The following is a 56449-nucleotide window of genomic DNA, read 5'->3' as shown; positions in this document are numbered from 1 at the left end:
GTTCCATATCAAACGCTGACTTGGCCAGCCGACCAATCAGAGCATTCCCGTTAGTGAGCGTCATCCCACGGCCATATTTAATGGTCTGCCAAATGTGCTTGGAGAGTCGCTTCGTAGCGTAAATCGCTGACTCCAGCGACCTGGTTGCACGCATGAAGTGCTTAATGTCCGGGCCTGAGCCGATCATCATCCCTAGAACCGTCTGTTCAGGAAGCGGTGGCTCAAGTTGCTCCATGCGCTTACCAAGCTCCCGAGCATCGAACGGTCTTGCAACCATCGAACGGCCGCCCTGCATGGCGCCAGGCGCTTCAGCATGGTAGTCCGGGAACACCAGTGGCATATCGAATCTGACGGCAGTGTGTTTGAGGAAGAAATCTACTGCCGGGCTTCCATGCCGCAGGAAAGCGTCCACGCGTTCTTCGTTGTAGGAATTCCCTCCTTCATGCTTCAGGTACGTCTTCACCGCATCGTGAGAGTCGCTATGCCCCCATGCTTGAGCAAGCGAGGTGCACGGAATCCATAACCATCCACCAGATCGAGCAGAAGTACCGCCAAAGGTCGAACCCTTCTCGACCATCACTACGTTCAAACCATGATGCTTAGCCGTAATGGCGGCAGACATGCCCGAAGCTCCTGATCCAACCACCAGGACATCGCATTCATAAATTTCTTGTTTTTTCATGCTGGTTCTCCAAACCGTGGACTACCGGTAACGACGCCCGACAGGGGCGCCACCTAGCAGGTGAGCAAAAATTAGCATCCGGTTATCCTATGTGTAAACGGTTTGTCATATGGTAATTTTGCTTGCCGCTTGCCCTACGGGCAGATCAGCCAGGTGAGGAACAGCTCTAGAACGGTTGTTTCGGGCAAGTAAGCTACCCGCCGACGAGACCCATCGTGGGTTCTTAACTCACAAAAATTGGGACGTGACGCATCGTCTTCCAATGCTGAAAGGAGGCTTCGCCAGCTGCACGGAGGACATCCTGGTACTGCGAGAGGGCAAATTGAGTTATCAAAATCCTGCCGCGGTTAGATTCGCTTCAGTTGTTCTGGAAGACGGGCGATCCGAGACAAGCGTGTGCGGAATTTCTGTATTGGCGGCAGGGTGCCAGCAGGCAATTGAGCAATCCTGGCGTGACTTTCCTTTCTGATCTATGAGTAGGAGCTGCGCCGGCAAACCGAAGGAGGAAAGGTATGGAGCTTGTTACTGTTGCATGCATTGCGTTGAACCGGATTGGCTCTGCAAATGCCGCAGGATTTGGCTACGCAAGGCACCGCAGGCAGCAGTTTTTCACCGAAGTGGCTGACGGCGATGTGGACACGCTCCGCCAGAAGGTCATTGAAGTCGCTGAGGCTAACGGGGAACAGGAGGGGGCACTTCACAACCTTGAACACGCTCAAAACCTGGGGTTCCCGCCAGGCCAAATAGTGTTCGACGTTCAAGGATTAACGACTCAATACAGTGAGCCCTACGCTGCATGTGTGGTCTTCCCCGCACTGAAAGCGGCTGGGAGGTTTTTCAAGCTCGAGGAGGTAGCGGAACGCGGGATGGCACTGTACGTTTCACCCAGCTAGGCGCTTTGAGCTCAACTGCGCCTGGCATACCAGTGCCAGGCGCAAAAGCAACTTAAGACGAAAGCTTACGCTTGAACTTGAACATCACGTCATCTAGCCATCGTCCATAAGCCGCAGAGGTCGCCGGGATGAGTAGCCGGCGCTCCTGCAGCTCTTGCTCTGAGCGGTGCGACATAGTGAAACTCCCTGTCGCAACGGCAGGCGGTTCTGCAAAAACCTTGTATGACACGCCGTGGAGAGACAACTGAAACCACCCTCCTCGGCCTTGGCAAAGGATGTCATATGCAGCTTCCGCCAAGCGCCTCACTTGGGTCGGCGATACGTAATACCCGTCGAAGTGGTTGGACGGACGCGTTGGGTTTGCGAGAGTCATCGACAACCAAGACAGACCACTGTCGTGATGCCGCCAGACCAGGCCGGGAGCATCAATTCCTGTGAGTTCGTCCCTGTCGAAATCCTCATAGCCTGCTTTGACGGTGCCTAGTCCAGCATGGCAAAACTTCAAGAAATAGGATTCGTGTTCAGAGTGGATGGAGCGCAAGCTACCCGGGTTAGCCGGCTGAGGCAGGAAAGCCAGCTCGAGTCGGGTTTCGTGATCTCTGCCGCCCCAACGGCTATTAGAGTTTCGAATCTCCAGCCGCTGCGCGAATTCTGCCTCACCAACGGCACTACGGCTCATATTTAGCTGACTCAGAGCCCGGACGACACCATCAGACAGCTCGTGCTCATTGGCAAATGTGGCACGGAAGAGCCCGTCGACGTAATCCGATACTTCCCATCGAAATTCTTGCTGCGGCCCTTCCACCGCGACGTCATGTAGGAATGCCAGGATAGGTTTGCCAGTGGCTCGAGCGCGTCGGAACTCCTGCTGCGTCACCGACTCGCCAGATTCAGTTTTGAACCCGAAGTCAGCACCCAGGACAAGCACCACCACATCCGCCTGCTCTACTTCAGTCATGCAGGCTTCCTGAGAGGAATACGGCCGAGCACCAAAGTCCTCACACATCACTGGCACATGCCCGAGCAGTAAGACAGCCTTCTTGGCTGCCGCACGATAGCTCTCAAAATTACGCACGACAGAGCTGATGAACACGTTCATAAAACCCCCAATCACCCCAAGATTCGGCAAGCCCACAGCGCTTGAGCAGACGTTGCGCGCCCCAATTGGGCACGACAATTGAACACACTGACACGTAACGTCAGAGGTTGACATTCTCAGAATTATGCACAAAAATCTCGGTTGACACTATAGATTATTTGCACGCTTTTCGGAGAAATGCATGCCTGAACATCACCATCCAAGTGAGCTTGAGCCGAAGCTCAGCCGCGCCCATCTTGATGTCGTCTGCAACAACCTTTTGGATGCTGCTTACAAAGCGCTTGAGGCCACATCCACTGAAGATGACACCAACTGGACGAAAGGGATTTTTCCTTACGGTCGCATCCATGGTCGGTTTAGGCGCCTACATCGCCAGGGTGACCTCCCTTGGTTCAAGCTCGTCAACAACACGTTGGATTACACGATCAGCATTGATGGGGTTTTGATGCAGGTGGTGACGGATGACCCGGACACACGCAAGAAGGGTTATCGCGTGGAGAAAAACGTCGTTGAGCTTTACCACGACAGTTTGCTGGGGCCGGCCACTGACGGGAACGTTACCTGGCGGTTGTATGTCGACAGCGATAGAAATCCTGATGGCCCAACGCTGACCGTCTCTGTCTTGGGCTTCGACACCAACCGCAATGTCATCAGCAAGTGGACGCATAATTACGAACCTCTGCTTTCTGTCCGCACCACAGAGCTCTCCCCTGTTGTTGAAATTGATGATTCTCTGCCAGTTCGTCGCGACAAGGACGCTGGGCAGAAAGAAACGAAAGACGCTGACTTGAAAGATGAATGACACAACAGGCCTCCTGCCTCTGGGTGACGAGTTTTCACCCGACAAGCTACGCCTCGCGAGGTGCGCCTCGGGGCGCTCCCTTGCCGAAATCGGCGAGCTCCTTGGCGTGACTAGGCAATACGCGCATAAGCTTGAGATCAACTCAATTCCCAACCCGGGTCAGTTGAAGCAGCTCTGCGAAATTCTGAACGTCAAAGAAAGCTTCTTTTTTACTCCCCGCAAGAGTGGTGTTGAGCTTGAGCAATGTCACTTCCGCAGTGTGCGCACCTCAACCCAGACGTTGAAGAAAACGATTGCCGCCCAGGTTGAGATGTTTGAGCTGCTCGTTGATGAACTGGACAAAGAGGTAGCGTTTCCCGCCGTCGATTTTCACGTGATCGAGGAGCCGGTTACCGGTGCTGGGAAAATTGAACAGGTGGCCGAGCGTTTTAGAAGAGAGCAAGGCATAGGTTTGGGCCCTCTCTCAAGCGTTACCAAGCTGGCGGAAAAAATAGGTGTGCTCGTCGTTAACTTGGCTGACGCAGATGATCGCATTGACGCATTCTCTCTATTCAACAAACGCCCCTTGATCGTCCGCAACACCTCAAAAGTGAACCCAGGACGGCAGCGGTTCGATCTGGCACACGAGCTCGGTCATCTGGTTATGCATCAAGGTATAGAAACTGGTTGCCGTGAAACAGAAGAGCAAGCCAACCAGTTTGCCAGTGCCCTCCTTATGCCGAGGGCGAGCTTCGCCGCGGAGTTTCCGGCAATGCGGGGCAAGTATCTGAACTGGCCAGCATTGAAAGAGCTGAAGCTCCGCTGGAAGGTCAGCTTCAAGGCGCTAATTTATCGCGCCCGGGCTTTGGATCTCCTTACCGCCGATCAAGCCAAGAGCGGATTTACCTACCTCGCGCGGAAAGGCTTTACCAAACATGAAGAGTTCGATGAGCTTATTCCGATGGAATCTCCCCTGCTTGTTCAACGAGCGATTGATCTACTGGACTTCTCGACATGGAGTCGGGTTCTCGCAGGGGCTGGGATGACCAGCCAGATGGTCGAAACCCAGTTCATGCTTAAGGTACCTACGTCACCTTTAAGGCTGATAAAGGCTGGCGAATCTCAGGGATAGATCGGAGTCATCTCCACCTAAGCGCAAATCTCCTTGGTCATCTGGCACAGCGCCTAAAATTGACCTCCTACCGGCAGAGTCACATGAACGACCAGCAATCTACACCTCATAATGCATACTTTAACGACTCTGACGCATCAGTCGCCTATCAGAACGATCTGCACCAGCTATTGGAAAAACTGACGCCGTTCCTTTCTACTAAAGAGCTCAGGAACCTTCGCGATTCCAAGTTGAGACCAAACCCACAGTCATTCTCAGAGAAGCATTACCTGCAGACGGCGTGTGAGCTTACAATTTGTGGGCACTTTGCTGCTGCATACCCCGACACCTTCAAATACGAGCCAAAACTTAATCCCCCAAAGGATGTGGACTGCTCCTTCTCAGTAGATGGCGTGAATTATAATATCGAGGTCAAATGCGCGGACTACACCAAGACTGAGGAAATTGATAGCCAGGATGCGTTCCATCTAAATTTCTTGGGGCGCCATCCAGATTTTCTTAAGCTCCCAGAGGAGCTCACACAGTTTTTCAATCCTGAATCGTCAAAACCACTCGTGGTTCAGCCGAACCTGGACAACAAACTCAAGGATTTCCTGGAAAGCGCCCACCAGAAATTCAGCCCGACCCCAAGCGAAACTGAGCTCAATATCCTAGCTGTTTGCTGTGACACGCCCCAGGACATGCAAAAGTGGTTGCACTACCTCGTCGGGCATAACGGACTGTTTAGCGACGCACCTTTTGCAAATCCAGAAACTTATTCGCGCGTTGACGCCGTCTATTTCACAAACCTCTACCACCGCCACAAACACTACTTCAGCAAGGGCGAGCTTACGCGCCACTGGAGTTTACAAGATAGCTTCGGATTTATTATCAGCAATCGATATAGGTTGCTCGCTAAAAAGGATCTCATCGAAAGCAGTCTCTCTCTAATCCCAAATTACTCAAAAGAGCTTTTGGCATATGAGATGGATGATGATTTTTGTGCTAAAGGTGCTCTGCCGCCCATTGTAAAACAGGGGCTTTTCATTCAAAGCTTTGTGGCGGAGCACCTCGTCCCTCACGGTATTAAAACATTCGATTTGTTGTCGTCAAAATTGAAATAAAACTCAGGGACACGCCCTAACCCATAGGTATTGGAAATATCCCTGCAGCACTTTAGCGAGAGTCAAAATCCATGAGCACTTTGTCACCTTGGAATCCGTATGCATCGGAGTGCCCAACACGCTTTATACTCCAGCGTGTTGCGGATAAGTGGGCCATGTTGATTCTAGGTCTTTTGCACGACAGAACTTGGAGGTTCAACGAACTACTTCGGCAAATTGAAGGAATTTCTCAAAAAGTTTTGTCACAAACGCTTAAGCGACTTGAGCGAGACGGGTTGATTCTTAGAACACCTATCGATACCGTTCCTACTTCTGTGGAGTACTCTCTCACAAACCTGGGTGCGACACTGGCGGATGCAGTTGCGGTGACGATTGCGTGGGCGGAGAAAAATGCAGCAGCAGTGCTTCAGGCTCAGAGCAATTATGATCTCAACCTTGGTGGAATTGTAGAGCCACTACATCGGTAGATAATTTTCAACCAAATTCGACCTTTATGAAGATGTGTTCATAATGAGTAGGTTTCCCTGAGGTAACTATCTTCACGCCTACGCGCTCAGGCTCTATAGTCATACGCGAATCCTAATGAGCTGGTTACCAATCCCGCTCAAAAATCCTCAACTCGTTAAGGAAATCGCTATGACTACAGTTGCAGTTGTCTACTTCAGCGGATATGGCCACACGGCCAAGCAAGCAGAAGCCGTTCATGCAGGGGCCGCTTCCCTTGCGAGTGCTAAGCTCTTCGCAATCGATCCCGAGGGTAACCTGCCTGAGGCAGCTTGGGAGGAAATCAGCCAAGCGAACGCGATTATCTATGGCAGCCCGACCTACATGGGCGGGCCAGCATGGCAGTTTAAGAAGTTCGCCGATGCTTCCTCCAAGCCTTGGTTCGGCCAAGCATGGAAGAATAAGGTTGCAGCTGGCTTCACGAACTCCGCGTCTGTGAATGGCGATAAATTCTCGACTATCGAGTACTTCTGGACGCTTTCCCAGCAGCATGGACAAATCTGGGTAGGTACTGGGCTAATGCCTGCGAACACCAAGGCTCATGGCCCTTCAGACATCAACTGGACTGCTGGTTTTGCGGGCGCCTTGGCGGTCTCCCCATCTGATGCCTCTCCTGATGAAGCTCCACGTTCCGGCGATTTGGAGACAGCGAAGCTGCTAGGTAAGCGCGTAGCTGAGATCGCTGCGAAGCTGTCCTGATCATCATCGGCTTGGTTTGTGCTTTATGGCGGGCCAAGCCGGCTTATTTCGGCTAGCGTTGACGAGTGCCCGCATCTCAGCGGAAAAGTTGACGAAAAAGCATGGGGTCTCATGATGCGTAAGACAATTTTTGCGTTAATCCCACTCACCCTCGGTTACTATTTTCTGGCTGGTGCAGCTGCTCAGGCCTCCCCCTCAGACGATGCAGAGCATAACCGTAGGCTTGTTGTAGATTTCTACAACGCCTTCTTTAACAAGCACCAGGTAGCAGAAGCTTCCAAAGTTGTAGATTCGTCATACAAGCAGCACAACCCTCAGGTGCCTGACGGCAAGGCCCCCTTCGTGAGCTTCTTTACGGACTATTTCAAGAAAAATCCAGATGCGACTTCGCAGATCCTGCGGTCAGCAGTCGATGGTGACCTAGTCTGGTTACACAATCATTCAAAAAGCGGGCCTGATGACAGAGGTCGTGCGATCGTAAATATTTTCCGCGTCAAAGATGGGAAAATTGTCGAGCACTGGGACGTCATCCAGGCAGTACCAGAGCAGGCAGCAAACGGAAATTCCATGTTCTGAGATGCGTAACCGAGATTAGGTTGGGCTAGAGATCGCAATTCCGCGCACCCTCAGCATTCATAAATAGCCTCAGTCGCAAGGCTAAAAAGATGGCGATTTGATGCTAAAATCGGCGCTAGTGAATATTCCGCAACCATCCTGACGGGCCCCTCGCGGCGCCTGCTCCCTCTTTTTCAATGGATCAGACATGCTTAGAGTGGTAGGTGAAGAGACAGACATCTGTTCGGCGATCAACCGGTTCAATGCCTCCTACCATGATGACTTCTACACAGTAAGGCAGATCTCTAAAGCCTACCTGAGCGCTCTGACGCCGCATAACGCCGCAAATTTAGCTGACGCGCTACGACATGCTTTGATGAGTTGGGGTGCTGGAGCGCGTAAAGCCCCACTGCTGCACCTGCCCGCTCAAGCCGCATCTGCTCTGTGCAGCCCGAGCCTTCACGCCACGCTTGTCCGTTTTGACATTCACCAACTTGGTGCCTTCGCGCTGTGTTCCGATGGTCACCGGATTTTCGCTAGTGAAAAACTGTATCCGTCAACGGCTCATTTTGATGCAGAGCTGCTCGGTGTCCTAAAGATGCTTGCCGACGCATTGTTCATCGATAACACCAACGTCACCTACCCCATGAAAGCCTTACTACTCATAACGGGATTCATGCCAGCGCTTGATAGCCAGGTTAGAAAGGGGTTACAGAACGCCGGCGTTCGAGGGTTCGGTAGCCCTCGGTACCTGCTCCCCAGCGACACCCTCAAAGCCGCCGGCCAAAAACTCTGCAGTCTGCCCTTCGCGCTAGGCCAATGTTGGGAGCAAAACAAGGATCACTTGACCGACGCCGTTCAAAAAAGCGACCACCCTGGCCTTCAAACCGAGCCAGGTCGAATTTTCGATATCCTGCTCTTCATGCAGCAAGATCCGAGTAGGAAGCTCATCTCACTCTGAAGCGGGTGTTCCTTCACGCCGGATGGCGCAGGATTTGCGAGGAAGGCAAATCTAGCCGCATACCTCCCCCACCTTGTAGCGAAGACATGGACTTTGACTGTCAGGTTTCATGATCTAGCAGTAGGTAGCGTCCGTGGGATGGACACCTCAACTCACGCTCCGAAAAAGCCTCCCGAAGGAGGCTCTTGGTATCAGGCTTCTTACTGAAGCCAGCTCTCCACAGTGTCCGAGCCGTACTGGCTTTTCCAAGCTTTCAACACCGAGTGGTTCCCGCCCTTGGTTTGAACAAGCTCGCCATTATGCGGGTTTTTGTAGGTTTTCGTCTCCCGCGGTTTGCGAGTACCGGTGGTGCTTGCAGCAGCGTTCACCTGACGCGCGCCAGCCTGAGGATCCAAGATGTTGATGACCTCTCTCAAACTGTAGCCATACTCTCCGAGAAGGCTGCGCAGTTTGGTTTCAAACTCCATTTCTTGCTTAAGCCCATTGTCATCTTTCATGGCTTCCAGTTCAGCAAGCTGAGCTGCGAGCTGCTGTTCAAGACGACGGTATTCGGCGAGGCGAGACATGTGTGAATCCTTTGATGTACAGGTACGACAAGACTACATGTGGGACGAGAAAAATGCGAATTTCGACAGCGCGCCGAGGTTGCGTAGCGGTATCTGCAACCTAATCCCGAACCCAGGCTTGACCGATAGAGAAATAGACAAGTGAATGTCACCCAATGGTCGTGGACAGAGCCAGCTGAGGAGATCGTGATCTCACGTTACAGTTGTGTGTAGGCAGTGAGTAGCACTGTGCAGAGAGCTCCTGTGGCTCTAAGGTGCATTAGAATCCACAGGAGCAGTTACAAGCAGACTTATTTTTTGCCACGGTACCATGCTGCGGTTTGATCCAACGCACGAGCGAAACGACTGATCAGCTGATCGATCTCGGTTTCTGAAATGATCAGCGGCGGACAAAATGCGATGGAATCGCCGATAGCTCTCAACACGAGGCCATTTTCCTGCGCTCGAGCCACAAGATAACGACCAAGGGTTCCAGGCTCACCGAAAGGAGCCTTTGTGCCTTTGTCAGCAACCAGTTCGACCGCCCCGATGAGTCCTACACCACGCACGTTCCCTACGAGTTCATGACTCTCAAAACCACGCAAGGCTTTTTGTAGCAGTTGACCCATCTTATCAGCACGCTCAACCAGTCCCTCCTCCTCTATGATGGCGATATTCTCCAGCGCAACGGCCGCAGCAACGGGGTGACCGCCACCGGTAAATCCATGCGCGAACGTGCCGATGACACTACTTTGATCAGCAATGCCTTCGTACACACGTTGGTTAATTAAAACGGCGGAAAGAGGTTGATAAGAGGATGTGATCTGCTTAGAGAGAACCAGGATATCTGGTTTGATGCCATAAGTCTCGCAACCGAACATAGAACCCGTACGACCGAACCCGGTGATCACCTCATCTGCGACGATAAGAATGTCATACTTGCGGCATATGTCCTGGATCTTTTGCCAATAGGTTGCAGGTGGAATATGCACACCACCTGCTGCCATCACAGGCTCACCAAAAAATGCTGCAATCGTTTCAGGCCCCTCTCTCAGGATTACTTGCTCAAGCTCATCCGCTAGCCGATCAGCATAGGACTCATCTGATTCACCGACTCTCATATCCCGATATACAAGAGGGCCATTGACATGAAGAAAGCCTGGTAGCGGTAAGTCAAATGCCTTGTGAGTCGTAGGCAGTCCAGTGAGGCTCGCGGCAGCAACCGTAATTCCGTGGTACCCGTTTTTCCGTGAAATAATCTTCTTTTTTTGCGCTTGGCCCTTTGAGTTATTGAAATACCAAACGAGCTTTACCGCAGTGTCATTGGCTTCGGAGCCAGAATTGGCAAGAAAAACCTTGCTCATTGGTATTGGAGCAATCTGCAGCAATTTCTCAGAAAGCTGAATACAAGGAGAGAGCGTTTTGTTGATGAACTGATGGTAGTACGGAAGTTTATCTAGCTGTTTCGTTGCAGCCTCAACCAGTCGCTTATTGTTAAATCCAACAGCGACACTCCACAGACCTGACATTCCTTCTATGTAACGTTTGCCATCAGAATCGATCACGTAAATTCCATCTCCGCGCTCAATGATCAGAGCACCTTGTTCGGCATGAACTCGAGCGTCCGTGAATGGATGAAGCTGAGTCTGCATGTCTATCAAGTGCAGATCTGACATCTGATCCAAAGACGAGTTAACCCCTACTTTACTCGCAAGCATATTAGTCACCTGACTGATGGGAAATTATGGCTGAGTGATACTGCCGACACCAACCATGCCACTCATGCAGCATGTCAGTGATGCCGTGCTAATTATTTATAACTGTTTGATGAAAGTCTAAATATCCGTTTTGCGAACACTGTTGGCGGCCAACCCAGTGTTACAGTGTGATTCGGCGTCACAGCTTAAGCGTCGCAACGGGCACGATGTAATGTCTGTCGAGGAGTCTCATAAAAGATTGAGCGATATTCGACGGAGAATCGGCCTAAATGGGTAAAAGCATAGGCTAAGGCGCATTGAGTTATCCCCGTTGGACGATGACATATCAGATCGCTGTGTACGGCATTTAGCCTCGCGATCCTAAGCCACTTCAAAGGGGTTACACCAAGCACTTCGCGAAAAGCGTACTGAAGGATACGAAGGCTCACTCGGGCACCTTGGCACATGGTTTGAAGGGTGGCTGTGCTTAAACCCTCCTCTTCAGCCGCATCACAAGCATCATTGACTATGCCGAAGCGATCAGTTCGCCAAGTCCGCGCGCTCTCGTTTTGGGAGCTTTCACATAGAGGCGACGCTAGCGAATCGAGCAACCGTGCTGACGATTCCGAGCAGAAATCGTCCGATAGCTCGAACTGCGATTGATCGAGCATATCCAGGGCCATTGCTTGAAATCCCTCCGGCAGACTGAGCGTCCGAATTTTTGAGACAACCACACCTAGGCCAAGCCTATCTAGGTGCTCCGCCAGCGTATCAGCAGCAACGACGAGTACCAACACATCAGAAAACTCCGAAGACATCACCCGATACCGACCAGACGAGTTCATCAGGCCAGAGCCGTCTTTGAGATCTCTCCGCCAATCCAGATGGTGTAAGCCGTGTGGATTGATCGGGTGCGAGACTGCAAAACTCCTTGCCGGGAGGCTGCCGGCTTGTTGTACCGCAGTGTTCATGCGCTCCCGTGCAAGCGTCAAACCGTCCAACCTAAGCTCAGTCACCGAACCTTCAAATCGCCCTGGAGAAAGCTGGGTGTACTTCTGATCCCAATTTCCAAGCAACCTAGCCTGATGAACCACGTCGAAGGATCGGTACTCGACTAACGATGGCATGCTGAGAACCTCTGACTGTTTTGAGCAACCACTGATCCAATTACCCCAGAATCGTGTGCCTCGGCAAGCCCCATGGAGAACCGCGGGTATCTGGCAATTCAACACTGATGCGGGCGGCGAGCAGCGTCCATATCGGCCCATTCGTTGCTGCCTGGCGGCTAGCAGGTGATTCTGCACGCTACCTTAGCAGCGCCTTCGCTTGAGTTTCACTTGCACCGGTAGCGGTGTTCTTTGGGCTGCGTGTCTGTCGGATTATTCCGACAGCCATGATGCACAGCGTCAAGCCGCCTGTTGAGAAAATAACCGATTGGTAATCTGGACTTAGCATCATCATCACCAAGCAAATACTGATGAAGCTGATCACCGCCCAAGTGAGCCACGGATACATCCACATTTTCATAGGTATCAGGGTGCCCTGCTCTTGCAATTTACGTCGCATCCGTAATTGCGAAAATGCGATCACCAAATACACCAGTAAGGCGGTCGAGCCCGTAACGTTCATCAGCGTGTCTAGAACGTCCTTGGGGCGCAGCGCCTCGCTAAAATTCATCAGAGCCAACACAACCGGCACTGCACATGACGCCAAGATTGCCCATATTGGTGCGCCGTTCGCGTGACGAGTGCGCTTGAGTACCGAGGGAGCATCACCTCGGACAGCCAGTGAAAACAACATCCGAGAGGCTGTGTAATGAGCCGACACAAGACAGCTACTTACGGAAGTCAACACCACAAAATTCATTAGGTATTCGGCACCCGGTACCCCCAGCAGCTCAAGCGTACGACGATATGCACCGTAGCCTGACTCGCCCAGGAACGGATCATTCCAAGGCACCAAGCATACGATCAGAAAAATGGAGCCCACGTAGAACAATCCTACTCGCCAGATGACCGATTTGGTGGTTTTGGCGATTTGTTCTTGAGGATTTTTTGACTCAGAGGCCGCAATGGTCGCGATCTCAGCGCCTAAAAATGCAAACATCACCCCAAGCATTGCACCAACAACTGCTCCAACACCGTTCGGCACGAATCCATGCGCGGTCAAATTGGCAACTCCGATTACCTCACCACCTCGCCAGACGTGCATAGCCGCCAGGGTGCAGATAGCAAGAAAACTGCAAATTGCCACCACCTTTATGAGAGCGAACCAAAACTCCATCTCACCAAAATGCCGGACATTGAAGAAGTTCACACTCATTAGAAGCAGAGTAATTCCCAGCACAAATGCGTTCATGCTAATCGCTGGAAACCAGCCGTGGAGAATTTTGCCGGCAACATAAGCTTCCCATGCCATTATGCACACCCAGCTAAGCCAGTAGAGCCATCCAATCGTGAACCCTGCCCAACTTCCGATAGCTCTATCGGCATATGTCGAAAATGAACCAGTGTCGGGTGAGGTAGTAGCCATCTCGCCTAGCATCCTCATAATCAGCATCATGAGAATGCCCCCGGCAAGGTAAGCTAGAACGGCAGCTGGCCCGGCATTATGAATTACGCTTCCAGAGCTAACGAACAATGAACCACCAATTACTCCTGCGATTGACATCATCGTCAGGTGGCGCGGCTTGAACCCTATTCCAAGTTGGCGACCAGCTTTTGCAGCCCCCTGGCCACTCGATTGTAGATCTGCTTCTGACCAGCTCATATTTTCCACCATATAGAAAATTATCGGATACAGGAGCTAGTCGTCCTTGATGAGCACCCGAAATAGTCAAAATCAGCACCAAACATCTTTAAAGACTGAATGGGGCGATGGCAGATTCATAAGCTTAACTGGCAGCAGAAATTATTGTTTTAATGTGCTTATTCATATTCGCTTGCAGTGACGCGCTCAACAGCGTCTGCAGCTCGTACATAATGGTCGCTGGGCGCTCAGAAAAACTATCCAGATTGCGAATGCAGGCAGCCCTGGAAGCGTGTTCGGGATGACCGAGACGAGGGCTAAAAGTGGAAGGAAACTTGGACGGACAAAGGCGCATTGCTCAATCAACAATCTGCTCGCTGCCCAGCTTCACCGAGCGGCGCCTATCGCGGTAGCAAGCCAGGACGCTCCGGATTTACGAGTAACACATGATCAATGAAACCGGGGGTGGAGTACCCATCAGCTTGGTGCTCTCTTCTACCAGCCAGGCGCCTACCGGCCACACTACCTGAAGCACCAACAGAATTGTGAAGGTCAGGAAGGCACGAAGCAGGTACTCATGAGTCATCTTGATGCCGGTTACCTTCTCGTTGACCAGTGAGTAATTGTGAAGGACGGCACGAGCGAGCTGCTTGGCTAACCCCGCTCTGGGCGAGCTTTCTTTCCAGGTGGTGGCTAACTCTCCTGGGCCAAGCTGGGCGAACCCTGTAACTTTCAGCGTTCTGAACGCCCAGGCCCCCGCACTCAGTAAGAAGGCGACTGCAAACGCGAACAGCATAAGCCCCATGCAGCCTAGCCATTTGCTCGACTTGTCACTCCATAGCGTCGGCAGCAGCGAGACCAACACGGGTATCAGCGCCGTGATGGCCGCGAGGTAAATTCCTGCCTTAGCGTCAGCACCCTTGCGGCGGTCAACCTCTGCATCGAAGAGTCGCCTAGATTCCTCCAGCACCACTTCGCTATCGGTCGTCCAATCTCCATCGCGCACTGATGCAGCAATCTGCTGCTTCCACTCTGCATCTGCGGCCTGTTCAATAGGTGACAGAGGGATGACAGTCGGCCAAAGCCAGCGGAGCCGATCTTTAAGTTTGAGCAATGTGGTTCCCCGTCAGCTCGTCTACGATCGCTGAAGCAATTGGGTAGCCAGTTAGATTCTCGATCCAGGCCCACTGCCCGTTCGGGTTGATCTCCAAGAACCACAATTTGCCCGCTCGATCGCAGACCAGGTCGATGGCTCCATACCTTAGGCCAAGCTGCTGAACAAGCATCACGCATTGCAGCTCAACCCTAGGCTCAAGAACAATCTTCTCGTGGCGAAGATCGGGCCGGCTACCCTTTCGCCAGTCAGTTTCTGTTTCCTCGTTATCTTGCGACCAGATCGCCGTTGCGAAAACACGCTCGCCCACGACAGTCACTCGGACATCGTATTGCTTCAAGATTTCTGATTGCACAATGAATGGGGTCAGCCTGATTGATTCCGCCTGATCCTCCTCAAACTCAGCGAGTCGAGAGGTGAAGATAACGCGCTCCGTCTCGCCTTCAAGCACCGCTTGGCGCAGCGGCTTGCCAACGGCATGGCCGAGCACAGAGATGGCCCTAGCACATAAGATGTCGTTCGTGATGAATGCTTGTGGTACGTGGAAGCCAATCTCCTGCGCGAGGAGGAGCTGCATCGGCTTGTCTTCAGCCATGAAGATCTTCGTAGGTGAATTCAGCCACAGCCCCTCCAGGCGGGAGTAGAGGCTTTTGAGAAAGCTGCTCCACTCTGCTTCTGCGTAGGCCCGCTCGCCAGGATCTGTGACCGTGTCGGATACAACTGGAGCTCCAGGCCTACGGAAATAGGCCCCAGTTATCTGCGACCCACGAACAACCACCCCGTCCAGTGAAATAGACCAAGCGTCCCGAGGAAATCCCGCCATCGAGCACAACGCTTGGGGCAATTGCTCGGTATTGAGGCGGACAAAAGGCTGATCGCGCCGGCGAAGCTCAGCAACCACGTAGTCCATCGTGATATCCCGGCGATTTGTCACCAACAGCAGCATGATGCGCTTCCAGGTCAGTCTGAGTAGTAACGGGTGTCCAAGCCGAACGTAGGATCACCATTGTCATCGCGCTCAAGCTCGACGTTGGTTTTCGTGATCAGCTCAAGGATGTGGTTGGCATTGCACCGGTCGTCTCTCTCAGTGATCGCATCAGTTTTGGTCACGAGCTGCAGCAGATGGTTACTCGAATCGAATTGGTGCAGGTGGCTGGAGTCATTCGATTGACCTCGATAAGGACTGGGATCGTCATCATCGCTTTCGACCTTCTGATAGGTTTTGGTCAGTAACTCAATCTGCCAGCACGCCTCATCATCTTGCTCGGCGTTGACCTTCGTCTTGGTCATCAGCTCGTTCAGGGCACCGTTGGCGATGATCGGGACTTCACCATCGGGAGACTGAACCACCCACATCTGGCGGTCAGGAGAATAGAAGCCAGGTATGGTGTCCTCCCCTATTCTTGGCGTCGCAAATCGAGATAGGAATGGCGAATTCTGTAGAGCTCCCAAGCTGGCGTCTCCTTTGCCGGGCAAGTCGCGATAGACGAGAATCAGTCGACAATACCATTTGGCCAGCATTGGGGTAAATGGAAGGTAAGGGCCCGCACACGAGCACTTACCTTCGAATTACCGCGCATCATGCACATGAAATCCTCGTGCTTTCACCTGACATGATGCACAGCGCAGCTGCCGGGCTACACCGATGGCGATTGTCCGCCACAGGCAAGGAGCCCTTGATCATTGAGCTCGAGGTGTAATTGCTTGAGCATTGCCGGCACGCCATCCATCTTTGGAGATTGTGCCGAAGTTAATTGACAGTGATACGATTTAGCCTTGCTCAAACGCTACAAGGAAGCAATTCAATGGCCTTACTGGACAAGATCTGGCATGAGATCCTCACCAAAGAAGATGCTGAAGAACCCATGTTTGTTTGTGTGGCCTGCATTGGTGACACTTGGCTCAAGAAACAGGCCTCAAAACGTTCGGAGGAACAGCTGTGCAGCTGCTGCGGCTCCTCAGTGCTCGAGGCGCTCACCTCCAGGAAAATTGCAGACACGATCAAAAAGCACCTTTCCGAACATTTTGCCATCGACCATGGACTTCACCCAGGTTACGAGATGGGGCTCAGTCGCATAATTGGTATTGCCATCCGGTGCGAATCGGAAGCCGTATGTGATGCGGTGGCCGAACGGCTCATTGATCCTGATGCTGATGAGGAAGATTTTTACTTCAACGGACAGGAGTATTGCCGGGTATCAAGCCCGTTTGAGTCTGAGGAGCACGAGCGATGGTGGGTCGAAGGTGATTGGACGCGCATAGCTGCTGAACTGGTGCATGGTCGCAGGTTTTTTAATACCAATGCCAGCATGTTTTTCGAGTCCCTGATTTTTGAAGCGATGCGAGCAAGTAGCCGCGAAAACCCTGATGTTGCTGCTGTCGTCAAGGTTGCCCCAGAAGCCACTCGCTTTTATCGAGCTCGAATTGCCTCCACGCATGGTCAGCTCCTTGCATTTCAAAATGATCCAGCTAAGGAGCTAGGAGCGCCCCCAAAGGATCGCGCTGCCAATAACCGGATGAGCCCTTCAGGCGTACCACTGCTTTATGTCGCGGCCGACGCACAGACGGGGATTGCGGAGGTACGGCCCTCGATTGGGGATAAAGTGGTGGTGGCAGAATTCGTCTCCACCCGACCGTTGGAGTTCTTTGATTTCACCGCGCTCACAGCGCTTGAGCACCAATCAATGAGCTGGTTTCAGCCTGGTTATCAGGAGCGAACTGATCGTCGGCTATTGCTTGAGTATCTTCACGACTTAATCGCCCGGCCCGTGCGCGCTAATGACACGGATTATGTTGTGACCCAAGCGCTTGCTGAATTCATTCGGTACTATGACAAACAGAGGTTTGATGGCATCTCGTTTCGCTCAGTTCAGCGAGAGGGTGGTGTTAACTATGTGTTTTTTGACCGAAGTCCTCCTGAGGCACTGCAGACACCTGATTGGGTACCTCAGTTTGATCTCGTCGCCTCAAAAAATGGTGTGTCGGTATTTGAGATCTCCCGTGTTGAGTATCACACGGCCGAGCTCAGCAGTTGAGCTTCTCCTCACGCGCTATTCCAGGCTCAAAGCAAGGCTACAGAAAGTGAGCAAAATCGACACCATGGGTGCTCAAGGCCTCTGTCTGAAATTCACATCCGCCCACGCCAGATCATCCTTATCTAGATCTAGCCGAACTGAACGGTTCAAGCTTGGGTTCGGGATCTCAGCCACGAGGAGCCAGCCCCTGCCGGGGCAGTAACGGCGATTGAGTGTACGCATCATAACCTTGACCTTTTACAGATAGACCACACTCCCCCGTGCAAGGCTGGGATCATTTCAAGGATCACTTCGTGGCCCAGTTCAGGTACGCCGCCGGTGAGCTGAAACCTCTGCACTAGCCAGCCAGAAGCTCTGGCCGGCTAGACCTGCATACGCTCTCACCACCGTCCCTGCCCGACCTTCATGAATCTTCCTCCAGCCCCGGTCGACTGGCCCATCCAGAAAGCCTGTCTGAGAGCTCTCCGTGGTTGGGGCGACTTGCCAGCCATTTGAAGAGAACGAGCAACACGCTGCCCATTGATAGCTCAAAACGGCTACGCTGCATCAAAAGAAATAGGTCGCTGGCATGGAACGTCCAATTAAACGATCAGGGTCTGGCCATTCCTGTAAAGCTGGTTCGCTGCCACCGCATTTAGCATGAAGGAATTTTCATGGAAGAGCATTTCATGTACGCACGTTTCTGGCGCTGTGCCCTGCAGGTTAATCCCTTTTCGTACCATGCCGCCTATCGGGGCGCCGATCTGGCCGTAGACGAAGCCGCCTACAACCAAGCATTGCTTGAGCAGTGCCGGGAAACTGGTGTGAACGTGATTGGCGTGGCAGACCACGGAAGCGTGGCGGCGGTCGATGCATTGCGTCAGGCACTGACGCCCCATGGAATCGTGGTGTTTCCGGGCTTTGAAATCGCGGCCAGCGACAAGACCCATTTCGTCTGTTTGTTTGACGAAAACACATCAGTGCAGTCGCTAGAGCGCTACCTGGGCAACCTAGATCTTCTTGATCCTGAAGAACGAATTTTGCCCTCTCGTTTAGGCTCCATTCAGCTAATCAACAAGATCGAGGAGCTTGGGGGCTTCATCTATGCTGCGCACTGCACGCAAGACAGCGGCTTGCTGAAACATCGGCTGCAACACGTCTGGAAGCATCCTGCTCTCAGAGCGGCTCAAATCCCGCATTCGGTGGAAGCTCTTGAAGGTGAAGATGGCGATTTCTATCGTCGCGTACTTCTCGGTAGGGACGCAGCCTACCGACGGGAAAGACCAATGGCGCTCATCAATGCCAAAGACGTCGCGAAGCCTGAAGACCTCGGTAAAGCCAATGCAACCTGCTTAATCAAGATGACCCGCCCTACCTTCTCAGCTTTCAAGGTGGCCTTCCTGGATCCGGAGTCACGCATAAGGCTGAATTCGACTCAGGTAAAAAGCCCGATTGGTCGCCTGCTCAGCTTAACTGTGACGGGTGGGTATCTTGATGGGGTGAAGATCAACTTCTCAGACCACTTAAACACGGTCATCGGCGGTCGAGGTACGGGAAAATCAACACTGCTGGAGTGTGTGCGCTATGTCCTTGACTGTGCCCCGAAGGGTATTCAAGCCCGGAAGCTGCACACAGAAATCATCAAGGAGAATCTCAGCCGTGAAGGAGGACGAATCGAGCTGAGCTTGGTTTCCTCCTCGCAAAACGGTCGGGGCTATACCGTGAGCCGTCGCTACGGTGAGCCTCCCGTGGTTCGTGACGAACATGGCGACGTGTCCACCATGTCACCTGCTGACCTGATGCCAGCCATCGACATCTTTGGGCAAAACGAGATTTATGAGCTTGCCCAAGATCCATCCAGCCGCATTCAGTTGCTCGAACGGTTCCTACCCCAGGAGGGCGAATACAGACACAAGCTGTCTAATGTGCAGGGCCGACTAAAAGCCAACCAACAGAAGGTCTCAAAGGCACTAGCGGACATCGACGATCTCTCTTCTCAGGTTGATCGCCTGCCCAACCTAGAAGAGCAGCTACGGGGCTTCGAGGATCTCGGCGTCAAAGACAAACTGGCCAAAACCTCTCTGCTCGCCCGAGAGCGAGAGATGGCCAAAAGCGCCAAGCAGGCATTGAAACAGGTCGAGACTGCGATTCCCACCTTCGTTAGTCACTTCCCGGAGCTTTCGTTTATCAATGATGAGGCCCTCAAAGGCGTACCGGACATTGATGTGCTACTGACCATGCGAGCGTCACTGGAGAAGCTCACTGAGGACTGTGCGGTGCATCTGAAGGCCATGCAGAGCCTTGTAGACGAAGCAGTCCAGTCATTCGATGCTGCGCATCGCAACTGGGAACAGTTAGTCAAAGGGCATGACACCGAGCTTGAAAAAGAGCTTCGCGCCCTGCCTGACATGGCCGGCAAAAGCGGTCAGGAAATCGGTGCGGCGTATCAGCGTCTGCAGCAAGACATTGAAGGCATTAAACCCTTGAAGACGAAGCTGCCTACACATCAGGGGCAGCTGGATGATCTTCGGCAGGAGCGCCGCAACCTTCTAGCAGAGTTGTCCGACCTCAGAGCAGAGCACATTGGCGCGCTGATCGGAGCTGCTAAACAAATGAGCCGGCGGCTCAAAAAGAAGCTGAAGATAGAAATCGTCCCGGATGCTGATCGGACGCCAATTCGTGACTTTCTACTTGCCTGCAAACTTGAAAACGTCGGCGAAAGGCGGCTGGCCTGGATCGAAGAAGCAACAGGCCTATCTCCTTCCGCACTCGTGAAATCCATCGCTGCAGGGCCTGGCGTTGTTTGCCTCGAATGGGGAGCCACGCCCCTGGTTGCTGAGGCGCTTACCAAACTGCAGCCCTCACAGATCATGGAGATGGAAGCGCTGGATCTGGAGCACCGTGTAGATATTTCCCTCAACGTCGCTCACGACGATGTAGAACCGGTATTTAAACCCCTGACCAAGCTCTCGACTGGTCAGCAGTGCACGGCCATTCTTCACATGCTCCTCCTAGATAACCCTGACCCATTATTGATGGATCAACCGGAGGACAACCTGGACAACGCCTTCATTGCGGACAGGATCGTGGCGGAATTACGCGACGCTAAGACATCCAGACAGTTCTTGTTCGCCACTCACAACGCCAACATTCCAGTCTTTGGTGACGCGGAATGGATTGGCGTCTTTACGGCAGAAGAGAATCGCGGCTCCTTGACCATGGAGGCTCAGGGTTCCATTGATGTACCCGTCATCCGTGACCAGGTAGCGAAAATACTAGAGGGTGGTCGGGCGGCGTTCATTCAGCGCAAGGAGAAATATGAGTTTTAGGGGTTGCGAACAGGGGCATCGGTGCGCTCAGGGACTTGCAGCTTCATACATTTCGCCACTGCCCTAGGTAGCATCGGCCGTGAGTGTTCATTTTCTTGCTGCGTGGAGACCGGGACTGGCGTCCTGACCATCTCATATCCTAATGACTCGGAACGTCTGGTCACATGAACGCTTATCGATCCGCGACACCGTCGGAGTCAGGCATCTGCCCAACCCTTCCATATGCCTGGTTGCGCATTATCGAGTCGCCTTCGTCCTCGAACATCACGCTCCCCCATCGAACGCGCTTCATATGTGCTAGCTGAGCGAAGAAGCAGTTTTCGCAAAGGTGCACTTTATAGTTTTCCCCGCAGTGCGCTGAGCCCTTGCCCCATGACGCATGCATCGTTCCAAACTGCAGATCGCCGGCTGGAACGCGTGTTGATTCTCCACACATGTCACAGAAAACGTCTGTGACCTTACCTGGGTCGGTCTCGCCTGTGATCCTCACCTGCTTTTCCTCACGCCGCTGTCATGTACTGAATCACTCGAACGTGAGCTCATCTGCCATCTTCAGTGTTGGGCCTTCGAACCCCCTCTCGCACCATCTGCCGCCCAGTCGCAGACAACGTATGTGCTGTTGCGGGTGCGCGCGACTACGTATCCCTGGAGATCTTCGCAACTCACGATGTTGGAGGTGCGAATCGGATCGCCATCATCAAAACGCCGCTGGCGGTCACCGAAGACGACCCCTCTCAGGAAAAGCTCATGCGGCCCGTACTCAACCGAAGATAGGTACGCCGTGACCTCTAAATCGAATTCGAACTGCATCGCCTTGGCTACCGTACTGGGCATGGCTGATGGCGAGACATCGACAATCTTGGACGTGGAAAGCGGCGCTCGCCGTTTAACCATGTTTTACCTCCTATGCTGTGACGCCCGCGGAAGCTTACACACGAGGTGCCAACCTATGGGCTGACCAGCAACAAGCGATTAGATGTGCGCATGCTAGCCTTGCAGCAAGTTAAATTTGAGGAACGCTGCAATTGAGCAATCCACCTGTTGCTGGCTACTACGAAATTCTTCTCACTGCTCCCGACTTCTCCGACGACCCGATTGGTGCTCGCCAGAGTCAGCGCTGGCAACTGATCGTTGATGACATTCGCTGCAGCGCATCTGAAGGTGAACTGCGCGAAGCCCGGGGCAAAGCCGAAGGCTACATTCGTGGTCTGGTTGATGCCGGTCATCTCTCCAACAACCGCATTCGTGATTACAAAATCCTGAGTAGTATCCACCGACGCCGAACCCTGCTGTTGGAAGCTTGATCGCAGCATCGTTCATCCAGCGCACGGAAGCGTCTGGTTATGGTGTTGGAATCATTTCCCCTATGAGCGCTCGTAAGCTCGCCCTTCCCAATCCCCGCTTGAAGGACGTCAGCACAAACTCTCCCTCAGTCGTCGTGATCACCCAGTAACGCCCTACCTTCTTCAGATGCTCGATGCTAGACGTCTGCAGGATGTGCCCATCCGCCCGTTGGTCAAACTGCCCCGGATCGGTGTGGCAAAAAACGATGCCTACAGCGCGCTCGGACGCGATGAAAACATCGCTCAGGTAGCCTGTAAAGGGTGACGGGTACCTGAGAGACATCGCCCGTAAGATCCTCTTGAGCTGAAAATCCGAGAGCTCTTTGACGTGGTATTCAATGACGACTTCATCTGACATTCGTTGTTCCTGCTCCTACTTCTAATCCTGGTGCTCTACCGAGAGGACTGTCCCACGGCAGATTAAATCTCGATGGTGAAATCCGGCGAGAAACCGGTGCGCTCGCCCGGATACCCTCTTGGGTTCGATACGAGTCGGCAGCCGGAAATGACCGTGTCGACCGCGTGATGCGTGTGACCAAAAAACCAGACATCAGCCTGAGCGACCAGGTCATGCCACTCGTTGAAATACGCAGCACCAAGATGGCCCACGTGTCCATCACCAGCCACTTCCTGTATCGGGCAGTGGTGAGTGATCACAACCGTCTTTCCCTCAAAGTCCTTAGCGAGCTCGGTGGCAAGAAAATCGCGAGCGGTAATGTTGCGAGCGATGAGATCTACAGGTCGAAGCTTCCTAAAACCCTCCCCGCTCCGGATAACCTTAAAGTCATTCATGCACTCCCAACAATCGTATATCGCCGCTTTGTAGTCGCCGGTTGAGGTGAAGTCTGTCCAGGCGGTGGTAACCAGAAAGCGGGTATCTCTAATGACCAGAGATTCATTTTCGAGGACATGCACATGCTCCTCCGCAGCCTCCTTCATCTTTATGAGCGTACGATCCAGGTGTCCGCCTTTGTAGTATTCGTGGTTCCCGGGGACGTAGATGACCGGGCAAGCGAAGGTCTGGTTCGCCCAGGTCACGCCCTGACCGCGCACTGAAATGTCTCCAGCGAGCACCACCAAATCGGCGTCGACCTGGGGCGGCTCGAAACCCCGAAATTCCAAATGCAAATCTGAATACACCAAAACCTTCATCAGCTCTCTCACGCTCCGAGCGGCATTGTATGGATCGCTTCTCCAAGGCTTCACCGAAGGGAAGCCGGGCTAGCTCTGGGATTGAGCTAGGGACGCAGTGAAAAAACCGTGTCGAGGGTAGCGCGCTTCTTGCAGCCATCACCTAGCAGAAGGTAAACCGTGCTCCTGGTTTCGAACATGCATGGCTGGCGGTGCGAGATTCCGAAGTTGCTACGCACCCAATGCCCAGGGGCGAATCGATTGCGACTGTCTCGGACGACTTCATGAGCAAAGAGCACCAAAGGCTGTACCGCTTCAGATTTCAATCGTTCCAGCTCTGCCTGTGAAAGTTGCAGATCGGCAACGATCCACTTACGCACCAAGCAATACGGCTTACCTGGGTGATACGCGTCAGCGAGCTCTATCAGCGCGCCATCGTCACCCTCCCATCCCGAGACAACCTTCCCTTGCCCGTAGAAAAACTCACTCACCTCTTCCAGCGTGACAGCCATGGTCAGACCTCGTCGCTGCTGAAAACACGACCTGTGTCTGTAACGAACTCATAGACAGGAGACCTCTCGCTACCGCCGCTGATTCGGATCTCAGACAGCGGCTCCATGTAGCAACCGGTCTTACGAAGGGCTAGTGGCGGAATCACGTACACCCTGTGCACGCTCAGGAGCTCCGGTGATCCGTTTTCCCACAGCGACTTGATCGTTGATACGTCACACACAAGCTGTGATGTAGGGCCAAGGGCGCCTGCATCGAAACCTACCCCTTCGACTAAAAACACGTAGGTGCAGCGGCTTAGGTTGATCGATTTCCAGAATAGGACTTCTGAGTCCTCAATCCTGAACCTCCCTTGGAGCTCATCGCTCTTCGTCAAAAACACTTTTCTTCCTAGCATTGCTGGTCACATGAGGGGGAGTCCCTACGATGGGATAGCCCACACGCAACGGTCACTGAAGGCCATACTTCCGACCATGATCGTCATTTTTTGCCATTCGTTGGCTGGAGGCAGTTAGCGCAAGCCTTCGATTCCACGCGGGTTGCGAGACTCAAGGTGGCCATCCTATGCACGCCATGAACTATATGTCATGGCGTGCATAGGATCAATATGGCCTTATCCTCACTTTTGGGGATTCGACATGGTATCGAGGGAAGCGCTCGCAGCAGTGCTGCGTCTCGCGCGCGCCAGCCGCGGGATGTCTCGTGATCAGCTGTATGCAAAGATCAAGACCAAGATTGAGCCTCGCCACCTTCAGCGACTGGAAAACGCCAAAACCGGCGTTACATTGGAGATGCTAGGCAGCATTGCTGAAGCCCTATCCTTCGATCCGATAGCTTTGTTGATGGTGGCATCAAGCTACGACGAACAGTTGTCCATTGGGGAGCGTCGTGCGGCACTGAAAAAGGAGATTCAGCAGCTTGATGCACTGGGCATCATTGCCGGCATGCCAAAACATTTCTCGGACGGTAAGCTTGTCGGGGAAAAGGCTGGATGGAGCCTTCCTGATAGGATCACCCAGGAAGCATTGAGGTTTCGTGATCTGGGTTTCAGCCAGAGTGAGGCTGCGAGAAAACTAGGCATCCACCAGACAACTGTTGGTCGAATTTGGCGAAGCAGTAAGATTGAGTGACTTAACCAGAGCCGTCCACAATCGGTCATCTCAGAGACTTCACGCCGGCGTTAAGTGCTTCTAGAAATTCGCACATGCTACTAATGTTATAGTCTTTTAGCGGTTGCAGTCTTTTTGCAACTAACTCGCCCTCTTCTCGTGAAATAAAAATGCGCGCAGCTAAAAAGCCGAGCATGCGAGGGCTTCCAGGTAATGCACGCCTCACCATGCGATTACTTCGAATTGCACCGTTAATGTCAGTCGTTGGGAACAGCTCTAAAAGCCACCCCATCATAAGAAGTGCTCCACCCCGCTGAGCCCCATTGGCAGAGTGCATCCCATAATCTATCCGGTCTAGTACATCTAGATGCGTGCGGCATGGTGATCTGGGGGGATGAGCAAAACCTGATGCGGCAACCCCCTCTATTGCGTATAACGTACGCCTACTCAAAAATAGCCCATAAAGAGTATGTAGCACGTCAGATTCTTCGGGGTGGTTTACAATGCGCCTTTGCACCCATGACTGAGCCTTCACCACCAAGAGCGCCAGTCGTTTCTCCTCATATTTTAACGGGCCAACTTCTAGTTGCAAAGTATGCAGATAGCAATTCCACATACGACTTTCGACAGATGGTGGAGTGGATGGTGACCGGAGGGCTTTAAGGTGAATTGGACAATATGCAGAGGTGAGATAACACCAATCTTTCTTCCACACTGGAAACCTAACTGCTATAAAGCTGTGAGATAGACAGTCTTCACATGAATGACTCCTGTATGGTAGGTTTGTTAGTGGTAGTTTGCCACTCCCAAAATAGACTCGAATGACATCGATGGATACATTGTAGATATCAGAATAAAGGCAGGCCAATTCGCTTGACGCATCAAATTCTATATCTGAACCTAAAGCCATTGGCCACTTTGAAACCTCACCTGGTTCGCAACACTCAGATTTTACTGCTTTATTAATGGCAGCACGGAATAAGTGTGGACTTCTGAGGCAACCCAACGATAGGCCTCTATACACCCAGGAGAGAATTGTTTCGCCTGTAACTATGTTATGGTTATCAACAATATCCAAGAGTCAGAACCTCCAAAGCTGCCCAAGGTGAACGGGGCTTGCAACTTTTCCGCCTTCAAGCACTCCACTCATGACTAATACCTTCATGGATGTCAAAATGGCACCAGTCGCTCCGCGCGTTGACTCAAACAGGGCTTGCAAAAAAGCCTTGTTGGAAACCTGATGCTCATTGAGTCCAAAATTTTTTGCCACATATTTTACAAACTCAAAAAATTCAGTAGTAGCCGGCCAGCACTGTAACTCAATCACGCAATGATTCTCCATTCTCAGGTCTTTAGCGATGCTTCTGATTTTTTCGAACCGAGAAAAAGTCCCCACAATTTTTACGCGCGAGAGCATTTTGAACACGTAGAATATAAAATCACAAGCATCTTGGTATGCTTCTGCGCCCCCTAAGAAAAATATATCAATATCGTCAATAGCAAGCACTACCGAAGCGTCTTTGCTGTTGAGCTCGTGTAGTACACTTATTAGCGCTCTAGGCGAAGAGCACACAACAGAGCTTGGCAAGCCTAATGCATGGGCAAATGCAAGCCTTAACGATTTACCTATATGCACATGGGGTGACCGAATTACTATTGGCCATAGGCACTTCGGATCCTTCACCGACGAAAACAACTGAGACAAGACTATGCTCTTCCCAGACAGTGGCGCCCCTCGCAATAAAATCAGATCCTTATCTAGGAGAGAGCTTGTCACCGAAAGTCTAGCTTGTCTCTGTAATGGGCACCGGAAAACTCTCATTTGGAATTAGCTGGAATTTCTTGGAGCCATTTCGATTTGCTCGCCCTTTGCAAAACCTCAATTGTAATCTTCTCAGCTCCAGACGAAATCGCATAAGCTCCTGCTGCTTTGAGTAGGTCGCAAATGCGACCGACGACTCCTTCCGTTTTTTTGTAAATCGCGCTGCTGAGTTCCGCGGAGGACAATCGAGAGGGCATTGCTAAGGGCATAATGCTCTCCCAAGTATCGAGGAAATTTAGGTATTCTGAATCAACCTGCTGCCATGGTGTCACTTCATACTTCTCAAACCGACGGACGTACTGTGGGTCGAACTGCAAGGCATTTAGAGCCTCACCCACACCAAACACAAAAAAGCTCATATACGTGGGCGGGCCACACATACCTCGCAGCATCGACAAGAAGGCCAACTGCTCCTGATTGGAAAGTTGCAGGATAGAGTCTTGGAACTCGTCCATAAAAATTGCCCTGACATCATTTGCGAGGCAGTATTCCATTACCATTCCAATGTCTAGTCCCGTCTTACCAGGATCCAAACCCAATGCAATCATCAGCTTCTCGCCGGGCCGCGGTCGAACTCGAACATTTCTTGTGTCCCGTACAAAGTTCACATAACGAATCTTACGACACCAATCTTCGTTCAATCCTCTGATTTCGTTACAAATGGTAGATTTTCCGTAATTGCTGCCAGCCGTTACTACAAGACAAGGTGCCTCCATGCACCCTCTTGGGATATGAATCATGTTGTAGGCAATCAGCTTGACGTTCCTCAGGTGCTCCGTGGAAATTAGTACGTCTTTTCGTATGAAGTCCATACGTTCCTGATCAGACAATTCCATTGCGAAACGGCGGCTTTCATGTATATGTTCGAACGGCATAAATTTACCCCTTCCACTCAAGTTTTTTACGGGCTTGATCAGCAGCAAGTGGTTTGAGTCCCGAATCATCAAACGACTTATTTTCTAGTAGAGCAGTTATTCCCACGCCGTGAGCCTTTTTTGCATTGTGCTGTCTGACGCGTTTAGCTTCTGCCACAGCATTATCAATATCATCGTGAGCCTGAAGCCTCAGTTCGTGAAGCGTTGGATCGATAAGCTCTCCACGGCGACGTTTGCCTGATCTGCTACTAGCATAATACTCGCTCAAAGATATAGGCTGCTTGGTTACGTCTGAATACGGTATCTCATAATACCTACCCTCTAAGCGGAGCCAGATCTTTCCGAGATTTAGAGGGTTGTATTTGAAGGTTAGGCGCTGCCCTACTAACCTTCGGATTACAGACGAAACGTAGAAGTCTCCTTTAAACTCAACCCCTTTCGTCTGCACAGTCCTGGTAAAAGACGGAAAAAAATCTAAAGCAAAAGTTCTAAAATCACCTGGTATAGGCTGAATATACTGTGGCCCTAGTTTCGCCATCTCTTCATCCCACACTTCACTAGGAGATCGACGCCCCAATCCTTCGTGAGCGCGCCCATGATATATAGCTACCTGATCCGCAAACCACTTGCAAAGTTGCTGATATGTCAGCGCTGACTCTTTGGCAGAGTCATAATCTGCTTTAGTTAAGACATTTGAATAGGTAGTCCCTGGCAGCATATGCACTTTACCCATCAATGTGCCAATGAGCCGCTCGACATGTCCACCGTAATGCTTTTTACCAATCGGCCTCAGTAGCAACTCTATATCGTAGAGTCCTAAAGCGGCTGCAAACTCGTCCGAAGTAAACTCTGCAGCGTTATCAGTACCCACTGCAACTGGAGTACCCCAAAAACGATGCAATGTTCCTATCCCTCCCCCCATCATCATTGGCTGCTCGCTTTTTGGGTAACAGGCAGACAACAACGCCATGGCGACACTCAATGCGCTTGGAGGATGCAGCGCTAAGTAATAACCCAAAACAATCCGGCTTTTAAGATCTATGACTACAGTCAGCCAAGGCCGCATTAGCGGAAAGCCGTTAGAATCCCTGATGATTACGTCGACTTTTGTATGATCGACTTGCACCATAGATAGAATAGTTTCGACATCTATAGACCCTGGTTTCATTTCAAACTTCTGCAGCATCGCCTCACGGCCACGCCTTATAGAATAAATTGCGCGATCGCCAAAAGACTCCAGCCGATTTTTTATTGTATTTTGACTTGGAGGCTTTAGGCTATTAACAACGCATTTTGATTCTACGTATTCATACAGCTCAGTAAAAGTGCAAAGCTTTTTTGTCTTATTGAGATATCGCCTTATCCCATCTTCAATGATTTGTTCATGAAGAGGACTTAGCATGCGAGTTGCAGCTTTTCTACCGCGAATATTTCGCATCAGAGAGACTGCGCCCAACTCAGGATCATATCGTCTAAGAAGGCGTGTCAAAGTAGGCACGGATATTTCAAGCTCTAATAACAAATTAGCGCGGGAAATTTTACCTGAGAGCAATCGATCGATACACTCTGCACGAGTTATTGCGACTTGCATTTCCACTGGATTGCTTTTTGATTGTTCAAGCCAAGCAAGACGGCGTTCGGTGATGTATTCCTCACGTGCACCTTCTGTCTCAATCAGGGAAACTTCTGTAAATGGAACACTGAAAGTATTCCCCGCATCCAGATTCTCAAGAGTGACAGAGCCATCCTTGGATACTTCTGTGACCCGGTATGCGTTCTCTGAATGTTTGACGAGACTTCCCTTGCTCACAAATCTTTTCATTCAAATTCTCAGCACTTGAAAGTTTGTCGAAGTTAAACCGATTTGCAAGCACACGTCAAAAAAGAGCATCACCCCCTTGCAGCCCCGAACAAATAATAAGTATTGACGCCTCAAAAAAGCCACTTAGGCTTATGCAATTTTTAGGCCGCCAGATAAGTAGTGATTTTCAAAAGAAAATTTCAAGCTTGTCAATTTATATATATTATATGAAAATAGGGCATTTGATTCATTAACGAGACCGCCGCTAATGCAAAGCAGTGGCATGCATGAAAAAAAATCAAGCAAAATATGCGAAAACAGAGCTTTCAGCTACCTGAAGCTATAACGAATGTGGGATTTTGCCATAGAGTTGATACTGACTGGGGATTGGAGACCAACTAAAAATGATCATTCGCGAATAGAGCAGCTAAAAATTCAGATACAAATTTCAGCACTATCAATAAGTTACAAGATGATCATTTATAAGTGATCGGCCAGCATCAGTGGATGCCTTATGGTTACTGGGCTGGAGCGCTTAAGTGTGAGAAATGATCAAATGCGGCAGTTGAGGCAGAGAAATAATCATTTTTAGTTGATGGCCTCGCTGAAAGCCCTAAGCTAGAGGGTGCCGGGGGAAATTTCATTTTTAACTGAGCGTCACAGAGCCTCGTTCCTTGTAGTAGCCAACCACGTTGGCCAACGTCCACCGCAGCTACCTCATCAGCACTGGATCGGCAAATTTCCAGCTGGCCGACTCGTGCTGATACCGGCTGTTGGTGAACACATCGCGATGGTGAACACATCGCAATACCGCTCGAATGAGTGTTCCTGGCTGTTCAGGGCCAGGCTCTCGCGAATAGCTGCAGGCATCGCGTGAAACAGTGTCAGCAGATCGTGAGCGTCACGCTTTTGTTTGGGTGGAATCTTGCCGATTGACTGCAGGTATTGGTGAGCCGTTTTGAGTGCTTCGACGTCAAGCTTATAGGTTTCGCCGGACGTACCTTCGTGCTGATCTGGCACGGAAATAAAGCTTTTCAGCAGGATTTCCATACCGATCGCTGCATTGACCATGGCGACATGCAGGAGGTTTTGGGCGTCTAAAAGCTCAGCGGCCTTGAGGTAGTAACGGGCGCTTTCAAGCATCCAGCCTGGAAAGTGAGTCATTAAATGGTGGTCGTTGGTGGTGACTGCCGCCGGAGGTAGCTCATTCTTGAACGCTAGCGTGCAATCGTGGCGTTAGCGATAACGCATGAGCTACCCCTAGCTCAACAGATGAGCTACCCTGCCCTTATAATATGAACACAAGAAATAACTACGCTAAATATTCATTTAGTAGAGTTACACTCAATAAGTGCCTTATTCTGATATCGACCAGAACTAAGTTGTTTACCGTCAAACCCTGCCCTGATGACGGCTGCGAAACGCTTCCGCAACATTAAACACTCCCATACCGGCAAGCATCGCGAGCACAAATAGCCAGGCTTGCCAGTACCCCCCGGCGAGCAACACCAGCACCGGCCCCGGACATACGCCGGCAAGCCCCCAGCCTATGCCGAAAACCAGGCTCCCGCCGACGAGTCGACGGTCGATGTCGCGCCTGGCAGGCAGCTGTATCTTACCTCCCAGCAAGGCCGTGGTATGACGTCGCGCCCAAGTCATCGGCAACAGTGCGGCACCTATCGCACCCACCATGACCAGTCCCAGCGACGGGTCCCACTGCCCGGCAATGTCGAGAAACCCCAGCACCTTGGCAGGGTTTGCCATACCGGATAGCAATATCCCCATGCCGAACAGCAACCCTGCGATAAAGCCACTGATCCGCTTCATTTCATGCTCCTGAAAGTACATGCCTGACCACGAAGACCGTGGCAAAGCCTGCTGCCATGAAGCACAGCGTCGCCACTGCAGAACGAGGCGACAGGCGTGACAAGCCACAAACGCCATGGCCACTGGTGCAGCCACTGCCATAGCGGGTACCGAGGCCTACCAGAATTCCCGAGACCATAAGCAGCCAAGGCGCCACACTGAAATGAACGGGAGGCATTGCTGAGAACAGTTGCCAGGAAAGTGGCGCGGCAATGAGTCCCAGCAAAAAGCACACTTTTTCGCCCCGCCCTTCCCCGCCACTTTGCAGCATAGAACCGAGCAAACCGCTGATGCCCGCGATGCGCCCGTTCGCAACGGCGAACAGCCCGGCGGCCAAACCGATCAATGCCCCGCCTGCCAATGCCGACCACGGCGTGAAGGCAGCCATATCAACAAACATCTCAGCGCTCCATTGTCGAATCAGAGACAAGAAAAGATGCCATCTTAATGAAGTCAGCTGACGGGTGCAGACCTGATCGTCAGGATGCTGCACGGTGCATGGCTGACAAGCCGCTCGGTGGTATCGCCGATCACCTTGGCCCAATGCCTGGGCTGCACGGCGCCGACCACCACTGCATCGATTTTCAGCGTGGCGATGTAGGACTTGATCACGCGCAGGGGCGCACCTTCGCTGAAATGCCGGTGCGTGTGAGCGATGCCATGTGCATCGGCCAACGCATCGAAGGGCAGCTGCAGTGACTCGCGTAATTGGTTCGCCCAAGGGCCTGCAAGGTCAGGGTTGGCCAGCATGGCGATGGGCAGGTCGTAAGCCGACAGCAGGTGCAACTGCCCCTTGCATTGAGTCGCCAGTTGCTGACCTGCCGCGACCAGGGCATGGTTGAGGGCGTCGTTGTGTGGCGACGGGTTGGCGACATCCACTGCGACCAGAATGTTGTGGGGGATGGCTGGGGCATCCGCCGGTACGAACAACAACGGCGTCTCACTCCCATGCAGCAGCGCCTGGTCGAGCGAGGTCCGAGCGATCTGCTCGAGCAGGGAGTGGCCCGGGCAGCCCTTGATCACTAAATCAGGTGCGTAGCGGGCAATGCACGCTGGCAGCTGATCACGCGGATTGGAGGTTTCAACTGCCTCGAAACCTGGCCGAGCCCCAACGAATGGCTGCTCATCCAGCAGTGCTTTGAGTTCGGTACTGAAATGCATGAACGAGGCCGAATGAAGTGGGGCCTCCTGCAATTCGTGAGGCAGGCGCAGTGCACCAGATTCATGGATGCCCAGTACATGCAAACTCGCACCCGCCGCCGCAGACAATGCCATGGCCCGGGACAGCGCGGCATTGGCTTGGGCCTCGGTCATGATAAGCAGAATCCGGCGATACGGCTTCATGGGTACCTCCCGGCGCGTTGCCTGGGTTGCATGCGCTGTCATTATTGAAGCAGGTGCTGGTTCGTTCTTGATAAATATCAATGCCCCCAGGCGCCACTTTGCACCTGCTAGTGAAGAAATCCTAGCGTTGCTGCCGCAGGCCAATGAGCTACCATCCATGCGTTGGTCGACAACTTGAAATGAACCGCCCATCAGGGCAAGAGTGCAGGCGATGCTCATTGTCACGCTGATCAACATGCTGGTCGTGATCCTGGTGGTGATCATTCACTACGAATGCTTGCTGCGCCTGAATGACTGGCTACCCCGCCTGAAGCTCTGGAGCCGGTTTCGCATCGTGGCGGGTGTGTTCGGCGCACTGCTGGCCCATGCCCTTGAGGTCTGGTGCTTTGCCCTGGTGTATTACCTGATGGCCCACGCCGACGGCTGGGGCACACTCAGCGGCAATTTCGACGGGAGTTTCCTGGACTGCGTGTACTTTTCCTTCACCACCTATACCACCATCGGTTTCGGCGACATCACCCCTGGCGGGCACCTGAAATACCTGACTGGCCTGCAGGCATTGACCGGCCTAGTGCTGATCACCTGGACCGCTTCGTTTCTCTTCCTGGAAATGCAGAAGTACTGGAAAGCCAAATAGCGGCGGTTCCAGTCGTCGGGCTGCGGCGTCCAGCACCAGGGCACCCACAGGCGGGCCGGTTCAAGACGCGGTTGCCTGGGGCTCCTCGGGCAGCAGGTCGAACTGTTCAAGACAGCGCTGTTCATCATCGGCAGTGAGCACCTTCAAGCCGCTCACTTCCTGCATGGGGGTTTCGAACAAGGCCATGCGCAGCACCCCGTTGCGTTCCATGAAGGTCTGCGCCAGGCACGTGCACACCGGTTTGCCGACAAGCGCGGTGAGTTTTTCATCTTCGGGTATATCAACTTGAGCCTGCAGGTTGGCCTCGCAGTTCGCCACGATCTGCGTCACTGAGCGCCCTGCCAACCACAAGGTGCCCGTGCCCAGCAGGGCCAGGCACAACAGCACCACCAGCAGGATGTTCGATTCCCGAGCCACTGAGCGAAGGAACGCCAGTCTGGCCTGCCAGCCTGTCTCCTGGCCGTTGAAAATGGCTTTGCCAACGGTGCGCTTCACGCCCCGCTGCACCGCCCAGCCTAGCGCCACGCTCAAGGTCAGCAAGGCCAGCATCACGACCGGAGTGTGCATGGGCAGGCGCCAGGTCGGGCTCAGCCCGCGATAGGCCGATGCGGCGAGGAGTAACACAAGGATCGCTACGATCCAACCCAGGCTGCCCTTGGGGCGATGCAACCACGCTCTGAGTTTCGCCCTAGCTTGTGTGTTCATGAATACCTCCCGTGCCAGCCTGGGCTCTGTATGAAAAGCCTTGATACTCGGTGATGTTGCGTGGAAAACAGCCTCTAGCGAACAGGGTCGATGGCAACCGTTTCCTGATATTCAGGCACGCACACCTGCCAGCCGAGTTCGAGGCTGATCCGCCGCCGCAAGGTGTCGGCAGCGTGTGGCTCGCCATGAATCACATAGGTCTGACGGGGTGGCCGGGTGAACCCGCGCAACCATTCCATGATTTCATCGGCATCGGCGTGCGCAGAAAGATTCTCCATCGCGTGCACCTGTGCACGGATGGGCACATCCTCGCCGTGCAACCGCACACTGTGGGCGCCCGCGACGATATCGGCACCCCGCGTCCCCCCGGCTTGAAAGCCGGAGAACAGAATGCTGTTGCGCGGGTTTGGCGCCAGTGCCTTCAGGTGGTGAAGCACCCGTCCACCGGTCGCCATGCCACTGGCGGCGATGATCACTGCGGGCTCGCGCAGCTGGTCCAGGTGCCTGGACTCATCGACCGTCCGGACGATGTGCGTGCCTCTGCACATGGCGGCGCACTCGGCTGCGGTCAGCCGATGCTCACTGCGGTACTGCTGGTACAGGGCGGTGGCGTCGGTGGCCATCGGACTGTTCAGGTAGATCGGGATATCAGGGATCAGCCGGTCGCGCTTGAGCGTGTACAGGTAATACATGAGCAGTTGGGCGCGGCCAACGGCGAACGAGGGTACGAGGGTAATGCCATGGCGCAGGAGCGTTTCGTTGATGACCTTGGCCAGGTACTGCTCGGTCGATTCGGCGGGATGCTGGCGATCGCCATAGGTAGATTCGATCAACAGCACGTCCGCCGTCCTGACCAGCTCAGGCGCACGCATGATCGGATCCTGAGGGCGGCCGAGGTCACCCGAAAACAGCACGGTCTGCCCTTCGGCGCTGATCTGGACCGTGGCCGCTCCCAGAATATGTCCGGCGGTACGCAACAGCAACTCCATGCCCTCGGCGATCATGGTCACCTGGTGTAACGCTACGGGGCGAAACAGTGCCAGGGCACGTTTGGCATCCTGCTCGGTATAGAGCGGTTGCGCCGGCGCATGCTTGGAGTAACCGTGGCGATTGGCATGTTCGGCCTGCTCTTCCTGCAGCCGCGCACTGTCGAGCAAGAGGATTTCCGCCAAGGCGCAAGTTGCCGGCGTGGCGTAGATCGGCCCGCGGTAGCCTTCCCGAACCAGTACAGGTAAATAACCACTGTGGTCAAGGTGGGCGTGGGTCAGCACCACCGCATCAAGCGCCCGCAACGCCGGGGGCAGCGGCTGCCAGTTGCGCAGGCGCAGTTGCTTGAAACCCTGGAAGAGCCCGCAGTCGACCAATACCCGCGTGCTGTCACGGGTCAACAGGAATTTGCTGCCGGTCACGGTGCCGGTGCCGCCAAGAAAAGTCAGTTGCATGGCCAAGGCTCCCAACTTTCGGCTATTTGGGGATGAACGGCGAGCACACTGCACGGTGGGCGGCTGACGATACGCTCGGTGGTGTCACCCAACAGTTTGTCCAGGCCTTTGGGCTGTACCACGCCCATCACCACCGCGTCGATGTCCAGGGCAGCGACCTGTTCCCGGATCACCTGTACCGGGCCTCCTTCCATGAAATGTCGGCGGTCCGGCGCGACGCCTTCGGCATCGGCCAGCGCTTCGAATGGCTCCTGCAGTGCCTCGCGCATCTCGTCGATCCAGGCCTGGGAGACATTCATGTCCGAGGCAAATACCCCTGCCAGGTTGTAGGCCGATAGCAGATGCAGGTGCGCGTCACACTGCAACGCCAGCGCCTGGCCAGCACGAATCAGTCCACGATTGAAGCACGCCTGGACGGCAGGGGTCTCGCTGAACGCAGTATCCACGGCGACCAGCACACGCCGCGGCAATGAAACGGCCGCCGCCGGCACGAAATGGCTGACGCCTTTGAAACCTCGCATCAGCGCACAATCCAGTGGGGTGCCGAACATGCGCACCAGGGCCGACGCGGCTTCGCTGTCCTTGATGACCATATCCGGCTGCAGTTCACTGATGTAATCGATCGCCTGGCTGCGGATATCCTCCGCATTCAGGCTGTCGACCGTCAGCGTCGTACCGCTGCCCCGATGCCGTTCGACCAATCCCGTCAACTGAACGCGATAATGCTGGTACTGGCGCTTGATATCGGCCTCGTTCAGCCGCTCTTCGCGCAGAAGGTGCTCCTCGCTCGGCTCGAACAGGCCCAGCACATGCACGCTGGCGCCGCTGACTTGCGCCAAGGCAAGGGCTCGGCGCAAAGCGGCGGAATGCGGATCGACCTCGGTCAGCAGCACCAGCAATTGTCGATATTGCCCCATGGTGAACCTCCGCGCTTTCGTCAGTGGGTGTGATGCTGACGATATTCCGCGCACAGGATCGCTGCTGCTTGATGCAGATCAGAAAACCGCTACCCAGCCTGAACTTGATGATTGTCAGAACCGAACCGGCCTGCCACGTTAAAACAGCTGCACCAGACACTGATCAGGCAACGGGAGGCGTCATGAACGGGCAGCAGACAGCACAGCCACAGACCTGCGAACACTGGGTCGAAAACCTCGAGGACGGTTCGGCGGTGCTGATCCGCCCACTGCGCGAGGAGGACCGCGAACGGGACAAGCGTTTTCTGAGCACAATCGCATATGAATCACGGCGCTTTCGCTTCATTGCCGGACTCAGCGGCGGCTTGCCTAGCTTGGACACGCAAGACATGCCCGTGGACTACCACCAGCGCATGGCCTATGTCGCCTTGGTTCATGTAGACGGTCAATTGCAACAGGTCGGCGTCAGCCGCTATGCGGGCATACCAGGCAGTCAACGTTGCGAATGTGCAGTGGCGGTCAGCGAAGACTGGCAGCGCAAGGGGTTGGGCAAGCGCCTGATGCAACACCTGATTGCAGCCGCAAGACGCAATGGCTTTCAGTGCATGGTCTCCAGGGATCTGGCCAGCAACTATGCGATGCACCGGCTGGTCAAGGCACTGGGCTTCACCTCCCGCTACCCCGGCGGCGATGTGAGCGAGATTCTGCACGAACTTGACCTGCGGCCTTGAAAAGACAAGGCCCTTGCGGGCCTTGTGCTTCAGCCTTGGGAGCGCTCTGGAGAAATCACCAGCACACTGCTGGACAACCGATGCATAACGCGCTCGGCAGTACTGCCGATGAACCAGCCGATGCCACGGTGGTGATAACTGCCCATGACCAGTACGTCGATATCATTGTTATCCATGAATATCGCCAGGGCCTTTGCCGGGTCGCCTATGCGCATATGGCGGTGTTCGACGGCGATGCCGTTGCGTTCGGCAAGCTCCTGGAAGGCAGCGCTTTGAGCGTCATGCAAGGTCTGGGCATCGTTTGAATCGAACAGGAACGAATGTTCCCGGCTGCCGCCGGCGTCCAGGTACATGGAACCCAAGTCGTAGGCGTACAGCAACTCGATCTGGGCATTGCACTGCAATGCCAGCTTCAGCGCTTCGCTGATGATCTGGTCGTTGAAGCCTTCAAACTGATCCTCCGGCCTGGACAGGTCCACCGCCGCCAGAATCCTGCGTGGCAACGCATGGCTGGCCTTGTGTACCAAGTGCAAGGGTATTCGCGTTTCGCGCAGCAACTGGATATCCAGCGAGGTAAACATTGCGCGCATCCACCAAGGCTCATGCTCGAGCTCTTTGATCAGCATGGCAAACGGTTGCTCACGCAAGTGTATCAGGATCTCATTCAAGGGCTGCTGCACCCACACCACCTCGGTTGTGACGGTGACACCATTGCGCCGCATCGGCAACGCCTGGGTTTCCAGCCATTCACGGTGCTGCTGCACGTAACCCTCGCGCATGACTGCCAGCGCCTGTTCATTCACCAGGCCCGCCGTGGCAAGCCCTTCCACGTAGTCGAAAGCCACGATGTGCAGCGCCATCCCCTTGGCCTTGGCCAGCGCAGCAGCCCGGTCATAGACCGGGGTTCGGCGCATCAGGGGCGAGGCGATCAGCAGCAGTCTTTGCGGAGTTTCCATGGCACACCTCTGAGGTTGCGATACGTGGGTAAAGCATCTGCCAGCTACACGTTGCGAACTTGATGTTTATCAACTCGAGGCACCTACCGACCAATGGCATTGCCCATGGCGCAAGAACTTGACGCCGATCAATGTCTCGACACTGCGCTGGCGCACCCTGTAGCCATATCAACATTCACCTCAGGCGCCGCAGGCGTGCCATGGCGTTAACGCCCTGAGCTTCACCTGCGCTGCCGGCAGGGACGCCTTCATTCTGCATTGTCTAGCGATACATGCTTTGGAGGCCCTGATGAACGTTTACGTCGAGAAGAGCACTGAGCAGGGACGCTGTTGGGTGCGCATGGATGACTGGCGGGTGGGTTTCAGTACGGCTGCCGAAGCCGAGCGATTTGTCGAACGGCTTACAAGCCGCCTCAATGCCCCCCACTCGCGGGACATGCTTGCTGATTGGTCGCCCGTCGGGCTCGGTGCGCGTAATGGCGCGGGGGCCCAAAGGGGCCTCCGAAATGCGAAGGAGGCCCGAAAATGCCTGGCCAGCTGAAGGTCACCCTGCTCGACTCACCCAACCCTTTGCCCAAGGCAAACCCTATTCACCTGAAACCGCTGGTGAACCACTGCATGGATTGCCGGGTAAGCGGCCTGTGCCTCCCCACTGGCCTGCCGGTTGACGAAAACAGCTGCCTGGGCGCGTTGATAGGCCCACGCATGCGCATTCGCAAGGGCGCCGCGCTGTTCAATGCCAACGATCCGCTGACCATGCTCTATGCCTTACGCTGCGGCAGTTTCAAGACCAGCCTGAACAGCGCCGAGGGGCAAGGCGTGGTGATCAACTTCTGGATGCCGGGCGATGTAATCGGCCTCGATGCCATTGCCACAGAGCACCATGTCTGTGACGCCATTGCCCTGGAAGACAGCGAAGTCTGCCCTGTCCCCTATCGCCGCTTGCAAACCCTGGCGCGTGAGTTTCCGGACCTGCAGCAAAGCCTGAATCGCCTGATGAGCCGGGAGATCGTGCGTGAGCACGGGCGTGTGCTGATGCTGTGCAACCTGACTGCAGAACAGCGGCTGGCCAGCTTCCTGGTGGGGCTCTCCAGGCGCTTCGTCAGCCGCGGTTACTCTGCCCATGGCTTCATGTTGCGGATGTCTCGTGAAGACATGGCTTCGTACCTGGGTTTACGCCTGGAAACCGTGTGCCGATCCGTCGCCCGTCTGCGCGCGCTGGGTATCGTCGACCTGCATGGCAGGTTGGTAGAAATTCTTGATATGCCTGCACTCATGGCGCTCGAACAAGGTGGCGGTGAGTGTGAGGCCAAGGGCCCCTGAAGGCACCCTGCTCGACGCCGTGAATGTTGGCCGCGGCACTGTGAGGCGAGCACTCCCCTCAAGCCAACCCGCCAAAACGCTTGTAAAAACTCTCGCTCACGTCCGGCAATGGGCCATCTGCCGTCTCCAGCGCTGCATTCAACCATTCTTCGGCTTTGGCAAACACCAGTCTGTAGAGGTTACGGCACAACTGTCGCGCAGCCCTTCCCTCCCAGTCCCCTGGCAGCAGCTCATCGGGCAGTTGTGGGTCGCGCAGCAGCAGGCGGCGGTATTCGTGAATCAGCAGCGTGCGCGCCAGGAAGCAATCTTGAGCATCCAGCAACGGCTGCTCTTTCAAACCTTGCCACAGCGGCCTGAACAGCTGGATAAACTCGCTGTATTGCTGCCCCAGTTCGTCGATACGCCAGCTTTCCCGCACCTGGGCGCGCATCGCCTTGGACGCGAGTACCTCTTGGGTGTGGGTTTCGAAGACGATACTGTCGTCGCCCGCCTCAAGATCACGCAACGTGGCCACCAGGTCGGCACGGTCTGCCCGTGGGCAACCCAGCAGGTTCGGCGCCATGACACCAAACCCCTGCCACTCCAGCTCTTCACGCACGGCCTTGCGTTTACCCGCCTCGAGTTGCGACAGCAACACCAGTGTCCAGGCCCCGTCCCAGGCTGGCTGGCTCGGGCTATAGACGCGCTTGAAGGCTTTTTCGAAACGCCGACGGCCAGTGCCTGTCAGGCTGTAATAACTGCGTCGGCCCACCTTTTCTGCAGTGAGCCAACCTTCTTTGGTCAGGCGAAAGATCGACGTTCGTATCAGCCGTTCATTGATGCCGATCGGCTCCAGCAGGTTGATCAGGCTACCGAGCCAGACTGTACCGCCGTGCGGCTCGATGGCATCGCCGTACAACGTGATGATCAGGGAACTGGCGCGGATTGGCGTCTGCTCCTGAAAGCGGGTGATCAAGTGGTTCAGTGGGGCGAGATTGCTCATGGGCGAACTGTGCGCGGATAAAGCATCGACTATACCTGTGCGGCGGGCCGCCTGGCCATTGCGTGTCACTGCCAGGCTCATGCGCTCGCCTGGCCCTTGGGCCTGACCCCGGTGTCTTCCATGCGCGGGCGTCCCGGCTCTGCCTCGGCCAGCGGCGGGCATTCGACCATGCTGTTCATGCAGCGCTGCGCCAGGTGCTGGTACTCCGCCGTCCCGCGCTGTTTCCAGGCCAGCTCCTGCTCGCTCAGTGGGCGTTTGACCTGGGCTGGCGACCCCATCACCAGGCTCTGCGCCGCGCATTCGAAGCCAGCTTTGACGAAGGCGGTGGCCGCGACGATGCAGCGTGGTGCTACATGGGCGCCATCCATCACGACGGCGTTCATGCCGATCAATGAATCTTCGCCGACGCGACAGCCGTGCAGCACGGCGCCGTGGCCGACATGCCCGTTACGTTCCACTACGGTGTCGCCCCCCGGGAAACCATGCATCACGCAGGTGTCCTGCAAGTTGGCGCCCTCCTCCAGCACGATGCGGCCGAAATCGCCCCTGAGCGATGCCAGCGGGCCAATGTAGCAGCGGGGGCCGACGATGACGTCACCGATCAGGACTGCGCTGGGGTGCACGTAGGCTGTCGGGTGAACCACAGGCGTCAGGCCGTCCAGTCGATAGCAAGGCATGGCAACACTCTCGAAATGATTTGAAATGTCAGTAGATCTTGTATCAGATTCTGTCTGGTCGTCAATCGTGTATCACTTGTGTTGAGTTAATGCTGCAAGGAAAAAACCCGCTATAAATACTAGGAAATGCCAAGGTTAAACGATTCTTCAGCAAGCATTGCACTGGAGCTGTGATCATAGAAAAACAAAAAAGAGATACGCGAAATCATTTTGTACCTTGCATTACTGTATCGCATAGAGCATATACTAACCTCACCTGGTCGTGATCCCGCATTACGTCCCTGCAAACAATTCCAAAAAATGCCGGCCACGCGATGTGCCGTGCGTGCAGCCAGAGGAACCCGAGATGCCGCGATATATCGATGTGCAGGCGCCCGAACATGGCGTTCAGCTCATTACCCTGCAACGGCCCGAGGCCTTGAATGCCCTGTGCACCGAGCTACTGGCAGAACTGGCCGCTGCGCTGCAGGCTGCCGGGAACGACGAGCATGTCCGGGCCACAGTGATTACCGGCAGTGGCAAAGCTTTCGCCGCAGGCGCCGACATCCGCGAGATGGCTGATCGCGACCTGGTCGGCATCCTCAATGACCCGCGCGTAGCGCATTGGCAAAGCATCGCCGCATTCGCCAAACCGCTGATTGCCGCAGTCAACGGCTATGCCCTGGGTGGCGGCTGTGAACTGGCAATGTGCGCCGACATCGTCATCGCCGGGACCGACGCCCGTTTCGGCCAGCCGGAAATCAACCTTGGCATCATCCCCGGTGCTGGCGGCACCCAGCGCCTGTTGCGTGCCGTCGGTAAGCCGTTGGCCATGCAGATGGTACTGACGGGGGAAGCCATCACTGCCCACCGCGCCCAGCAGGCCGGCCTGGTCAGCGAAATCACCCAGCCCGAACTCACCGTAGAACGCGCCATGCAGGTTGCCCGCAGCATCGCCGCCAAAGCGCCGCTGGCCGTGCGCCTGGCCAAGGAGGCGTTACTGAAGGCCGGTGATACCGACCTGGCCAGCGGCCTACGCTTCGAGCGCCATGCCTTCACCCTGCTGGCTGGCACCGCCGACCGCGATGAAGGCATCCGCGCCTTCCAGGAAAAGCGCCAAGCCCGTTTCCAGGGGCGCTGATCATCATTCTCTCGACTGACGGAGCGAGTCTGTCATGACTTTCCAGCACATCCTGTTTTCCATCGAGGACGGCGTTGCCTTCCTTTCATTGAACCGCCCCGAGCAGCTGAACAGCTTCAATACGGCCATGCATCTGGAGGTGCGCGAAGCGCTCAAGCAAGTGCGCCAAAGCAGTGACGCGCGGGTGCTGCTGCTGACGGCTGAAGGCCGCGGCTTTTGCGCCGGGCAGGACCTGTCCGACCGCAACGTTGCCCCAGGCGCCGAAATGCCGGACCTCGGCCAATCGATCGACAAGTTCTACAACCCGCTGGTACGTACCCTGCGCGACCTGCCTTTGCCGGTGATCTGTGCGGTCAACGGCGTGGCGGCCGGTGCCGGTGCCAACATTCCCTTGGCCTGCGACCTGGTGCTGGCCGCCCGCTCGGCCAGTTTCATCCAGGCCTTCTGCAAGATCGGCCTGGTGCCGGACTCCGGCGGTACCTGGCTGCTGCCGCGCTTGGTCGGCATGGCCCGGGCCAAGGCGCTGGCCATGCTGGGCGAGCGCCTTGGCGCCGAACAGGCCGAGCAATGGGGGTTGATCCACCGCGTGGTGGATGATGCCGCGCTGCGTGATGAAGCCCTCACCCTCGCCCGCCACCTCGCCGCCCAGCCCACCTACGGCCTGGCACTGATCAAGCGCAGCCTCAATGCCAGTTTCGACAACGGTTTTGAGGCGCAGCTGGAGCTGGAGCGCGACCTGCAGCGCCTGGCCGGGCGCAGCGAGGACTACCGCGAAGGCGTGAACGCCTTCATGAACAAACGCACGCCAGCCTTCAAGGGGCGCTGAACATGGGCGCACTCGCAAGCAATGTCCAGGTGGGGGTGATCGGTGCCGGCGCCATGGGCGCCGGTATCGCCCAGGTCGCGGCCCAGGCCGGTCACCCCGTCAAGCTCTACGATAACCGCCCGGGTGCTGCCGCCCAGACGGTGACGGGTATCGATCGCCAACTGGCCCGGCTGGTGGACAAAGGAAAGTTGCTGGCCGCTGAACGCGAAGCGATCAATGCCCGCCTGTGCCCGGTCGATACACTCGAAGCCTTGGCAGATGCCGGCCTGGTCATTGAAGCCATCGTCGAAAACCTGCAGGTGAAGCAGGCGTTGTTCAGCCAGCTCGAAACCCTGTGCGCGGCCGACTGTATCCTTGCCAGCAATACTTCGTCACTGTCCATCACCAGCCTCGCCGCTGGCCTTGAACGCCCGCAGCACGTGGTCGGTATGCACTTTTTCAACCCGGCACCGCTGATGGCGCTTGTCGAGGTGGTGTCGGGCCTGGCAACCGACCCGGCAGTGGCCGCACGCATCTACGCCACGGCCCAGGCCTGGGGCAAGCAGCCGGTCCATGCGCGCTCTACACCCGGTTTCATCGTCAACCGGGTAGCGCGGCCGTTCTATGCCGAAAGCCTGCGCCTGCTGCAGGAAGGTGCCGCTGATTGCGCCAGCCTGGATGCGCTGATGCGTGACGCTGGCGGCTTCCGCATGGGGGCGTTCGAGCTGACCGACCTGATTGGCCATGACGTCAATTACGCTGTCACCTGTTCCGTATTCGATGCTTTCTATGGCGATTTCCGCTTCCAGCCTTCGCTGGTGCAGAAGGAACTGGTGGACGCCGGTCGCCTGGGTCGCAAGACCGGCCAAGGCTTCTATCGCTATGCCGAAGGCGTCGAGCGCCCGCAGCCGGCCGAACTGCACAGCTCCTCCCGTGCAGAGGCCTGCGTAGTCGAGGGCAACCTGGGGGTGATGCAGCCGCTGGTCGAGCGCCTTCGCCAAAGCGGCATTGCCGTGACCCAGCGCGCCGGTAGTGGCCTGATCCAGGTGGGCGACGCCACCCTGGCCCTGTCCGACGGCCGCCTGGCCAGCCAACGTGCCCGAGAGGACGGGCTGCGCAACCTTGTGCTGCTCGACCTGGCGCTGGACTACAGCAGCGCCACGCGCATTGCCATCAGCTGGTCAGCGGATACCAGCGACAGCGCCCGTGACCAGGCCGTAGCCCTGCTGCAGCGCGCAGGCTTGAAAGTGACCGGCATCGCCGACCTGCCCGGCCTGGTGGTACTGCGCACCGTGGCAATGCTTGCCAACGAGGCCGCCGATGCGGTGCTTCAGGGCGTCGGCAGCGCCGCCGACATCGACCTGGCCATGCGCGCCGGCGTCAATTACCCCTGCGGCCCGCTGGCCTGGGCGGCGAACGTCGGTATTGCCCATACCCTGCGCGTGCTCGACAACCTGCAGCGCAGCTATGGCGAGAGCCGCTACCGCCCTTCCCTGTTGTTACGCCGCTGTGAAGCCAAAGGAGGCACCCTGCATGACTGAAGAGCAACTGGCACAAGCCTGTGCCGACGCCATGTACGCCCGCGACCCGGCCACCCAGGGCCTGGGTATCAGCCTGCTGGATGCCGGCCCGGGCCGGGCCAGCCTGCGCATGGCGGTACGTGCCGACATGATCCAGGGGCATGGCACCTGCCATGGCGGTTTCCTGTTCGCGTTGGCCGATTCGGCGTTCGCCTTCGCCTGCAACAGCTACGACCAGGCCACGGTGGCGCTGGGCTGCAGCATCGACTACCTGGCCCCGGCGCTGCGCGATGACGTGCTCACCGCCCACGCCAGCGAAGTCAGCCGCAAAGGCCGCACCGGCCTGTATGACGTGCGCATCGACAACCAGCGCGGCGAATTGGTTGCGATGTTCCATGGCAAATCCTACAAAGTGCGCGGCACCGTGCTGGCGCAGGAGACGCAAGATGAATGAACCGACCCACGCCGATGCCTTGATCATCGACGCCGTGCGCACCCCCATTGGCCGCTATGCCGGGGCCCTGAGCAGCGTGCGCGCCGACGACCTGGCGGCCATCCCGCTCAAAGCCTTGATCCAGCGCCACCCCGAACTGGACTGGAAGGCCATTGATGACGTCATCTTCGGTTGCGCCAACCAGGCCGGCGAAGACAACCGCAACGTGGCTCATATGGCGAGCCTGCTGGCCGGGCTGCCAGTCGAAGTACCAGGGACCACGATCAACCGCCTGTGCGGTTCCGGCCTGGATGCCATCGGCAATGCGGCACGTGCCCTGCGCTGTGGTGAAGCAGGGCTCATGCTGGCCGGTGGTGTGGAATCCATGTCGCGTGCGCCGTTTGTGATGGGTAAGTCGGAGCAGGCATTCGGGCGTGCGGCCGAGCTGTTCGACACCACGATCGGCTGGCGTTTCGTCAACCCGCTGATGAAGGCCGCCTACGGCATCGATTCGATGCCGGAAACGGCCGAAAACGTGGCTGAACAGTTCGGCATCTCGCGCGCCGATCAGGATGCCTTTGCCCTGCGCAGCCAGCACAAGGCTGCAGCAGCTCAGGCCCGCGGCCGCCTGGCGCGGGAAATCGTGCCGGTCGAAATCCCGCAGCGTAAAGGCCCGTCCAAAGTGGTCGAGCATGACGAGCACCCGCGCGGCGACACCACGCTGGAGCAGCTGGCTCGGCTCGGCACGCCTTTTCGTGAAGGCGGCAGCGTAACGGCCGGTAATGCCTCCGGCGTGAATGACGGCGCTTGCGCCCTGCTGCTGGCCAGCAGTGCCGCGGCCCGCCGCCATGGCCTGAAGGCGCGCGGGCGCATCGTCGGCATGGCTGTGGCCGGGGTTGAGCCCAGGCTGATGGGCATCGGGCCGGTGCCTGCGACCCGCAAGGTGCTGGCGCTCACCGGCCTGGCACTGGCTGACATGGATGTCATCGAACTCAACGAGGCCTTTGCCGCCCAGGGGCTGGCCGTGTTGCGCGAGCTGGGCCTTGCCGACGACGACCCGCGAGTCAACCGCAACGGCGGCGCCATCGCCCTGGGCCATCCCCTGGGCATGAGCGGTGCCCGGTTGGTGACCACTGCCTTGCACGAGCTTGAAGAAACGGCCGGCCGCTACGCCCTGTGCACCATGTGCATCGGCGTAGGCCAAGGCATTGCCATGATCATCGAGCGCCTCTGAGCGGTTCAGACCCTGCGCTTGTTACCGAACTGAACGCAGCCGTATATGCTGCCTCCATGACACTCACCGCGCGGCCTGCAACCGCTGGCGCGCGGCGTACAAGAACAATTCGAGTGAAGCCATGAACATGTACCATGATGCCGATCGTGCCCTGCTGGACCCGATGGAAACCGCCAGCGTCGATGCCCTGCGCCAGCACCAGCTGGAACGTCTGCGCTGGAGCCTGAAGCACGCCTACGACAATGTGCCGTTGTACCGCCAGCGCTTTGCCGAGTACGGCATCCACCCTGATGACCTCAAGTGCCTGGAAGACCTGGCGAAGTTCCCCTTCACCGGCAAGAACGACCTGCGCGACAACTACCCCTACGGCATGTTTGCCGTGCCCCAGGAAGAAGTGGTGCGCCTGCATGCCTCCAGTGGCACCACCGGCAAGCCGACGGTGGTCGGCTACACCCAGAACGATATCGACACCTGGGCCAATGTGGTTGCCCGTTCGATTCGTGCGGCCGGCGGGCGCAAAGGTGACAAGGTGCATGTGTCCTACGGCTACGGGCTGTTCACCGGCGGGCTCGGCGCGCACTACGGTGCCGAACGCCTGGGCTGCACCGTGATCCCCATGTCCGGTGGCCAGACCGAAAAGCAGGTGCAGCTGATTCGCGACTTCCAGCCCGACATCATCATGGTCACGCCGTCCTACATGCTCAACCTGGCTGATGAAATCGAGCGCCAGGGCATCGACCCGCACGACCTCAAGCTGCGCCTGGGCATTTTTGGTGCCGAGCCGTGGACCGACGAGCTGCGCCGCTCGATCGAGCAGCGTCTGGGCATCAATGCCCTCGATATCTACGGCCTTTCGGAAATCATGGGGCCCGGGGTGGCAATGGAGTGCATAGAGACCAAGGACGGCCCGACCATCTGGGAAGACCACTTCTATCCCGAAATCATCGACCCTGCCACCGGCGAAGTGCTGCCGGATGGCCAACTGGGCGAGCTGGTGTTCACCTCGCTAAGCAAGGAGGCATTGCCGATGGTGCGCTACCGCACCCGCGACCTCACCCGGCTGCTGCCAGGCACCGCTCGGCCGATGCGGCGGATCGGCAAGATCACCGGCCGCAGTGACGACATGCTGATCATTCGCGGGGTCAATGTGTTCCCGACTCAGATCGAGGAACAGGTGCTAAAAATAAAACAGCTTTCTGAGCTTTATGAGATTCATCTGTATCGCAATGGAAATCTGGACAGTGTCCAGGTGCACGTGGAGCTGCGCGCAGAGTGCCAGTACCTTGACGAAGGCCAGCGCAAGCTGGTTGTCGGGGAGTTGAGCAAACAGATCAAGACTTACATCGGTATCAGCACCCAGGTGCACCTGCAGCCCTGCGGCACGCTCAAGCGCTCCGAGGGCAAGGCGTGCCACGTGTTCGACAGACGGTTGGCCAGCTGACCCATTCGGCTGCCATTTCGGCCCCGGCATTGTCCGGGGCCTTTTTTTTGCCTGCGTTCTGCCGGGCACGCGCTGCTGCCCGACAGCCCTCTTGGCTGTCAATGTGATAAACAAATCTTACTTGATACACATAAATGTGTTTGACGTTATGTTTTGTATCGCTTACAAATGACTCATGCCTTAGCAGGAGTCGCAGCACATGTACGCACAGCTAGTGGAAACCGGAGTCAAGCGCATCAAGTCGCTGGAAGAGATGTCCCCCGAGGAACGCAACTTCCAGGAAAAGATCGACGCCGAAATCAAGATCGAAGCCAAGAACTGGATGCCCGAGGCCTACCGCCAGACCCTCATCCGGCAGATCTCCCAGCACGCCCACTCTGAAATCGTCGGCATGCTGCCCGAAGGCAACTGGGTCACCCGTGCCCCCAGCCTCAAGCGCAAACTGCAGCTGATGGCCAAGATTCAGGACGAAGCCGGCCACGGCCTGTACCTGTACAGCGCCATGGAAACCCTGGGGGCTGACCGCGACGAAGAAATCGCCAAACTGCACAGCGGCAAGGCCAAGTACTCGAGCATCTTCAACTACCCCACCCTCAGCTGGGCCGACATGGGCGCTGTGGGCTGGCTGGTGGACGGCGCCGCCATCGTCAACCAGGTGGTACTGCAGCGCACCTCTTACGGCCCCTACTCCCGCGCGATGATCCGTATCTGCAAGGAAGAGAGCTTCCACCAGCGCCAGGGCTACGAAATGCTCCTGACCATGATGCGCCAGGGCACCCAAGCCCAGCGCGACATGGTTCAGGACGCCATCAACCGCCTGTGGTGGCCGGCGCTGATGATGTTCGGCCCGAGCGATGAACACTCGCCCAACAGCGCCCAGTCGATGGCCTGGAAGATCAAGCGCCAGACCAACGACGAACTGCGCCAGCGCTTCATCGACCAGACCGTGCCGCAGCTGGAACTGCTGGGCTGCACTGCGCCTGACCCTGAGCTGAAGTGGAACGCCGAGCGCGGCCACTACGACTTCGGCGAAATCCAGTGGGACGAGTTCTACGAAGTGATCAAGGGCAATGGCCCATGCAACCTGGAGCGTGTCGCCACCCGGCGCAAGGCCATCGAGGACGGCGCCTGGGTACGCGAGGCCGCAGTGGCCTATGCGCGCAAGCAACAGAACAAGAACGCCGCCTGAGCGGCGATAGATGCGGAGATCGAAAATGTCTGTCTGGACCCTTTACGAAGTGTTCGTGCGCAGCAAGCACGGCCTTAACCACAAGCATGTCGGCAGCGTGCACGCCGCCGATGCCGCCATGGCCATCGAGAATGCCCGCGAGCTCTACACCCGCCGTAGCGAAGGTGTGAGCCTGTGGGTGGTGCCGTCGGCGCTGATCACCGCCTCCTCCCCCGACGAGAAAGACCCGCTGTTCGCCCCCGCGGACGACAAGGTCTATCGCCATGCCAGCTTCTACGAGCTGCCCGACGAAGTCGGACACATGTGAGGTGGGCCATGCATAAAGAAGCCCTTATCCCCTACCTGCTGTTGCTCGGCGACAGCGCCCTGGTCCAGGGCCAGCGCCTCTGCGAATGGTGTGGCCGTGCCCCGGCCATCGAGGAAGAGCTGGCCCTGATGAACGTCGGCCTCGATCTGGTCGGCCAGGCCCGCAACTGGCTGGAGTATGCCGCCGAGCTGCTCGACGATGGCCGGGATGCCGATGCCCTGGCGTTCCGCCGTGACGAGCGCGCCTACCGCAACCTGCTGCTGGTCGAGCAACCCAACGGTGACTTTGCCGTGACCATGACCAAGCAGTTCCTTTACGACGCGTGGCACTTCGCCGTGCTCCAGGGGCTGGTCGAGTCCAGCGACGCGCGAATCGCCGGTATTGCCGCCAAGGCCCTGAAGGAAGTCACCTACCACCTGCGCCGGTCCAGCGAATGGGTACAACGTCTGGGCGGTGGTACCGATGCCAGCCGCCAGCGCATGCTCGCCGCTATCCCGGCACTGTGGCGCTTCACCGTTGAACTCACCGCTGGCAGCGACAACGAAGTCCGTCTGGCCGAATGCGGTATCGGCGCCGATCCCGCTACCGTCGGCGCCAGCTGGCTGAAGCAGGTCGCCGCGACGTTTGCTTCGGTCGAACTGCCGCTGCCCAAGGCCGCCAGCCACTTCTATCTGGATGGCCGCAAAGGCCTGCACACCGAGCATCTGGGCCTGCTGCTGGCCGAAATGCAGTTCCTGCCAAGGGCCTACCCCGATGCAACCTGGTGAACTGATTGCCGGCGACCGCGGCGCACGGGCACAGCAAGGCGACGACCTGGCCCGCGCCTGGGCGGTATTGGGCCAGGTCATGGACCCTGAAGTGCCGGTGGTCAGCGTGGTCGACCTGGGGATCGTGCGCGATGTCGATTGGCGTGCCGGCCACCTGCACCTGGTGGTTACCCCGACCTACTCTGGCTGCCCGGCCACCGAAGTCATCGAAGGGGATATCCGCCAGGCGCTGGAACAGGCCGGTTTCACCGCGCCAGACCTGGAGCGCCGGCTGACCCCGGCCTGGAGCACCGACTGGATCACCGAGCTGGGCCGCGAGCGCCTGCGCGCTTATGGCATTGCGCCGCCGCAAGGCAGTGCCAGCAAGCGCAGCCTGATCGGCGAAGCGCCCCAGGTGTGCTGCCCGCAATGCGGCAGCGCCCATACCGAATTGCTCAGCCAGTTCGGCTCCACGGCCTGCAAGGCGCTGTACCGCTGCCGCGAGTGCCTGGAGCCATTCGACTATTTCAAATGCATTTGAGCCGTGGAGACCACCATGAGCCAGTTTCACAGCCTGACCATCAAGCAAGTGCGCAATGAGACCCGTGATGCGGTATCGATTGCCTTCGATGTGCCCGAGCACCTGCAGGACCAGTTCCGCTTCACTCAGGGCCAGTACCTGGTCATGCGTACCCAGCTGGACAACGAAGAAGTCCGCCGCTCCTACTCCATCTGCAGCGCCGTGCAGGACGGCGAGCTGCGCGTGGCCGTCAAGCGCGTGCCGGGCGGGCGCTTCTCGGCGTTTGCCAATGAAGTGCTCAAGGCCGGCCAGCAGCTGGAAGTGATGCCGCCATCGGGGAGCTTCTTCGTGCCACTGGACCCGGCTCGCCAAGGCAACTATCTGGGGTTAGCTGCCGGCAGCGGCATCACCCCGATACTGTCGATCATCGCCACTACGCTGGCCAGCGAGCCGCACAGCCGTTTCACCTTGCTGTACGGCAACCGTTCCAGTTCGGGGGCGCTGTTCCGCGACAAGCTCGAAGACCTGAAAAACCGTTACCTCGACCGCTTGAACCTGATTTTCGTGTTCAGCCGCGAACAGCAGGATGTCGACCTGTACAACGGCCGCATCGACGCCGACAAATGCGGCCAGCTGTTTTCGCGCTGGCTGGACGTTGCCGGACTGGACGCGGCATTCATCTGCGGCCCGCAGGCGATGACCGAGACCGTGCGTGACAGCCTGCAGGCCAACGGCATGGCCAAGGAACGCATTCACTTCGAGCTGTTCGCCGCCGCCGGCAGCGAGGCCCGGCGCGAAGCCCGTGAGGCGGCACGCCAGGTGGATTCGGCGCTTAGCCACATCACCGTGATCAGCGACGGCCGGGCACTGAGCTTCGACCTGCCGCGCAACACCCAGAACGTGCTGGACGCCGGCAACGCCATTGGCGCCGAGCTGCCCTACTCGTGCAAGGCCGGCGTGTGCTCCACCTGCAAGTGCCGGGTGATCGAGGGCGAAGTGGAGATGGACAGCAACCATGCCCTCGAAGACTACGAAGTGGCGGCCGGGTATGTGCTGTCGTGCCAGACCTACCCGGTGAGTGACAAGGTGGTGCTGGACTTCGACCAGCTGTAGACCGAGTCGGCTGCTTCGCGGGTAAACCCGCTCCTACAGGGGCTGCGCAAGGCCTTAGGGCGGCATCCTTGCCTGCGAAGAGGGGCTAAGCAGCAACGCAATACCCCGCGTGACCTCAACAAAACAATTACAACACCCAGAGATCGCAACCCATGACACCCGAACGCATAGAAAGCATCGCCAACCACCCCGACTTCCAGCACCTGGTACGGCGCAAACGCCGCCTCAACGGCAGCCTGACCCTGGCCATGCTGGTGGTGTACTACGGCTTCGTCCTGCTGGTTGCGTTTTCGCCCAGCACCCTCGGCCAGTCCCTCAGCGGCGGCGTGACCACGGTCGGCATGCTGGTGGGCGTGCTGATGGTGCTGCTGTCCTTTGCCCTGACCGGCATCTACGTACACCGCGCCAACAACGTGCTCGACCCGCTCAACGACAAGGTCAAGCAGGAGTGCGCACAATGAACTGGACAGCCATTTCGATGTTCATGGTGTTTGTCTGCTTCACCCTGCTGGTCACCCGCTGGGCTGCCCTGCGCACCCGCTCGGCCAGCGACTTCTACACCGCCGGCGGCGGCTTGAGCGGCATGCAGAACGGCCTGGCGATCGCGGGCGACATGATCAGTGCCGCTTCGTTCCTGGGCATTTCCGCGATGATGTTCATGAACGGCTACGACGGCCTGTTGTATGCCCTCGGTGTCCTGGCGGGCTGGCCGATAATCCTGTTCCTGATTGCCGAGCGCCTGCGCAACCTGGGCAAGTACACTTTCGCCGACGTGGTCAGCTACCGGCTGGCGCAAACCCCGGTGCGCTTGACCTCGGCTTTCGGCACCCTGGTGGTGGCGCTGATGTACCTGGTGGCGCAAATGGTCGGCGCCGGCAAGCTGATCGAGCTGCTGTTCGGCATCAGCTACCTGTACGCCGTGATGCTGGTCGGTGTGTTGATGGTTGCCTATGTCACCTTCGGTGGCATGCTCGCCACCACCTGGGTGCAGATCATCAAGGCGGTAATGCTGCTGTCGGGCACCAGTTTCATGGCCTTCATGGTGCTCAAGCACTTCGGCTTCAGCACCGAGGCCATGTTTGCCAGCGCCGTGGCCGTGCATGCCAAGGGCCAGGCGATCATGGCCCCAGGCGGCTTGTTGTCCAACCCGGTGGACGCCATTTCCCTCGGTTTGGGCATGATGTTCGGCACCGCTGGCCTGCCGCATATCCTGATGCGCTTCTTCACAGTCAGTGATGCCAAGGAAGCACGCAAGAGCGTGTTCTACGCCACCGGTTTCATTGGTTACTTCTACCTGCTGCTGATCGTTGTCGGCTTTGGCGCCATCGTCATGGTCGGCACCGAGCCGTCCTACCGCGACGCCACTGGCGCCATCATCGGTGGCGGCAACATGGTCGCCGTGCACCTGGCCCAGGCCGTGGGTGGCAACCTGTTCCTCGGCTTCATCTCAGCCGTCGCCTTCGCCACCATTCTGGCGGTGGTCGCTGGCCTGGCGCTGTCCGGCGCATCGGCCGTGTCCCACGACCTGTATGCCTGCGTGATGCGCAAAGGCAAGGCTACCGAGCAAGAGGAAATGCGCGTGTCGCGCATTGCAACGCTGGTCATCGGCCTGCTGGCGGTGATCCTGGGCCTGATGTTCGAGTCGCAGAACATTGCCTTCCTCTCCGGCCTGGTGCTGGCGGTGGCCGCTTCGGTCAACTTCCCGGTGCTGCTCCTTTCCATGTTCTGGAAAGGCCTGACCACCCGCGGCGCGGTGTGCGGCAGCATGGCCGGGCTGGTCTCGGCGGTGCTGTTGGTTGTGCTGGGCCCGGCGGTGTGGGTCAACGTGCTGCACAACGAAACGGCGCTGTTCCCCTACAGCAACCCTGCGCTGTTCTCCATGAGCCTGGCCTTCCTCAGTGCCTGGGTGTTCTCGGTTACCGACAGCTCCGAACGTGCCGTTGAAGAACGGGGTCGCTACCTGGGCCAATTCATCCGCTCCATGACCGGTATCGGCGCGGCTGGCGCCAGCAAACACTGACTTCAAGGACGAACAGACATGTCGGGTAAAACAACAACAATGAACCGCACACACTTCCTGTCAGCCGCCTGGCTGGCCACCTTCGCCCTGCCGATGCCCGCGCTGGCTGACTTCATCGGCGACAGCCATGCACGCCTGGAGCTGCGCAACCACTACATCAACCGTGATTTTCGCCAGAGCAACGCCCCGCAGGCCAAGGCTGAGGAATGGGGCCAGGGCTTTACCGCCAAGCTGGAATCGGGCTTCACCGAAGGCCCGGTCGGCTTTGGCGTGGACGCCCTGGGGCAGTTGGGCATCAAGCTCGACTCCAGCCGCGACCGTCGCAACACCGGCCTGCTGCCTTTTGGCCCGAACAGTCACGAACCGGTCGACGACTACAGCGAGCTGGGCCTGACCGGCAAGGTACGTGTGTCCAAGAGCACCTTGCGGCTGGGCACCTTGCAGCCGATCCTGCCGGTGGTGGTGTACAACGACACCCGCCTGCTGGCGTCCACCTTCCAGGGTGGCCTGCTCACCAGTCAGGACCTCGATGGCCTCACCTTCAATGCCGGACGCCTGACCAAGGCCAACCTGCGTGACTCCTCTGGCCGCGACGACATCGGCTATGGCGCTGCCAGCAGTGACCACCTGGACTTTGGTGGTGGCAGCTACGCCATCACCCCGCAAACCACGGTCAGCTATTACTACGCCAAGCTCCAGGACATCTACCGTCAGCAGTTCGTCGGGCTGATCGACACCCGCCCACTGGCAGAAGGTGTGAGCCTGCGCAGTGACCTGCGCTACTTCGACAGCCGCAACGACGGTGCCGAGCGTGCCGGCAACATCGACAACCGTAACTTCAACGCCATGTTCACCCTGGGCGTGCGGGCGCACAAGTTCACCGCCACCTGGCAGCAGATGTCCGGTGACAGCGCCTTCCCGTTCGTCAACGGCGGCGACCCGTTCACCGTCAACCTGGTCACCTACAACACCTTCACCCGCGCCGGGCTGGACTCTTGGCAAGTGCGCTACGACTACGACTTCGTTGCCATGGGCATCCCCGGCCTGAGTTTCATGACCCGCTACACCGACGGTCGCCACGCGGAAACTGCCACCGTGACCAATGGCCGCGAGCGCGAGCGCGACACCGACATTACGTATGTCATCCAGAGTGGCCCGCTCAAGGACGTCAGCCTGCGCTGGCGCAATGTCACCTTCCGCTCCGGCAACGGCCTGACCAACGCCGTGGACGAAAACCGCCTGATCATCGGCTACACCCTGGCGCTGTGGTAACAGCGCCCCCCACTTTTTGAACAGCATGGAGAACAGCATGTCTGCCGCCCCTACTCTGCAAAGTTTCATCGCCGGCCGTTGGCTCGGCCAGCACGGCGCCCAGGCCCTGCGCAGCGCCCTCGACGGCCACGTACTGGCCTACAGCCATGAAGAGCGCCCGGACTTCGCCGAAGCTGTGGACTACGCGCGTGCACGCGGCCTTGCTTCGCTGATGGGCATGGATTTCCAACAGCGTGCCCAACGCCTCAAAGCCCTGGCCCTGTACCTGGCCGAACGCAAGGAGCAGCTCTACGCCCTGTCACACCACAGCGGCGCCACCCGGGCTGACAGCTGGATCGATATCGAAGGCGGCAACGCCACGCTGTTCTCCTATGCCGGTATCGGCAGCCGCGAGCTGCCGTCGGGTAACCTGGTGCACGAGGGCCCAGCCATACCGTTGGGCAAGCAAGGCCATTTCGCCGGTAGTCATATCCTGGTGCCACGGGCAGGCGTTGCGGTGCACATCAACGCGTTCAACTTCCCCATCTGGGGCATGCTGGAAAAGTTTGCCCCGACGTTCCTCGCCGGTATGCCCTGCATCGTCAAGCCGGCGACCTCGACCAGCTATTTGACCGAGGCCGTGGTACGCCTGATGAGTGCTTCCGGCCTGCTGCCCGAAGGCAGCCTGCAGCTGGTTATCGGCAGCACCGGCGACCTGCTCGACCGCCTGCAGGGGCAGGACGTGGTGACCTTCACCGGCTCCGCCGACACTGCCGCGAAACTGCGCGTGACGCCCAACCTGATTCGTAACTCGGTGCCGTTCACCGCCGAGGCCGACTCGCTCAACTGCGCCATCCTCGGCCCGGACGTGAGTCCGGACAGCGAAGAATTCGACCTGTACATCAAGGAAGTGGTACGTGAAATGACCACTAAAGCCGGGCAGAAGTGCACCGCCATCCGCCGCGCGATCGTCCCGGCCAGGCACCTGGATGCCGTTGCCACGCGCCTGCGCGAGCGCCTGAGCAAGGTCGTGGTAGGCGACCCGTCGCTTGAAGGTGTGCGCATGGGGGCCCTGGCCTCCCATGACCAGCAGCGCGACGTCGGCGAGCGTGTGCGCAGCCTGCTGCAGAGTTGTGACCAGCTGTTCGGCGCCAGCGATGGCTTTGCCCCGCGTGGCGAAGGCGTGGCTGAAGGCGCGTTCTTTGCGCCAACCTTGTTGCAGGCCCGCGACCCGCATGCCGAGGGCGGCGCCCACGATATCGAAGCGTTCGGCCCGGTCAGTACGCTGATGGCCTATGACGACCTCGACGAAGCCTTGGCACTGGCTGCCCGTGGCAAAGGCAGCCTGGTGGCGACCCTGGTCACCGCCGACCGCAGCGTGGCCGCCAAGGCTATCCCGGTGGCTGCTGCCTGGCATGGCCGTCTGCTGGTGCTCGATAGCCAGGCCGCCAAGGAGTCCACCGGTCACGGCTCGCCGCTGCCGCAGCTCAAGCACGGTGGCCCGGGCCGCGCCGGCGGTGGAGAAGAGCTGGGAGGCCTGCGTGCTGTCAAGCACTACCTGCAGCGCGCCGCAGTACAAGGCTCGCCGAGCATGCTTACGGCGGTCACCGGCGAGTACGTGCGCGGCGGCGAAGTGATCGAAACCGAAGTACACCCGTTCCGTCGCTACTTCGAGCAGCTGCGTGTCGGCGAGTCGCTGCTCACCCATCGCCGCACCGTGACA

55 protein-coding genes and 1 pseudogene (2 of these 56 cut by a window edge) are annotated in these 56449 nt (G+C 56.7%); 30 read left to right on the top strand and 26 right to left on the bottom strand.

Annotated features, from left to right (window positions below; genetic code table 11):
* Positions 1-682 carry the 5' end (the start) of an FAD-dependent oxidoreductase gene (locus V7787_RS01075; RefSeq protein ID WP_336084903.1) on the bottom strand. It extends 1055 nt beyond the left edge of the window, so only the first 682 of its 1737 coding nucleotides appear in the window; its start codon is at positions 680-682; its stop codon lies off the left edge, out of view.
* Positions 683-1194: 512 nt separating this feature from the next.
* Here V7787_RS01075 and V7787_RS01070 point away from each other — a divergent pair.
* Entirely contained in the window at positions 1195-1575 is a 381-nt protein-coding gene (locus V7787_RS01070; RefSeq protein WP_336084902.1) for a hypothetical protein, read from the top strand.
* Positions 1576-1627: 52 nt separating this feature from the next.
* On the opposite strand, the gene V7787_RS01065 is transcribed toward V7787_RS01070, so the two are convergent.
* The gene (locus V7787_RS01065; protein ID WP_336084901.1) at positions 1628-2674 is read right to left on the bottom strand and encodes a DUF4062 domain-containing protein; all 1047 of its coding nucleotides are present in this window, start codon (positions 2672-2674) and stop codon (positions 1628-1630) included.
* A 181-nt stretch (positions 2675-2855) separates the two neighbouring features.
* Between V7787_RS01065 and V7787_RS01060 the strand changes: the two genes are divergently transcribed.
* From V7787_RS01060 to V7787_RS01030, 7 genes are all read left to right on the top strand, one after another.
* Complete coding sequence (locus V7787_RS01060) at positions 2856-3476, top strand: hypothetical protein (RefSeq protein ID WP_336084900.1); 621 nt, start codon at positions 2856-2858, stop codon at positions 3474-3476.
* Positions 3469-4587: an XRE family transcriptional regulator gene (locus V7787_RS01055; RefSeq protein WP_336084899.1), complete on the top strand. Its 1119-nt coding sequence runs from the start codon at positions 3469-3471 to the stop codon at positions 4585-4587. The genes V7787_RS01060 and V7787_RS01055 overlap by 8 nt, the downstream gene beginning before the upstream one ends.
* Before the next feature lie 83 nt (positions 4588-4670).
* Positions 4671-5690, top strand: coding sequence for a hypothetical protein (locus tag V7787_RS01050; RefSeq protein WP_336084898.1), 1020 nt, complete (start codon positions 4671-4673; stop codon positions 5688-5690).
* 71 nt (positions 5691-5761) lie between these two features.
* The gene (locus tag V7787_RS01045; protein WP_336084897.1) at positions 5762-6157 is read left to right on the top strand and encodes a winged helix-turn-helix transcriptional regulator; all 396 of its coding nucleotides are present in this window, start codon (positions 5762-5764) and stop codon (positions 6155-6157) included.
* Between the two features lie 169 nt (positions 6158-6326).
* Positions 6327-6893 carry a flavodoxin family protein gene (locus V7787_RS01040; protein ID WP_336084896.1) on the top strand — a complete coding sequence of 189 codons (567 nt, stop codon included), beginning with the start codon at positions 6327-6329 and terminating at the stop codon, positions 6891-6893.
* 111 nt (positions 6894-7004) lie between these two features.
* Positions 7005-7469 carry a nuclear transport factor 2 family protein gene (locus V7787_RS01035; protein ID WP_336084895.1) on the top strand — a complete coding sequence of 155 codons (465 nt, stop codon included), beginning with the start codon at positions 7005-7007 and terminating at the stop codon, positions 7467-7469.
* A 187-nt stretch (positions 7470-7656) separates the two neighbouring features.
* Entirely contained in the window at positions 7657-8409 is a 753-nt protein-coding gene (locus V7787_RS01030) for a hypothetical protein (protein ID WP_336084894.1), read from the top strand.
* 200 nt (positions 8410-8609) lie between these two features.
* On the opposite strand, the gene V7787_RS01025 is transcribed toward V7787_RS01030, so the two are convergent.
* From V7787_RS01025 to V7787_RS00995, 7 genes are all read right to left on the bottom strand, one after another.
* Positions 8610-8975, bottom strand: a complete 366-nt coding sequence (locus V7787_RS01025) for a histone-like nucleoid-structuring protein, MvaT/MvaU family (RefSeq protein WP_336084891.1) — start codon at positions 8973-8975, stop codon at positions 8610-8612.
* A gap of 290 nt (positions 8976-9265) precedes the next feature.
* A complete protein-coding gene (locus V7787_RS01020) occupies positions 9266-10672 on the bottom strand; it encodes an aspartate aminotransferase family protein (protein ID WP_336084889.1) in 1407 nt (468 codons plus the stop codon).
* Positions 10673-10857: 185 nt separating this feature from the next.
* Complete coding sequence (locus V7787_RS01015) at positions 10858-11778, bottom strand: helix-turn-helix domain-containing protein (protein WP_336084887.1); 921 nt, start codon at positions 11776-11778, stop codon at positions 10858-10860.
* Between the two features lie 178 nt (positions 11779-11956).
* Positions 11957-13420, bottom strand: a complete 1464-nt coding sequence (locus V7787_RS01010) for an amino acid permease (RefSeq protein ID WP_442965304.1) — start codon at positions 13418-13420, stop codon at positions 11957-11959.
* A gap of 412 nt (positions 13421-13832) precedes the next feature.
* Positions 13833-14513 carry a hypothetical protein gene (locus V7787_RS01005; RefSeq protein WP_336084885.1) on the bottom strand — a complete coding sequence of 227 codons (681 nt, stop codon included), beginning with the start codon at positions 14511-14513 and terminating at the stop codon, positions 13833-13835.
* On the bottom strand, positions 14500-15459 hold the full coding sequence (locus V7787_RS01000; RefSeq protein ID WP_336084883.1) for a hypothetical protein: 960 nt from the start codon (positions 15457-15459) through the stop codon (positions 14500-14502). The genes V7787_RS01005 and V7787_RS01000 overlap by 14 nt, the downstream gene beginning before the upstream one ends.
* Before the next feature lie 14 nt (positions 15460-15473).
* On the bottom strand, positions 15474-16034 hold the full coding sequence (locus tag V7787_RS00995) for a hypothetical protein (protein ID WP_336084881.1): 561 nt from the start codon (positions 16032-16034) through the stop codon (positions 15474-15476).
* Between the two features lie 284 nt (positions 16035-16318).
* Between V7787_RS00995 and V7787_RS00990 the strand changes: the two genes are divergently transcribed.
* Both V7787_RS00990 and V7787_RS00985 read left to right on the top strand, forming a co-directional pair.
* Positions 16319-17548, top strand: coding sequence for an RES family NAD+ phosphorylase (locus V7787_RS00990; RefSeq protein ID WP_336084879.1), 1230 nt, complete (start codon positions 16319-16321; stop codon positions 17546-17548).
* A gap of 653 nt (positions 17549-18201) precedes the next feature.
* Entirely contained in the window at positions 18202-20856 is a 2655-nt protein-coding gene (locus V7787_RS00985; RefSeq protein ID WP_336084877.1) for a TrlF family AAA-like ATPase, read from the top strand.
* 552 nt (positions 20857-21408) lie between these two features.
* Here the strand turns inward: V7787_RS00985 and V7787_RS00980 are convergent.
* Positions 21409-21750, bottom strand: a complete 342-nt coding sequence (locus V7787_RS00980) for a hypothetical protein (protein ID WP_336084875.1) — start codon at positions 21748-21750, stop codon at positions 21409-21411.
* A gap of 131 nt (positions 21751-21881) precedes the next feature.
* On the opposite strand from V7787_RS00980, the gene V7787_RS00975 reads away from it, so the two are divergent.
* On the top strand, positions 21882-22160 hold the full coding sequence (locus tag V7787_RS00975) for a hypothetical protein (protein ID WP_336084873.1): 279 nt from the start codon (positions 21882-21884) through the stop codon (positions 22158-22160).
* 37 nt (positions 22161-22197) lie between these two features.
* Here V7787_RS00975 and V7787_RS00970 read toward each other — a convergent pair whose 3' ends face one another.
* From V7787_RS00970 to V7787_RS00960, 3 genes are all read right to left on the bottom strand, one after another.
* Positions 22198-22557, bottom strand: a complete 360-nt coding sequence (locus V7787_RS00970) for a hypothetical protein (RefSeq protein WP_336084871.1) — start codon at positions 22555-22557, stop codon at positions 22198-22200.
* 62 nt (positions 22558-22619) lie between these two features.
* Positions 22620-23351, bottom strand: a complete 732-nt coding sequence (locus tag V7787_RS00965) for a metallophosphoesterase (protein ID WP_336084869.1) — start codon at positions 23349-23351, stop codon at positions 22620-22622.
* Between the two features lie 86 nt (positions 23352-23437).
* On the bottom strand, positions 23438-23842 hold the full coding sequence (locus tag V7787_RS00960) for a DUF6957 family protein (RefSeq protein ID WP_336084867.1): 405 nt from the start codon (positions 23840-23842) through the stop codon (positions 23438-23440).
* A gap of 636 nt (positions 23843-24478) precedes the next feature.
* On the opposite strand from V7787_RS00960, the gene V7787_RS00955 reads away from it, so the two are divergent.
* Positions 24479-24970: a helix-turn-helix domain-containing protein gene (locus V7787_RS00955; protein ID WP_336084865.1), complete on the top strand. Its 492-nt coding sequence runs from the start codon at positions 24479-24481 to the stop codon at positions 24968-24970.
* 1060 nt (positions 24971-26030) lie between these two features.
* Here the strand turns inward: V7787_RS00955 and V7787_RS00950 are convergent.
* The 7 genes from V7787_RS00950 to V7787_RS00920 form a co-directional block, all read right to left on the bottom strand.
* Positions 26031-26456: a hypothetical protein gene (locus V7787_RS00950; protein WP_336084863.1), complete on the bottom strand. Its 426-nt coding sequence runs from the start codon at positions 26454-26456 to the stop codon at positions 26031-26033.
* Positions 26457-26767: 311 nt separating this feature from the next.
* On the bottom strand, positions 26768-27694 hold the full coding sequence (locus tag V7787_RS00945) for a TniB family NTP-binding protein (protein WP_336084861.1): 927 nt from the start codon (positions 27692-27694) through the stop codon (positions 26768-26770).
* Positions 27651-29456 (bottom strand): Mu transposase C-terminal domain-containing protein, encoded by a 1806-nt coding sequence (locus V7787_RS00940; protein ID WP_336084859.1) that lies wholly within the window; start codon positions 29454-29456, stop codon positions 27651-27653. Before V7787_RS00940 ends, V7787_RS00945 begins: the two co-directional genes overlap by 44 nt.
* A gap of 711 nt (positions 29457-30167) precedes the next feature.
* Positions 30168-30611: a hypothetical protein gene (locus tag V7787_RS00935; RefSeq protein ID WP_231114284.1), complete on the bottom strand. Its 444-nt coding sequence runs from the start codon at positions 30609-30611 to the stop codon at positions 30168-30170.
* Positions 30612-30839: 228 nt separating this feature from the next.
* Complete coding sequence (locus tag V7787_RS00930; protein WP_064492068.1) at positions 30840-31274, bottom strand: DUF6691 family protein; 435 nt, start codon at positions 31272-31274, stop codon at positions 30840-30842.
* 1 nt (position 31275) lies between these two features.
* Positions 31276-31713, bottom strand: a complete 438-nt coding sequence (locus V7787_RS00925; RefSeq protein WP_064492067.1) for a YeeE/YedE family protein — start codon at positions 31711-31713, stop codon at positions 31276-31278.
* Between the two features lie 53 nt (positions 31714-31766).
* Positions 31767-32657: a universal stress protein gene (locus tag V7787_RS00920; protein WP_064492066.1), complete on the bottom strand. Its 891-nt coding sequence runs from the start codon at positions 32655-32657 to the stop codon at positions 31767-31769.
* Positions 32658-32868: 211 nt separating this feature from the next.
* On the opposite strand from V7787_RS00920, the gene V7787_RS00915 reads away from it, so the two are divergent.
* Positions 32869-33294 carry a potassium channel family protein gene (locus tag V7787_RS00915; RefSeq protein ID WP_064492065.1) on the top strand — a complete coding sequence of 142 codons (426 nt, stop codon included), beginning with the start codon at positions 32869-32871 and terminating at the stop codon, positions 33292-33294.
* A 60-nt stretch (positions 33295-33354) separates the two neighbouring features.
* Here the strand turns inward: V7787_RS00915 and V7787_RS00910 are convergent, their stop codons facing one another.
* The 3 genes from V7787_RS00910 to V7787_RS00900 all read right to left on the bottom strand — a co-directional run bounded on the left by V7787_RS00910 (position 33355) and on the right by V7787_RS00900 (position 36358).
* Positions 33355-33999 (bottom strand): hypothetical protein, encoded by a 645-nt coding sequence (locus tag V7787_RS00910; protein WP_081273226.1) that lies wholly within the window; start codon positions 33997-33999, stop codon positions 33355-33357.
* A gap of 74 nt (positions 34000-34073) precedes the next feature.
* Positions 34074-35441, bottom strand: coding sequence for an MBL fold metallo-hydrolase RNA specificity domain-containing protein (locus V7787_RS00905; protein WP_010954170.1), 1368 nt, complete (start codon positions 35439-35441; stop codon positions 34074-34076).
* Complete coding sequence (locus V7787_RS00900) at positions 35432-36358, bottom strand: universal stress protein (protein ID WP_064492064.1); 927 nt, start codon at positions 36356-36358, stop codon at positions 35432-35434. Before V7787_RS00900 ends, V7787_RS00905 begins: the two co-directional genes overlap by 10 nt.
* Positions 36359-36540: 182 nt before the next feature.
* Here V7787_RS00900 and V7787_RS00895 point away from each other — a divergent pair, with 182 nt between their 5' ends.
* Positions 36541-37089: a GNAT family N-acetyltransferase gene (locus tag V7787_RS00895; RefSeq protein ID WP_064492063.1), complete on the top strand. Its 549-nt coding sequence runs from the start codon at positions 36541-36543 to the stop codon at positions 37087-37089.
* A 29-nt stretch (positions 37090-37118) separates the two neighbouring features.
* Here V7787_RS00895 and V7787_RS00890 read toward each other — a convergent pair whose 3' ends face one another.
* On the bottom strand, positions 37119-38045 hold the full coding sequence (locus tag V7787_RS00890) for a universal stress protein (protein WP_064492062.1): 927 nt from the start codon (positions 38043-38045) through the stop codon (positions 37119-37121).
* A 525-nt stretch (positions 38046-38570) separates the two neighbouring features.
* Here V7787_RS00890 and fnrC point away from each other — a divergent pair.
* On the top strand, positions 38571-39368 hold the full coding sequence (gene fnrC, locus V7787_RS00885) for a Crp/Fnr family transcriptional regulator FnrC (protein WP_064492060.1): 798 nt from the start codon (positions 38571-38573) through the stop codon (positions 39366-39368).
* A gap of 58 nt (positions 39369-39426) precedes the next feature.
* Here fnrC and paaX read toward each other — a convergent pair whose 3' ends face one another.
* Positions 39427-40350, bottom strand: coding sequence for a phenylacetic acid degradation operon negative regulatory protein PaaX (paaX, locus tag V7787_RS00880; protein ID WP_177410047.1), 924 nt, complete (start codon positions 40348-40350; stop codon positions 39427-39429).
* A 77-nt stretch (positions 40351-40427) separates the two neighbouring features.
* Positions 40428-41027 (bottom strand): phenylacetic acid degradation protein PaaY, encoded by a 600-nt coding sequence (gene paaY / locus V7787_RS00875; RefSeq protein WP_010954164.1) that lies wholly within the window; start codon positions 41025-41027, stop codon positions 40428-40430.
* Positions 41028-41373: 346 nt separating this feature from the next.
* Between paaY and paaF the strand changes: the two genes are divergently transcribed.
* The 15 genes and pseudogenes from paaF to paaZ form a co-directional block, all read left to right on the top strand.
* Complete coding sequence (gene paaF, locus V7787_RS00870) at positions 41374-42147, top strand: 2,3-dehydroadipyl-CoA hydratase PaaF (protein WP_064492058.1); 774 nt, start codon at positions 41374-41376, stop codon at positions 42145-42147.
* A gap of 34 nt (positions 42148-42181) precedes the next feature.
* On the top strand, positions 42182-42973 hold the full coding sequence (paaG, locus tag V7787_RS00865; protein WP_064492057.1) for a 2-(1,2-epoxy-1,2-dihydrophenyl)acetyl-CoA isomerase PaaG: 792 nt from the start codon (positions 42182-42184) through the stop codon (positions 42971-42973).
* A 2-nt stretch (positions 42974-42975) separates the two neighbouring features.
* Positions 42976-44493, top strand: a complete 1518-nt coding sequence (gene paaH / locus V7787_RS00860) for a 3-hydroxyacyl-CoA dehydrogenase PaaH (protein ID WP_064492056.1) — start codon at positions 42976-42978, stop codon at positions 44491-44493.
* Positions 44486-44926 carry a hydroxyphenylacetyl-CoA thioesterase PaaI gene (gene paaI, locus V7787_RS00855; RefSeq protein WP_064492055.1) on the top strand — a complete coding sequence of 147 codons (441 nt, stop codon included), beginning with the start codon at positions 44486-44488 and terminating at the stop codon, positions 44924-44926. The genes paaH and paaI overlap by 8 nt, the downstream gene beginning before the upstream one ends.
* Positions 44919-46139 carry a 3-oxoadipyl-CoA thiolase gene (gene pcaF / locus V7787_RS00850; protein ID WP_064492054.1) on the top strand — a complete coding sequence of 407 codons (1221 nt, stop codon included), beginning with the start codon at positions 44919-44921 and terminating at the stop codon, positions 46137-46139. Before paaI ends, pcaF begins: the two co-directional genes overlap by 8 nt.
* Positions 46140-46260: 121 nt before the next feature.
* On the top strand, positions 46261-47580 hold the full coding sequence (gene paaK / locus V7787_RS00845; RefSeq protein ID WP_064492053.1) for a phenylacetate--CoA ligase PaaK: 1320 nt from the start codon (positions 46261-46263) through the stop codon (positions 47578-47580).
* A gap of 199 nt (positions 47581-47779) precedes the next feature.
* Complete coding sequence (gene paaA, locus V7787_RS00840; RefSeq protein WP_010954157.1) at positions 47780-48769, top strand: 1,2-phenylacetyl-CoA epoxidase subunit PaaA; 990 nt, start codon at positions 47780-47782, stop codon at positions 48767-48769.
* A 25-nt stretch (positions 48770-48794) separates the two neighbouring features.
* On the top strand, positions 48795-49076 hold the full coding sequence (paaB, locus tag V7787_RS00835) for a 1,2-phenylacetyl-CoA epoxidase subunit PaaB (protein WP_013972614.1): 282 nt from the start codon (positions 48795-48797) through the stop codon (positions 49074-49076).
* An 8-nt stretch (positions 49077-49084) separates the two neighbouring features.
* Positions 49085-49843 carry a 1,2-phenylacetyl-CoA epoxidase subunit PaaC gene (paaC, locus tag V7787_RS00830; protein ID WP_064492052.1) on the top strand — a complete coding sequence of 253 codons (759 nt, stop codon included), beginning with the start codon at positions 49085-49087 and terminating at the stop codon, positions 49841-49843.
* On the top strand, positions 49830-50363 hold the full coding sequence (paaD, locus tag V7787_RS00825; RefSeq protein ID WP_198746955.1) for a 1,2-phenylacetyl-CoA epoxidase subunit PaaD: 534 nt from the start codon (positions 49830-49832) through the stop codon (positions 50361-50363). Before paaC ends, paaD begins: the two co-directional genes overlap by 14 nt.
* Before the next feature lie 15 nt (positions 50364-50378).
* A complete protein-coding gene (gene paaE, locus V7787_RS00820; protein WP_336084822.1) occupies positions 50379-51455 on the top strand; it encodes a 1,2-phenylacetyl-CoA epoxidase subunit PaaE in 1077 nt (358 codons plus the stop codon).
* Between the two features lie 152 nt (positions 51456-51607).
* Entirely contained in the window at positions 51608-51916 is a 309-nt protein-coding gene (locus tag V7787_RS00815; RefSeq protein WP_004374508.1) for a DUF485 domain-containing protein, read from the top strand.
* A pseudogene (locus V7787_RS00810) lies at positions 51907-53475 on the top strand (cation acetate symporter); the annotation flags it as partial. The gene V7787_RS00815 and the pseudogene V7787_RS00810, both read left to right, overlap by 10 nt.
* Positions 53476-53514: 39 nt before the next feature.
* Positions 53515-54747, top strand: a complete 1233-nt coding sequence (locus tag V7787_RS00805) for an OprD family porin (RefSeq protein WP_129931763.1) — start codon at positions 53515-53517, stop codon at positions 54745-54747.
* 37 nt (positions 54748-54784) lie between these two features.
* A protein-coding gene (gene paaZ, locus V7787_RS00800; RefSeq protein WP_064492049.1) for a phenylacetic acid degradation bifunctional protein PaaZ crosses the window boundary here: on the top strand, positions 54785-56449 show its 5' portion. Its footprint extends 390 nt past the window's final position; 1665 of the gene's 2055 nt are visible here — the first part of the coding sequence; it begins with the start codon at positions 54785-54787; the stop codon falls past the right edge of the window.

It is taken from the genome of Pseudomonas sp. CGJS7 (assembly GCF_036961695.1).
Note: the sequence above shows the minus strand (reverse complement) of the source record. Positions and strands in the feature narration are given on the sequence as shown.

What these genes read in the sequence shown, in the direction of transcription:
- V7787_RS01070 (WP_336084902.1), top strand. Translation starts at nt 1,195, where the DNA reads ATGGAGCTTGTTACTGTTGCATGCATTGCGTTGAACCGGATTGGCTCT.
- V7787_RS01065 (WP_336084901.1), bottom strand. Translation starts at nt 2,674, where the DNA reads ATGAACGTGTTCATCAGCTCTGTCGTGCGTAATTTTGAGAGCTATCGT.
- V7787_RS01060 (WP_336084900.1), top strand. Translation starts at nt 2,856, where the DNA reads ATGCCTGAACATCACCATCCAAGTGAGCTTGAGCCGAAGCTCAGCCGC.
- V7787_RS01055 (WP_336084899.1), top strand. Translation starts at nt 3,469, where the DNA reads ATGAATGACACAACAGGCCTCCTGCCTCTGGGTGACGAGTTTTCACCC.
- V7787_RS01050 (WP_336084898.1), top strand. Translation starts at nt 4,671, where the DNA reads ATGAACGACCAGCAATCTACACCTCATAATGCATACTTTAACGACTCT.
- V7787_RS01045 (WP_336084897.1), top strand. Translation starts at nt 5,762, where the DNA reads ATGAGCACTTTGTCACCTTGGAATCCGTATGCATCGGAGTGCCCAACA.
- V7787_RS01040 (WP_336084896.1), top strand. Translation starts at nt 6,327, where the DNA reads ATGACTACAGTTGCAGTTGTCTACTTCAGCGGATATGGCCACACGGCC.
- V7787_RS01035 (WP_336084895.1), top strand. Translation starts at nt 7,005, where the DNA reads ATGATGCGTAAGACAATTTTTGCGTTAATCCCACTCACCCTCGGTTAC.
- V7787_RS01030 (WP_336084894.1), top strand. Translation starts at nt 7,657, where the DNA reads ATGCTTAGAGTGGTAGGTGAAGAGACAGACATCTGTTCGGCGATCAAC.
- V7787_RS01025 (WP_336084891.1), bottom strand. Translation starts at nt 8,975, where the DNA reads ATGTCTCGCCTCGCCGAATACCGTCGTCTTGAACAGCAGCTCGCAGCT.
- V7787_RS01020 (WP_336084889.1), bottom strand. Translation starts at nt 10,672, where the DNA reads ATGCTTGCGAGTAAAGTAGGGGTTAACTCGTCTTTGGATCAGATGTCA.
- V7787_RS01015 (WP_336084887.1), bottom strand. Translation starts at nt 11,778, where the DNA reads ATGCCATCGTTAGTCGAGTACCGATCCTTCGACGTGGTTCATCAGGCT.
- V7787_RS01010 (WP_442965304.1), bottom strand. Translation starts at nt 13,420, where the DNA reads ATGAGCTGGTCAGAAGCAGATCTACAATCGAGTGGCCAGGGGGCTGCA.
- V7787_RS01000 (WP_336084883.1), bottom strand. Translation starts at nt 15,459, where the DNA reads ATGCTGCTGTTGGTGACAAATCGCCGGGATATCACGATGGACTACGTG.
- V7787_RS00995 (WP_336084881.1), bottom strand. Translation starts at nt 16,034, where the DNA reads ATGCTGGCCAAATGGTATTGTCGACTGATTCTCGTCTATCGCGACTTG.
- V7787_RS00990 (WP_336084879.1), top strand. Translation starts at nt 16,319, where the DNA reads ATGGCCTTACTGGACAAGATCTGGCATGAGATCCTCACCAAAGAAGAT.
- V7787_RS00985 (WP_336084877.1), top strand. Translation starts at nt 18,202, where the DNA reads ATGGAAGAGCATTTCATGTACGCACGTTTCTGGCGCTGTGCCCTGCAG.
- V7787_RS00980 (WP_336084875.1), bottom strand. Translation starts at nt 21,750, where the DNA reads ATGGTTAAACGGCGAGCGCCGCTTTCCACGTCCAAGATTGTCGATGTC.
- V7787_RS00970 (WP_336084871.1), bottom strand. Translation starts at nt 22,557, where the DNA reads ATGTCAGATGAAGTCGTCATTGAATACCACGTCAAAGAGCTCTCGGAT.
- V7787_RS00965 (WP_336084869.1), bottom strand. Translation starts at nt 23,351, where the DNA reads ATGAAGGTTTTGGTGTATTCAGATTTGCATTTGGAATTTCGGGGTTTC.
- V7787_RS00960 (WP_336084867.1), bottom strand. Translation starts at nt 23,842, where the DNA reads ATGGCTGTCACGCTGGAAGAGGTGAGTGAGTTTTTCTACGGGCAAGGG.
- V7787_RS00955 (WP_336084865.1), top strand. Translation starts at nt 24,479, where the DNA reads ATGGTATCGAGGGAAGCGCTCGCAGCAGTGCTGCGTCTCGCGCGCGCC.
- V7787_RS00935 (WP_231114284.1), bottom strand. Translation starts at nt 30,611, where the DNA reads ATGACTCACTTTCCAGGCTGGATGCTTGAAAGCGCCCGTTACTACCTC.
- V7787_RS00930 (WP_064492068.1), bottom strand. Translation starts at nt 31,274, where the DNA reads ATGAAGCGGATCAGTGGCTTTATCGCAGGGTTGCTGTTCGGCATGGGG.
- V7787_RS00925 (WP_064492067.1), bottom strand. Translation starts at nt 31,713, where the DNA reads ATGTTTGTTGATATGGCTGCCTTCACGCCGTGGTCGGCATTGGCAGGC.
- V7787_RS00920 (WP_064492066.1), bottom strand. Translation starts at nt 32,657, where the DNA reads ATGAAGCCGTATCGCCGGATTCTGCTTATCATGACCGAGGCCCAAGCC.
- V7787_RS00915 (WP_064492065.1), top strand. Translation starts at nt 32,869, where the DNA reads ATGCTCATTGTCACGCTGATCAACATGCTGGTCGTGATCCTGGTGGTG.
- V7787_RS00910 (WP_081273226.1), bottom strand. Translation starts at nt 33,999, where the DNA reads ATGAACACACAAGCTAGGGCGAAACTCAGAGCGTGGTTGCATCGCCCC.
- V7787_RS00905 (WP_010954170.1), bottom strand. Translation starts at nt 35,441, where the DNA reads ATGCAACTGACTTTTCTTGGCGGCACCGGCACCGTGACCGGCAGCAAA.
- V7787_RS00900 (WP_064492064.1), bottom strand. Translation starts at nt 36,358, where the DNA reads ATGGGGCAATATCGACAATTGCTGGTGCTGCTGACCGAGGTCGATCCG.
- V7787_RS00895 (WP_064492063.1), top strand. Translation starts at nt 36,541, where the DNA reads ATGAACGGGCAGCAGACAGCACAGCCACAGACCTGCGAACACTGGGTC.
- V7787_RS00890 (WP_064492062.1), bottom strand. Translation starts at nt 38,045, where the DNA reads ATGGAAACTCCGCAAAGACTGCTGCTGATCGCCTCGCCCCTGATGCGC.
- fnrC (WP_064492060.1), top strand. Translation starts at nt 38,571, where the DNA reads ATGCCTGGCCAGCTGAAGGTCACCCTGCTCGACTCACCCAACCCTTTG.
- paaX (WP_177410047.1), bottom strand. Translation starts at nt 40,350, where the DNA reads ATGAGCAATCTCGCCCCACTGAACCACTTGATCACCCGCTTTCAGGAG.
- paaY (WP_010954164.1), bottom strand. Translation starts at nt 41,027, where the DNA reads ATGCCTTGCTATCGACTGGACGGCCTGACGCCTGTGGTTCACCCGACA.
- paaF (WP_064492058.1), top strand. Translation starts at nt 41,374, where the DNA reads ATGCCGCGATATATCGATGTGCAGGCGCCCGAACATGGCGTTCAGCTC.
- paaG (WP_064492057.1), top strand. Translation starts at nt 42,182, where the DNA reads ATGACTTTCCAGCACATCCTGTTTTCCATCGAGGACGGCGTTGCCTTC.
- paaH (WP_064492056.1), top strand. Translation starts at nt 42,976, where the DNA reads ATGGGCGCACTCGCAAGCAATGTCCAGGTGGGGGTGATCGGTGCCGGC.
- paaI (WP_064492055.1), top strand. Translation starts at nt 44,486, where the DNA reads ATGACTGAAGAGCAACTGGCACAAGCCTGTGCCGACGCCATGTACGCC.
- pcaF (WP_064492054.1), top strand. Translation starts at nt 44,919, where the DNA reads ATGAATGAACCGACCCACGCCGATGCCTTGATCATCGACGCCGTGCGC.
- paaK (WP_064492053.1), top strand. Translation starts at nt 46,261, where the DNA reads ATGAACATGTACCATGATGCCGATCGTGCCCTGCTGGACCCGATGGAA.
- paaA (WP_010954157.1), top strand. Translation starts at nt 47,780, where the DNA reads ATGTACGCACAGCTAGTGGAAACCGGAGTCAAGCGCATCAAGTCGCTG.
- paaB (WP_013972614.1), top strand. Translation starts at nt 48,795, where the DNA reads ATGTCTGTCTGGACCCTTTACGAAGTGTTCGTGCGCAGCAAGCACGGC.
- paaC (WP_064492052.1), top strand. Translation starts at nt 49,085, where the DNA reads ATGCATAAAGAAGCCCTTATCCCCTACCTGCTGTTGCTCGGCGACAGC.
- paaD (WP_198746955.1), top strand. Translation starts at nt 49,830, where the DNA reads ATGCAACCTGGTGAACTGATTGCCGGCGACCGCGGCGCACGGGCACAG.
- paaE (WP_336084822.1), top strand. Translation starts at nt 50,379, where the DNA reads ATGAGCCAGTTTCACAGCCTGACCATCAAGCAAGTGCGCAATGAGACC.
- V7787_RS00815 (WP_004374508.1), top strand. Translation starts at nt 51,608, where the DNA reads ATGACACCCGAACGCATAGAAAGCATCGCCAACCACCCCGACTTCCAG.
- V7787_RS00805 (WP_129931763.1), top strand. Translation starts at nt 53,515, where the DNA reads ATGAACCGCACACACTTCCTGTCAGCCGCCTGGCTGGCCACCTTCGCC.